Origin of the sequence: Streptomyces sp. NPDC001904, from assembly GCF_040297005.1 — a bacterium.
GTDB lineage: Bacteria > Actinomycetota > Actinomycetes > Streptomycetales > Streptomycetaceae > Streptomyces.
The window spans coordinates 342,204-399,319 of sequence record NZ_JBEOYI010000001.1; the positions used below are offsets into that span (position 1 = coordinate 342,204).

The following is a 57,116-nucleotide window of genomic DNA, read 5'->3' on the forward strand; positions in this document are numbered from 1 at the left end:
TCGGCGACGTCGACCTGCTGATCACGGACACCGGCCTCGGTGACGCGGACACCGCCGCCATCGAGGCGGGCGGTACGGAGGTGATCCGCGTGTGAGCGGCAGCAGGACCCCTGGCACGGCCCCGAGTTCGGAAACGGCGATACACGCATGATCCTCACCGTCACCCCCAATCCCTCCCTCGACCGCACCTACGAGATCCCCGGCCTCGACCGCGGCGAGGTCGTCCGCGCCGCGGGCGAGCGCATGGACCCGGGCGGCAAGGGGGTGAACGTCTCCCGGGCGGTCGCCGCCGCCGGCGCCCCCACCCTCGCGGTCCTGCCCCTGGGCGGCGCCCCCGGCGCCCTGGTCGCCGAGCTCCTCGACGCGCAGGGCATCGCGGTCGCGCCGGTGCCCGTCGCGGGCCTGACCCGTTCGAACATCGCCCTCGCCGAACCCGACGGCACCCTGACGAAGATCAACGCCCCGGGGCCCGAACTCGGCCCGGAGGAGGCCGAGTCGCTGCTCGCAGCGGTCGCGGAGCGCTCGGCGGGCGCCGACTGGATCGCCTGCTGCGGCAGCCTGCCGCGCGGCCTCGCCCCGGACTGGTACGCCGACCTGGTCGCCCGCGCGCACGGGGCCGGTGCCCGGATCGCGCTCGACACCTCGGGCCCGGCCCTGCTCGCCGCCCTCAAGGAGCGCCCCGACGTCGTCAAGCCCAACGCCGAGGAACTGGCCGGGGCCGTCGGCCGTCCGCTCACCACGATCGGCGACGCCGTCGAAGCGGCCGAAGAGCTGCGCGCGGCGGGCGCGGCCGCCGTCCTCGCCTCCCTCGGCGCCGACGGCCAGCTCCTGGTCGAGGCGTCCGGCACGTGGTTCGCGAGCGCCCCGGCCGCCGTCGTCCGCAGCACCGTGGGCGCGGGCGACTCGTCCCTCGCCGGGTTCCTGATCGCGGGCGGCCGGGGTCCCGAGGCCCTGGCGTCGGCGGTGGCCCACGGCGCGGCGGCCGTCCAGCTCCCGGGCAGCGCGATGCCGACCCCGGCGGACCTGGTGCCGGACGCGGTGACGCTGACGACGGAGATCCCGTTCGAACGCCCGCTGAGGGAGCCGGCGAGGTGAGCCCCGTCAGGGGCGCGGGGAACCGCGCGCTCAACCACGACACACCCGCACCTGCCGACGACGGCAGGAGCCCCGTCAGGGGCGCGGGGAACTGCGCGACCAGCCACGACGCACCCGCACTCGCCACCGAGGAAGCCACCCAGCAGTCCCGTAGGCAAAGGAGCCCGCGATGACCACCCCCCAGATGATCACCGCGGACCTGGTCGACCTCGACCTGTCCGCCGACTCCAAAGAGGCAGCGGCCCGCTCGCTGGCAGAGCGCATGGTGGCCCTCGGCAGGGTGACCGACCTGGACGGCTTCCTCGCCGACGTCGCGGCGCGGGAGGCCCAGATGCCGACCGGCCTGGACGGCGGCATCGGCATCCCGCACTGCCGCAGCACCCACGTCACCGAGCCCACCCTCGCCTTCGGCCGCGCGCCCCACGGCATCGACTTCGGCGCGCCGGACGGCCCGGCCGACCTGATCTTCCTGATCGCGGCGCCCGCCGGAGCCGACGACGCCCATCTGACGATCCTGTCCGCGCTGGCCCGCCAGCTGATGGACGAGGACTTCAAGGCGGCCCTGCGCGAGGCGTCCGACGCCGAACGGGCCGCGGCCCTGATCCGCGGCGACGCCGAACCGGCCCCGGAGGCGGAGGCCGCCCCCGAGCCCCGGCAGCCCGCGCAGGCGGACACGTTCAAGATCGTCGCCGTCACCTCCTGCCCCACCGGCATCGCGCACACCTACATGGCGGCCGAGTCGCTGGAGAACACGGCCCGCGACACCGACGGCGTCGAACTCGTCGTCGAGACGCAGGGATCGGCCGGATTCACCCGCCTCGACCCGGCGGTCATCGCGGCCGCGGACGGCGTGATCTTCGCGCACGACGTGCCCGTACGGGAGAAGGAACGCTTCGCCGGGAAGCCGACCGTCGACGTCGGCGTGAAGGCCGGCATCAACCGCCCCGCCGAACTCATCACCGAGGTGCGCGGCAGAGCGGCCCGCGGCGAGACCACCGCCGGGTCGGGCGCCGATCCGTCATCCACAGCTGTGGACAACTCCGGTGACTCCGGAGACGGATACGGGACAAAGCTCCGCAAATGGCTGATGTCCGGCGTCAGTTACATGGTGCCCTTCGTGGCCGCCGGAGGGCTGCTCATCGCGCTCGGTTTCGCGATCGGCGGCTACAAGGTGGCCGACGTGAAGGTCGAGACCCTGCTCAACAGCTTCGACTGGACCTCGTCGACGAGCTGGGCCGCGCTCCTCTTCTACACCGGCCAGGCCGCCTTCGCCTTCCTCGTGCCGGTGCTGGCCGGATACATCGCGTACGGCATGGCGGACCGGCCGGGACTCGTGCCCGGCTTCGTCGGCGGCTCCATCGCGCTGACCGTGAACGCGGGCTTCCTCGGCGGCCTCGCGGCGGGCCTCATCGCGGGCGGCGTCGTCATGGCGATCCAGAAGGTGAACGTGCCCGCGGTGCTGCGCGGCATCATGCCGGTCGTCGTGATCCCGCTGGTGTCGTCGATCGTCGTCGGCTTCCTGATGTTCGTCGTGATCGGCAAGCCGATCGCCTCGCTGCAGAGCGGGCTGACCGACTGGCTGGACTCGCTGTCCGGCGCCAACGCGCTGCTGCTCGGCGCCCTGCTCGGCCTGATGATGTGCTTCGACCTCGGCGGCCCGCTCAACAAGGTCGCCTACGCCTTCGCCGTCGGCGGTCTCACCGACCCCACCGACGCCTCGCTGAAGATCATGGCCGCCGTGATGGCCGCGGGCATGGTGCCGCCGCTGGCGATGGCCCTGGCCACCTCCGTGCGCGGCCGGCTCTTCACCCGCTCCGAGCGGGAGAACGGCAAGGCGGCCTGGGTGCTCGGGGCCTCGTTCATCACCGAGGGCGCCATCCCGTTCGCCGCGGCCGACCCGCTGCGCGTCATCCCCGCCTCGATGGCGGGCGGCGCCGTCACCGGCGCCCTGTCGATGGCCTTCGGCTGCACCCTGCGCGCCCCGCACGGCGGCATCTTCGTGGTCCCGCTGATCGGCAACCCCTGGCTCTACCTCGTCGCCATCGCGGCCGGGGTCTGTGTCGCCGCCGCGCTGGTGGTCGTACTGAAGGGGATGCGCGGGAACGCGCCGCAGGAGAACGGCCCGGCGGCCGCGGCCGCGCCCGGGAAGACCGAGGTCCCCGCCGCGGTCTGAACCGACCGCCGCGAAGGGCGACTTCACAGCCGGTGCTCAGCGCTGGGCGAAGTGTCCGGTACCGCGCGGACTGCGAACACTGTGAATACTGTGAACACTGCGAGATACGTCACGGTCCGGGACCAAAGTCCCGGACTGTGGTGTTCACTGGACCGCATGCCTGAGCACGTGTCGATCCTTCAGCAGATAGGCCTGGCGGCGCTCGCGCTCGTCACCGTGGCCTGGGTGGTCGGTCTGGTCCGCCTGGTACGTGTCGTCGCCGTCGCCCCGCCGGAGCCGCCCCGTCGGCTGCCGCTGGGCGCGCTGCCCGGCCAGGCGCAGGCGCCGGCCGTGGAGTCGGTGCCGCTGACCGCCGACGAGCAGGACGCGTTCGCCGGACTGGTGCGGCAGTTCAGCCGCCGCTAGCGCTCTTCCCGCGCGGCGGTCTCCCGGTGGTCACCGGCGGACCCGCGCGGCGGCCCGCCGCTCGATCGCGGCCCGGGCGGCCTCCTGGGTCGGGTACACCTCGCACCGGTGCGAGCCGTCCGGCGTCACCGTGTGCTCGACCTCCCACAGGCTGATCTCGCAGCCGTCGCGCAGCAGGAACGCGTGCTCGTACAGCGAGAACCCCGGGCTGAGCCGGCAGCCGAACGCCTGGGTGATCTGGTGCGCGCAGGCCTCCCGCAGCAGTCGCGCGGTGCCGGGGCCCGGGCGCGTCTCCACCTCCGGGTTCTCCGCGCGGCGCAGCAGGCGGCGGGCGTGGTCGACGGAGCTGTCCGGATCGGCGGGCCCGAAGGTGGGCCGCTGGGGCGGGATCGGAGGCAGCTGCACGAGCGCGTCGGGGGAGCCGACGGCTTCGGAGAACTCGACGAATCCGGTGAACTCCGCGAATTCGGTGAGTTCGGCGAACGCGGTGAACTCGGGGAACGCGGGGAACCCAGGGAGCTCGGTGAAGTCCGTGAACTCGGGCGGCTCGTGGCCCTCGGGGGCCTCCGGGCCGGTGAAGGCCGTGAAGGCGGTGAATCCGGGGAAGGGTGTGAAGGTCTCGGACGTGACGGACACGTCGAGCTCGAAGCCCGGCGCGGCCTCCGGCGGCATCGGCAGCCGTCCGGTCGCCAGATGCACCTCGTCCGCGGTGACGTAGACCTCGTGCTGGGTGACGCCGTCCCGGCCGGTGTTGTGCACCAGCTCCCACAGGGTCAGCGGGCTGCCGTCGACGAGCAGCCAGGTGTGCCGGTACGTCTCGCGGTGCAGCCCCGCGCTGTGGTGGGCGGAGTGCAGGGAACTGTCGTACGCCAGCGCGCAGTCGATGCCCTCCAGCGTCTCGTCCGGCAGCTCGAAGGAGTTGATCGAACGGCCCAGAAGGCCCGCCAGATGCTCCTCGGGTGACCTGTGAGACGGGGCGTCGTACGGGTGGCAGGACTCGTCGTCGTACGGAACGCTCAAGACACCTCCCGGCATCGCTGCATGTCACCTAGTGGGTGCATACCGTAGCGCCTCGGTCGGACATCGTGTCCGTGAAATCGCAAACAGGCAACGGGATTTGGCTGTGCTCCCGCGCTCGTTCAACGTGCGGGCCGCGCAGGATGTTCCTGCGCGGCCCGGATGGTGTCGAGGAGGGAGGACGCGGTCAGCCGGCGGAGGGGGCCGTCCACTGGCTCCACGGCATGTTCCAGCCGTTCAGGCCGTTGTCCGGGGAGATCGTCCGGTCGTGGGAGTTCTTCACCACGACGACGTCGCCCACGAGGGAGTTGTCGAAGAACCACTTTGCCGTCGTGTCGCCGCCCGCGCCCCGCACGTCCCGCAGCCCGACGCAGCCGTGGCTGGTGCCCTGCGCGCCGAAGATCGACGGCGAGCTCCAGTAGTTGCCGTGGATGAACGTGCCCGACTGCGACAGCCGCATCGCGTGCGGCACGTCCGCGATGTCGTACTCGCCGCCGAAGCCGACCGTGTCGCCGTTCATGCGCGTCTGCACGAACTTCTCGGAGATCACCATCTGGCCGTTGTAGGTGGGGTGGGCCGCGCTGCCGGTCGACACCGGGATCGTCTTGAGCGTCTGCCCGTCGCGCACCACGGTCATCTTCTGCGTGTTCACGTCGACGGTGGAGACCTGGGCGCGGCCGACGGTGAAGGTGACCGTCTTGTCCTGGACGCCGTGGACGCCCTTCGCCCCCTCGACCCCGTCGAGGTCGATCTTCATCGTGACCTTGGAACCGGCCTTCCAGTACTTCTCGGGCCGGAAGTCGAGCCGCTGCGCGCTGAACCAGTGGCCCACGACCTGCTGGCCGCTGCTGGACGTCACCTTGATGTGCGCCTGCACGTCCTTCTGGTTCGTGATCGCCTTGTCGAACGTGAACGACACCGGCATGCCCACGCCGACCGTCGTGCCGTTGTCGGGCGTGTAGGTGCCGATGAAGCTGTTCGCCGTGGTCACCGTCGTGAAGATGGAGTTGGCGGCGGCCGTGTCCCCGTCGCCGTCCTTGGCGGTCGCCGATATGCGGTACTTGGTGCCGCGCTCCAGCTGCTCCTTCGGCTTCCAGGACGCGCCGTCCGCGGCGATGGTCCCGGCGACCTCCTTGCCGCCCGCCTCCTGCGTCATCTTCACGTTCGTCAGCCTGCCGTCGGCGACCTTGACGCCGGTGGCGTTGATGGAGGCGCTGGTGGAGCCGTCCTTCGCGGAGATGGTGATCCGCGGGGCGTCCGTGCCCTCCCCGCCCTTCTTGTTGTCCGCGGTGGCACTGCCCCCGCAGGCCGTGAGGGTCAGCGCGCCGAGGGCGAGGGCGGCGCCGATGACGGCTATGTTCTGCCTGCTCACGGTCTGCTCCTTCTACGTGTTATCGGGTGGTCCCGGCGGTTTCTCCGGTACGGGGAGAGAGTCCGAGAAGACCGGAAGAGTTCCTTCCGTTTGTTGTGAAGGCAGCCACAGGGACAGTCCTGTTACGTCTGTTACGCAACCGTCCTACGACTCGTAGAGGTCGCGGTACGCCAGATGCGTCCCGCCGGGTGTGACCACCGACTCCGCCGCCCGCACCGCCCGCACGATCGCCCGCGTGACGAGGTCGGCGCCGGCCGCCAGGATCTCGTTCAGCGCCAGCGGGTTCGCGGCGTCGAGCGGGCGCTCCCCGGTGGCGAGGGCGAAGACCGTGTCGCCGTCGTTGAGCAGGTGGACGGGGCGCACGGCCCGCGCGATGCCGTCGTGCGCGGTCCCCGCCACCTTCTGCGCCTGGGCGCGGGTCAGATCGGCGTCGGTGGCGACGACGGCGAGGGTGGTGTTCAGCGGGGGTGGCGGCGGAGTCCTCCGGTCCGCGCCCGGGGCGGGGCCGGTTCCGGGAGCGGCGTCGGGGGCGCCGGCCGAGGACGGTGCCGGGGCCCGGCCCGCGGCCTGCCGGTCGGACAGCGGCGCCGGGCCGTGTGCCGCCTCGGCCTCCGCCCTGGCCCGCGCCAGCCGCCGCCCGGCCGCCTCGTGCACGGCGGGGGAGGGATACGTCACCGGACCGCGCCCCGCGAAGAAGTCCCCGTACAGCGCCCCCGTCACCGGATCGATCGCCGACCCGGCCGCATTGGCGACGACCAGCACGCCGACCGTGATCCCCGAGTCGAGCACGGTCGACGCGGTGCCGATGCCGCCCCGCACCGGCCCGACGAGCGTCCCGGTGCCCGCGCCGACGTTCCCCTCCTGGACGGGTGCGCCGAGGGCGCTCGCCGCGGCCGCCTCCACCGCGGCGCGGCCCGTGCCGGCCCCGGGCCGCGCCCGCCAGTCGCCGCCCCGGCCCAGATCGAACACGGTGGCCGCCGGAACCACCGGCACCACCTGCCCGGGACCGCCCACCGGCACCCCGCGCCCCTGCTCCTCCAGCCAGGCCACGACCCCCGACGCCGCGTCGAGCCCGAACGCGCTGCCGCCCGTCAACGTGATCGCCTCGATCCGCTGCACCAGATTGCGCGGATCGAGCGCGTCGGTCTCCCGGGTGCCGGGGCCGCCTCCCCGTACGTCGACCGCGGTGACCGCACCGCCCTCGGGGGCGAGCACCACCGTGGTCCCGGTCAGGAAGCCGTCCCCCACACAGGTGGCATGCCCCACGCGCAGCCCGCGCACATCGGTCAGAGCGTCATGGATAAGCGTCATGGGCCATGCCTAACACGACAGTTGACCCGCCTGGCCGTTGTGCCCGCATGGGCGCTGCGCCGACCTGGCCGTCTTGCCCCCTCAGCGACCATGGGTGCAAGGGCCGCCGTGCCCGCAAAGCCGTCGGCCGGGCCGCCGTTCCTACCAGCTCGCCGCTCCGGCCTCCGCTTCCTCCCGCTCGGCCCGCCCGGACAACACCAGCCCTGCCGCGACCGTCAGCGCCGTCACGATCCCCGCGGCGAGGACCGCCCAGTGCCCGGCGAACGTGCAGGCGAGCACGGCCAGCGCGCTGACCGGCAGCGTCAGCTGCTGGGCGAGGCCCACCTTGAAGAACCGTGCGTGCAATGCCCACACCATGACCAGGAACACCGCGCACGGGACCGTCACGGCGGCGGACGCGGCCGTCCGGCTCAGGTGCGCCTCGCCGACGGCCTGCTCGACCGCGACCTCGATGCCCGCCCCGATCGCCGCGGCCGAGGCGAAGATCAGGTAGTGGCCGTATCCCCAGACGAACGCCTGCCGGTTGTCGTGCAGCCGGTCGTGGATCGGCACCGCGAAGTAGATCCACCACGCCGCGAAGACGATGAGCAGCCCGCCGGCGGCGATCGGCAGCAGTTCGCCGAGTGCGTCGTGCTCCTCGATGCCCGACTTCACCGCGACCGTCGCCGCGGCGATCGTCTCGCCGATCACGATGATCGTGAACAGCCCGTACCGCTCGGCGATGTGGTGCGCGTGCCAGGACGTCTGCCGGTCCCGCTCCGCGAAGACGGGCACGCACATCTCGAGGACGGCCATGGCCAGGAAGATCCAGCTCTGCACGGCCCAGTCGGGGGTGAGCATCAGGGCCAGCCAGCCCACCTGGCACACCAGGACCCCGCCCGCGTACCGCAGGGCGACCTTCCGCTCCGCTCCGCTGCTCGACCGCGCGGCCCGCAGCCAGTGCGCCGCCATGGCGACCCGCATGATCAGGTATCCGAGCCAGACGACGGTGAAGTCGTCGTCCTCGAAGGCGCGGGAGACGCCCGCCGCGAGCACCAGCACACCCGCGATCTGGACGAGCGTGACGACCCGGTAGATCACGTCGTCGTTGTCGTACGCGGAGGCGAACCAGGTGAAGTTCATCCAGGCCCACCAGATCGCGAAGAAGATCCGCGCGTAGTTGACGACGCCGCTGCCCGTGTGTCCCTCGGCGATGGCGTGCACCAGCTCCACCCCGCCCTGGGCGACCGCCACGACGAAGCAGAGGTCGAAGAACAGCTCCAGCGACGAGGCCACCCGGTGCTGCTCGTCCCGCCCCCGCTCGACCATGCGGCGCACGGGGGAGCGCCGGGGCCGCTCCTGATGCGGGGACGAGCCGCCGTGTGCCGGTGATGCGTGGTGCGCGTTCTGGCTCCGGTGCGCATCCGGGTTCTGGTGCGCATCCGGGCCCTGATGCGGGTGCGGATCGTGTGGTGTGGACGACGTCATGGGCCAAGCACAGCAGATCAGCGGCCCGATGCACCGACACCACGGACCGACGCCCGCTCCCAAGGCGCCGCCACCGGCAGGACCTTGGTCGCCCTCCGCTCCGTACTTTCGGGGCGCCCGCCACCCGACCAAGTCCCCTTACGCCCCATTTACCCCAGCGAGAGGCTTGAGGAGCAACACCCGTCAGGAATCCCCTCCTCACCACCAGGAACACGTCATGAGTCCTGCCGTCAGGGACGCCGCCGCGGTCGACGACGTCACTTCGTCCTATGACCCGGGGCAGTACCGCCCGGGCCGCACCATCGCCGACTGGGAACCCGAGAACGACCTCTTCTGGAAGTCCATCGGCAAGCGGGTCGCCACCCGCAACCTCTGGATCGCCGTCCCCGCGCTCCTCGTGGCCTTCGTGGTGTGGCAGGTGTGGAGCGTCACCGCGACGAACCTGGCCGACGTCGGCTTCAGCTTCAGCACCTCCCAGCTGTTCTGGCTGACCGCCGTGCCCGGTCTCACCGGCGGTACGGCCCGGATCTTCTACACGTTCCTCGGCCCGCGCATCGGACAGCGCCGCTTCACCGCGCTGTCCACCCTGGTCCTGGTGATCCCGCTGATCTGGCTCGGCCTCGCCGTGCAGGACACCGGCACCCCGTACGCCGTGATGGTCGCCATCGCCGCCCTCTGCGGCTTCGGCGGCGCCAACTTCGCCTCCTCCCTCGCGAACATCGGCTTCTTCTTCCCCAAGCGGGAGAAGGGCAACGCGACCGGCATCAACGGCGGCCTCGGCAACCTCGGCGTCTCCGTCGTCCAGCTGCTCACCCCGATCGTCATCACCAGCTCGGTCATCGCGCTCGGCTCCGCCCAGCACAAGGCCGACGGCACGCCCGTCTATCTGCAGAACGCCGCGTTCCTCTGGGTGCCCGTGCTCGTGGTGCTGGCCGTGATCGCCTGGTTCGGCCAGAACGACCTGAAGGTCGCCTCCACCCCCTTCAAGCAGCAGAAGGTCATCTTCAAGCGCAAGCACAACTGGCTGATGACCTGGCTCTACGTCGGCACCTTCGGCTCCTTCATCGGCTTCGCCGCCGCCCTGCCGATGCTGATCAAGACCACCTGGACCCCGATCGACGCGGCCTACACCGCAGCCACCTACGCCTGGATCGGCCCGGCCGTCGGCGCCCTCGCCCGCTGGGGCGGCGGCTGGCTCGGCGACAAGCTGGGCGGCGCGCGCGTCACGATCATCTCGTTCGTCGGCATGGCCGCCTCGATCATCGGCGTCATCAACTTCATGCCGTCGAACGGCGCGGGTGGTTCCTTCTGGGGTTTCCTCGCCTGCTTCTACCTGGCGTTCCTCTTCAGCGGCTTCGGCAACGGCTCCACCTTCCGCCAGATCCCCGTGATCTTCCGGGGACAGCACCTGAAGAACCTGACCGAGGGCACGCCCGAGTACGCGAAGGCGCTCAAGCAGGCGGAGATGGAGTCCGGCGCCGTCACCGGATTCACCTCGGCGATCGCCGCCTACGGGTTCTTCTTCATCCCCGCGATGTTCGCCAACTTCGCGGTCACCAGCGCCCTGTGGTGCTTCGTGGGCTTCTACGCCACCTGTATCGCCGTCTGCTGGTGGTTCTACGCCCGCAAGGGCGCCGAGTCCCCGAGCTGACCTTGCGCGGAAAATCTTGTGAATGCGTTCACAAGAGAATCCGGGTCGAAAGTCCCGGAAGAAACCCCAGGTCAGACGGTGAATCCCCGTCGTTGCCGCCCCGAAAGTGGGTCCAATGGTCCCGAAATCAGGACCATTGCGGCCCCCGGCGGCGGCACGACGGGAGTCCAATGAATACGTAGCAACGAACCGGTCGAAGAGATGGGGAAGGTGCCGCAGATGACTGCCACTCCCGCGGAGAAGACGACGGAAGAGACGACGCACGGCGAGGCCTGGGACGGCTTCAAGGGGGGCCTGTGGCGCGACGCCGTCGACGTCCGCGACTTCGTCCAGCAGAACTACACCCCCTACGAGGGCGACGGCTCCTTCCTCGCCGGCCCGACCGAGCGCACCACCGCCGTGTGGGACAAGCTCCTGTCGATGTTCCCGACGGAGATCGAGCGCGGCGTCTACGACGTGGACGTGAAGACCCCGTCCCGCATCGATGCCTTCCGGCCCGGCTACATCGACGGTGACGCCAAGGACCACAAGGACCTCATCGTCGGCCTCCAGACGGACGGTGCCCTCAAGCGCGCGATCATGCCGAACGGCGGCTGGCGCATGGTCGAGGGCGCCCTCAACGCCTACGGCTACGACGCCGACTCCGAGGTCAGGGAGATCTACACCCACCTCCGCAAGACCCACAACGAGGGCGTCTTCGACGCCTACACCCCCGAGATCCGCGCCTGCCGCTCCTCCGGCATCATCACCGGCCTGCCCGACGCCTACGGCCGCGGCCGCATCATCGGCGACTACCGCCGCGTCGCCCTCTACGGCGTCGACCGGCTCATCGCCGCCAAGCAGGCCGACAAGGACCGGCTCGCCGCCGAGTGGCCCACCGAGCACGTCATCCGCGACCGCGAGGAGATCTCCGAGCAGATCAAGGCGCTGGGCGAGCTCAAGGCGATGGCGATGTCGTACGGCTACGACATCTCCGGTCCGGCCCGCACCGGCCGCGAGGCCGTCCAGTGGCTGTACTTCGGCTACCTCGCCGCCGTGAAGGAGCAGAACGGCGCGGCCATGTCGATCGGCCGCATCGACAACTTCCTGGACATCTACCTCCAGCGCGACATCGACAACGGCCTCCTCACCGAGTCCGAGGCGCAGGAGTTCATCGACGACTTCGTCATCAAGCTCCGCATCGTCCGCTTCCTGCGCACCCCCGAGTACAACGACCTCTACTCCGGCGACCCGACCTGGGTCACCTGGTCGATGGCCGGCATCGGCGAGGACGGCCGCCCGCTGGTCTCCCGGACGACCTTCCGCGCCCTGCAGACCCTCTACAACCTCGGCCCGGCCCCCGAGCCGAACCTGACGGTCTTCTGGTCGCGCGACCTGCCCAAGGGCTTCAAGGACTTCGCCTCCCAGGTCGCCATCGACAGCTCGGCCATCCAGTTCGAGTCCGACGACCTGATGCGCCCCAAGTACGGCGACGACACCGCCATCGCCTGCTGCGTCTCCGCGATGGCCGTCGGCAAGCAGATGCAGTTCTTCGGCGCCCGCGTGAACGTCGCCAAGGCGCTGCTCTACGCGATCAACGGCGGCCGCGACGAGAAGTCCGGCAAGCGCGTCGTCGAGGGCTTCGAGCCCGTCGAGGGCGACTACCTGGACTACGAGACCGTCGCCGAGCGCTACGACGCGATGCTGGACTGGCTGGCGAAGACGTACGTCCACGCGCTCAACGTCATCCACTACATGCACGACAAGTACGCCTACGAGCGCATCGAGATGGCCCTGCACGACCAGGAGATCCTGCGCACCATGGCGTGCGGCATCGCGGGTCTGTCGGTCGCCGCGGACTCCCTCTCGGCGATCAAGCACGCCAAGGTCAAGGTGATCCGCGACGAGACCGGCCTCGCCGTCGACTACGAGATCGAGGGCGACTACCCGGCCTACGGCAACAACGACGACCGCGCCGACCAGATCGCCAAGGCGATCGTGCACGGCTTCATGGAGAAGGTCCGCAAGCACCCGACGTACCGGGACGCGGTCCACACCCAGTCCGTCCTGACGATCACCTCGAACGTCGTCTACGGCAAGAAGACCGGCAACACCCCGGACGGCCGCCGCGCCGGCATGCCGTTCGCCCCCGGCGCCAACCCGATGAACGGGCGCGACGAGCACGGCTACATCGCCTCCGCGCTGTCGGTCGCGAAGCTGCCCTACGACGACGCCGAGGACGGCATCTCGCTGACCAACACCATCACCCCGGACGCCCTGGGCCGCACGCCCACCGAGCGGATCGGCAACCTCTCCGGCGTGCTCGACGGCTTCATGGCCAGCGACGGCTTCCACATGAACGTCAACGTCCTCGACAAGGCGACCCTGGAGGACGCCATGGAACACCCGGAGAACTACCCGCAGTTGACCATCCGGGTCTCCGGCTACGCGGTGAACTTCGTCCGCCTGACGCGCGAGCAGCAGCTGGACGTCATCAACCGCACCTTCCACGGCTCCCTGTGAGCCGGTCCTCCTGACCGAGACAGCCGGAACCGCACGAGGAGGAACGTCATGACCACGCTGCTCACCCAGAACCTGACCGCGAACGACGCCGCCACCCCGGCCGCCGCCGCGACGCACCGCCCCACCGAGGGCTCGGTGCACTCCTGGGACCTGTCGACCGGCGTCGACGGACCGGGCACACGGTTCGTGACGTTCCTCTCCGGCTGCCCGCTGACCTGCCTGTACTGCCACAACCCCGACACCTGGCGGATGCGCAACGGCAAGCGCACCTCGGCCGACTCGATCGTCGCGGAAGCCGCCAAGTACACCCGGTTCATCGAGGCCGCGGGCGGCGGCGCCACCATCAGCGGCGGCGAACCCCTCCTCCAGCCCGTCTTCGCCGGTGAGCTGCTGCACCGCTTCAAGCACGAACTGGGCCTGCACACCGCCCTGGACACCTCGGGCTTCCTCGGCGTGCGCGCCACCGACGCCCTGCTGCGCGACGTGGACCTGGTGCTGCTCGACATCAAGTCCTGGGACCGCGCCACCTACAAGAAGGTCACGGGCCGCCCGCTGCAGCCCACCCTGGACTTCGCGCACCGCCTCGCCGACCTCGGCAAGAACGTCTGGGTGCGCTTCGTGCTCGTCCCCGGCCTGACCGACGACCCCGCCAACATCGAGGGCGTCGCCGCCTTCGCCGGCTCCCTGGGCAACGTCTCCCGGGTCGACGTGCTGCCCTTCCACAAGCTCGGCGAGGCGAAGTGGGAGTCGCTCGGCAAGACCTTCACCCTGCACGACACCCCGTCGCCCACCCCGGAGCAGGTCGCCACCGCCAAGTCGATCTTCGAGGCCCACGGCCTCCGGGCCGTCTGAGCCGGCGCCGCCGGTCGCGACGTAACCTGGAGAGATGAGCAGCACCGCCCCCGACCCCAAGAAGCGTGACCCGAAGGCCGCGCTGATCTTCGACGATCCGCTGACGGCGCAGTCCGCCGACGACTCGGACCGCGGGTGGGGCGAGAGGCCGACGCCGTCCGACAACAGCGCCGCCGACCTGGCCCGCTTCCTCGACGAGAAGCCGCCCCACCACATCTGATCCGCTACGGGGTGCTGTGCCCCGAACCGCGCTGCGAGACGAGTGCGTCGCGGATCTCCTTGAGGACCTCCAGCTCCGAGACCTCGATCGTCTCCTGGGCGCCCTCCTTCGCCGCCTTCCGGGCCGCCGCCTTGGCCAGGTACTTGGCCATCGGCAGCACCATCAGGAAGTAGACCACCGCGGCGGTGATCAGGAAGCTGAGGATGGCGCTGAGCACCGTGCCCCACATGATCGGGATGCCGCTCACCACCTCGCCCGCGTCGTTGACCTTGCACGGGGCCTTCAGGCACGACTGGTAGTGGTCGAGATCCTTGGTGCCGAACGCACCCACCAGCGGATTGATCACGCCCTTGACCACGGAGTTCACGACGTTCGTGAACGCGGCGCCGATGACGACCGCGACCGCGAGGTCGACCACGTTGCCACGGAGCAGGAAGGCTTTGAAGCCTTCCAGGACGCTTGTCTTTTCCTCGGTCACTCTGGAGCCCTTCTCGACAGGTGGGGGAGGGGTGCGAGACCCCGGCGTCACCTAAGTCGGGCTGTTCCGAGCATGTCCAATCCTGTACTCCGGGAGGGTGACCACGGCGCAAGGCCGTCGCATTTCCGCTCACCACACCGTCACCGCCAGCCGGGACGCGGCCCCCGCGCCCGCGAGTCGCGCGGCCGTCGCCCGCTCGACCGACAGCACCACCAGCGCTCCGCCGCCGTCCGCGACGTCCCCCGGCCCGCCGGACCGGGGAGCCCTCGGCACCGAGACGACCCGCGCCCCCGAGGCCAGCACCCGCGCCCCCGGCACCCCGTCCGCCCGCGCCGCCACCACGTCGACCCGGTCGCCGGGCCGCAACAGCCGCACCGCTCCCGCGTCCGCGATCCGCACCGGCGCCGACACCACCGAGGTCCGTCGCGCCGCGCCCGCCCGCTCACCGGGCGGCGCCTGCGCCCGCTGGTGCCCGGGTCCCGGTGGCCCCGACGACGGCACCGCGGCCGCCAACGCCGCGGCCGTCAGGGCGAGTCCGGCACCGAGCAGGGCCCGTCGCCGACGTCCGGCACCGGACCGCCACCGCCCACCCCGCACTCGTACCGGCGCGAAGGCGGGCACCACCGACGTCGGCGGCGCGCTGAACCGCCCCGGAACAGGCGCACCGGCGGAACGCGCGAGATCAGCGGGACCCGCGAAATCAGTTGGGCCCGCGAGATCAGCAGGACCCGTGAAACCAGCGGAGCCCGCGAGATCAGCGGCATCAGGAAACGGAGCGAGATCGGGGAATTCAGTGAACACGGGCGTCACCGCCAGGCGATCGGAAGGAGGGCCGTGACCGGCCGAGCCGGGCGCCGCGCCCGTCTCGCCGACCACGATCCGCCTCCGCGCCGGATCCCGCCGAGCCCCGTGTACTACCGAGCGGTTGTGGACAACTCCCTCACCCGAAGGGGGATTTCTGCCTGTCCGAAGGCATCACGGCAGCCGGAACCCCGGATCCATCCCGCCGAGCGCACTCGTGCAGAGGCAGTCCCGCTCCTCGGTCGCCGGCAGCCCCGTCACCGCGTCGAACAGCACGGTCCGCAGCCGGTCCACGTTCTGCGCGAACACCTTGAGCACCTCGTCGTGCGAGACGCCCTCACCGCTCTCGGCGCCCGCGTCCAGATCGGTGACGAGCGTCATCGACGTGTAGCAGAGCTCCAGTTCACGGGCGAGCATCGCCTCGGGATGACCCGTCATCCCCACCACGGACCCGCCCATGGCGGCATGCCACCGCGACTCGGCGCGGGTCGAGAAGCGCGGCCCCTCCACGACCACGAGGGTGCCGCCGTCGACCGGCTCCCAGCCCTTGCCGCGCGCCGCCGCCAGCGCCGCCTGGCGCCCCATGGGGCAGTACGGATCGGCGGGTGAGACGTGCACGACGTTCGGCACCGTGCCGTCCGGCAGCGGATGCCCGTCGAAGTAGGTCTGCGCCCGGGCCTTCGTCCGGTCCACGAACTGGTCCGGCACCAGCAGCGTCCCCGGCCCGTACTCGGGCCGCAGGCCGCCCACCGCGCACGGGCCGAGCACCTGGCGCACGCCCACCGAGCGCAGCGCCCACAGGTTGGCGCGGTAGTTGATGCGGTGCGGCGGCAGATGGTGGCCGCGCCCGTGCCGGGGCAGGAAGGCGACGCGGCGCCCGGCCACCTCACCGAGGAAGAGCGAGTCGCTCGGCGGGCCGTAGGGGGTGTCCACCTGGACCTCGGTCACGTCGTCCAGGAACGAGTAGAAGCCGGAGCCGCCGATCACGCCGATCTCGGCGCTGGCACTTGTGTTCGCGTTCGTCGCCATGGTCAGTACGGTAACCAAGCCCGGCTACGCCGAAGGCCCCGCCGTCAGGGACGACAGGGTCTCGTAAGACGTAAGACGTAAGACGTAAGACGTAAGACGTCGGAGAAGTGCGCGCCTACGCGGCCGACGACGAGCTGGAAGAACTCGACGTGCTGGAGGAGGACGACTTCGAGTCCGAGGACGACGACGAAGAAGAAGACGACGACGACGAGGACGACGACGTCGAGGAACCCGACTTCGTGTCCGACTTCGACTCGGACTTCGACGACGACGCCGGGCTGCTGCTCGACGACGAGCCACGGCTGTCGTTCCGGTAGAAACCGGAGCCCTTGAACACGATGCCGACGGCCGAGAACACCTTCTTCAGGCGGCCACCGCAGTTGGGGCACTCGGTCAGGGCGTCGTCGGTGAACTTCTGCACCGCCTCGAGGCCCTCGCCGCACTCGGTGCACTGGTACTGGTAAGTCGGCACTGTGTCTTCCTCCTGGCACTCTCACTCGATGAGTGCTAACGACGCTCCATAGTGGCCTATTCCACGGGATCAGTCCACTGCCACCGGCACCCGGTGACCGACACCACGTGCCACGGTCCGCCCCGTGGACGGCGGAACGAGCCGCGAACGCAGCAGGAACATGACCACCAGAGCCACCACGGTGCCCCCCATCGGGACGAGGAATCCGGCCCCGTCCCAGAAGCCGTCCTCCAGCTGTCCGGCGACCGTCACGGCGGCCGCCTGGCCGAGCGCGACCGCACCGGTGAGCCAGGTGAAGGCCTCCGTGCGGGAGGTCGGGGGCACGATCTTCTCCACCAGCGTGTAGCCGGTGATCAGGGACGGCGCGATGCAGACGCCGACCAGCAGGCCGATCCCGGCGAGCACGACGACGGACTGCGCGGCCCACAGGCCGGACGCGGTGACGGCGAGCGCCGTGTAGCCGATGAGCAGCCGGCGCTGCGGGGCGATCTTCCAGGCGACGGCGCCGCAGACCAGGCCGGAGAGCATGTTGCCGGCGGCGAAGATCCCGTACAGGACGCCGTTCAGGCCCGGCCGGCCGATCGCCTCGCTGTAGGCGGCGAGGGAGACCTGCATGCCGCCGAAGACGGCGCCGATGCCGAGGAACGTGACGATCAGGACGCGTACGCCGGGCACCCGCAGCGCGGACACGTGCTCCACGCGCGCGTGCTCCTCGACGGTGCGCACCGGAGGCTGGGTGCCCTTCTGGGCGGCGAACAGCAGGCCGCCGACCAGGGTGAGCGCGGCCTCCGTGATCAGCCCCGCCGCCGGGTCGACGCCGGTGCACAGGGCCGTGGCGAACAGCGGGCCGAGAACGAAGGTGAATTCGTCCGTGACGGACTCGAAGGCCGCCGCGGTCTGCATCAGGGGCGAGCCGTGCAGCTTGACGCCCCAGCGGGCGCGCACCATCGGCCCGATCTGCGGCGTGGAGGCGCCGGTCGGCACGGCGGCGAGGAACAGCGTCCAGGTCGGCGCCCCCGACAGCGCGAGCACGGTCAGCGTGAGACCGGCCGCGGAGTGCACCAGGACGCCGGGCAGCAGGACGGCCCGCTGGCCGAAGCGGTCGGCCAGTTTGCCGCTGTAGGGCGCGAACAGCGCCATGGCGACACCGGTCGTCGCGGAGACCGCGCCCGCGGTGCCGTAGGACCCGGTGGTGTGCTGGACGAGCAGCACGATCGAGATGGTCAGCATCGCGAACGGCTGGCGCGCGGCGAAGCCGGGCAGCAGGAACGTCCAGGCGCCGCGGGTGCGCAGCAGCTGTCCGTAGCCGGGGCGCTTGGTCCGCGCCTTGTCGGGATCGGTGACCGTGGCCTTCTGTGGCACGGCCGTCGCCTTTCTGCCGCCTGGTAGTGCCCGCCTCCCGGTCGGGGAGGGGGCACCGAGAGCCGTCCTCATGCGCCGGGAACCGAGTGATACCTGCGGTCCGCGCCAGGAGAGGCCCTGGCCAAGCGGTTCGCGCGCGTGAAGGCGGGCGCCGCAAGGGGACCGCGGCCGCTTTGCGGTCGCGCCGGCTCTACTTCAGGCAGAGTCGGTAAGTACGCGGGAATGCGTACGTGGTACTTCGTACGTCGGTCCGGAAACGCTGTACGCGGGTCTGGTCATTCCCCCATGTACACGGATCCGGTCTCCATGTTAACGGCCGGTTTCCGGTCCGGTGCCCAGCCAGCCGGCGAGCTTGCCGCCGTGGCCGATGGCGCGCAGCCGGGCCTCGGCCGCGTCCCGCACGGGGTCGGTCGCGACCACGAGCAGTTCGTCGCCGCGGCGCAGCACGGTCGTCGGTCCGGGGACGAACGATTCGCCGTCGCGGACGACGAGCGTCACCGAGGCGCCCTTGGGCAGCCGCAGCTCGCCGACCTCCACGCCGTGCATCCGCGACCCCTTGGGCACGGAGACGGACAGCAGGTGCCCGCGCAGCCGCTCCAGGGGCGCCGACTCGATGCCGAGGTCGGCGGCCTCCGCGGAGTCGCCCAGGTTCAGCTTCCTGGCCAGCCAGGGCAGCGTGGGCCCCTGGATGAGGGTGTAGACGACGACCAGGACGAAGACGATGTTGAAGATCCGCTGGCTGTCGGCGACGCCGGTCACCATCGGAATGGTCGCCAGGATGATGGGCACGGCGCCGCGCAGGCCGGCCCACGACATGAGGGCCTGCTCCTGCCATCGCATCCGGAACGGCAACAGGCTGATCAGCACTTCCAGCGGCCTGGCGATCATGGTGAGCACCAGTCCGATGAGGAGCGCGGGCACGATGTCGTCGGCCAGTTCGTGCGGGGTGACGAGCAGGCCGAGCAGCACGAACATGCCGATCTGCGCGAGCCAGCCGAGCCCCTCGGCGAAACCGCGGGTGGCCGGCCAGTGCGGCAGCTTGGCGTTGCCCATCACCATGGCGGCCAGATAGACGGCGAGGAAGCCGCTGCCGTGGGCCATGGCGCCCGCCGCGTAGGCGACGGTGGCGATGGCCATCACGGCGATCGGGTAGAGGCCGGAGGCGGGCAGTGCGACGTGCCGCAGCCCGTAGGAGCCGAGCCACCCGACCGCGAGGCCGATCGCCGCACCGATGGCCAGTTCCAGGGCGATCTCGCCGATGAGGACGTACCAGTGCTCCACGGGGCCCGTGGCGGAGAAGGCGACCACGAGGATGACGACCGGGGCGTCGTTGAAGCCCGACTCGGCCTCCAGGACGCCGGTGATGCGGGCCGGCAGCGGCACCTTGCGCAGCACGGAGAAGACGGCCGCGGCGTCCGTGGAGGACACCACCGCGCCGATGATCAGGGACGGCCGCCAGTCCAGGCCCACCAGATAGTGCGCGCCCGCCGCGGTCACGCCCACACTCACCGCGACGCCCACGAGCGACAGCGCGACGGCCGCCGGGAGCGCGGGTTTGATCTCCTTCCACTTCGTGCCGAGTCCGCCCTCGGCCAGGATCACGACGAGAGCCGCGTATCCGATGACCTGGGTCAGCTCGGCGTTGCTGAAGGAGACGTTGCCGATGCCGTCCTGGCCCATGGCGACGCCGATGCCGAGGTACAGGAGCAGGCTGGGCAGCCCGCTGCGCGAGGAGATGCGCACCGCGGCGACCGCGATGAGCAGCACGAGAGCGCTGACGAGCAGGAGCTGGTTGAGGTGGTGGACAGTCAGGGGCCGTTCCTTCCGCGAGGAGGCTTCGCACGGTCGACGTGGGGGAGTTACTTCGTTACCTTACCTAATCTTTGACGCTTTCTTGACGCGAGGGCCCTTTCACCGACCCCTCGCGGGTGCCTCCTTCCTGACTCCGCGTCCGAGCGCGACAGGTACTGCTCGTATGGTTGCTCTCGCCCTCCCGCCCGTCGCCCACCACCACCCTTGTACGAGGGCCCTGCGGGCCCGCCCAGTCGTCTGCGAAGGACAGCAAGGATCGCGATGCCCTCCACTACGAACGCCTCTGCCGGCAGCAAGCCGCGCAAGAAGAAGGGGCGCCGAGCCCGACTGATCGTGATCGTCCTGGTGTTGGCGGTGATCGCGGGCATCGGGTACGGCGCCTACTGGAGCGTCGACAGCGTCCGTGCCTCCTTGCCGCAGACCACGGGCTCGATCAAACTCGACGGCCTCGACGGGCCCGTTCAGGTCAAGCGGGACGGCTACGGCATCCCGCAGGTCTACGCCTCGTCCGACGAGGACCTGTTCATGGCCCAGGGCTTCGTGCAGGCGCAGGACCGGTTCTACGAGATGGACGTGCGCCGCCACACGACCTCCGGCCGGCTCTCCGAGATGTTCGGCAAGAGCCAGGTCAAGACCGACGAGTTCCTGCGCACGCTCGGCTGGCACCGGGTCGCGCAGAAGGAGTACGACTCCGAGCTCTCGCCGGCCACCAAGAAGTACCTCCAGGCTTACTCCGAGGGAGTCAACGCCTACCTCGCGGGCAAGAGCGGCAAGGCGATCTCCGCCGAGTACGTCGCGCTCGGCTTCGAGAACGACTACAAGCCGCAGAAGTGGACGCCGGTCGACTCGGTCGCATGGCTGAAGGCGATGGCCTGGGACCTGCGCGGCAACATGCAGGACGAGATCGACCGCTCCCTGATGACGAGCCGCCTCGGCCCGCAGCAGATCGCCGACCTCTACCCCGACTACCCGTACGACCGGAACAAGCCGATCGTCCAGGAGGGCGCCTACAACAGCGCCACCGGGGAGTACGACCAGAACGCCACCGGCACCTCCCCGCAGTCCGGCACCACCACCGGCGGGGCGGCGGGCACCGGCCTCACGGGCGGCACGCAGGCCCCCAGCAGCCTCCAGAGCCAGCTGGGCGGCCTCTCCGACGTCCTGGACCAGATCCCCGACTCCGCGGGCCTGGGACCGAACGGCAACGGCATCGGGTCCAACTCCTGGGTCGTCTCCGGCGACCACACCGTCAGCGGCAAGCCGCTGCTCGCCAACGACCCGCACCTGGCGCCGCAACTGCCGTCGGTCTGGTACCAGATGGGCCTGCACTGCACGAGCCTCAGCGCGAAGTGCCAGTACGACGTGACGGGCTACACCTTCGCCGGGATGCCCGGCGTGGTCATCGGCCACAACCAGGACATCTCCTGGGGCCTGACCAACTCGGGCGTCGACGTCACCGACCTGTACCTGGAGAAGTTCAGCGGCGACGGCTACCTGTACGACGACAAGACCAGGCCGTTCACCAGCCGCAAGGAAGTCATCAAGGTCGCGGGCGGCGACTCCAAGACCATCACGGTCCGCGAGACCAACAACGGTCCCCTGCTGTCCGACCGGAACAGCGAGCTGGTGAAGGTCGGCAAGAAGGCGACGGTCGGCTCCTCGGCGCCCGACCGCGGCGACGGCTACGGCGTCGCGCTGCGCTGGACCGCGCTGGACCCCGGCAACACCATGGACGCCGTCTTCGAGATCGACAAGGCGAAGAACTGGAACGAGTTCCGCGATGCCGCCAAGGACTTCCAGGTGCCCTCGCAGAACCTCACGTACGCCGACACCGAGAACAACATCGGCTACACGCTGCCCGGCCGGATCCCGACCCGCGCGGAGGGCGACGACGGCTCGCTGCCGTCCCCGGGCTGGGACGCGAAGTACCGCTGGACCGGCTACATCAAGCAGACCGAGCTGCCCTACGAGTACAACCCCAAGCGCGGCTACATCGTGACCGCCAACCAGGCCGTCGTCGGCAAGGACTACCCGTACACGCTCACCACGGACTGGGGCTACGGCACCCGCAGCCAGCGCATCTCCGACCTGATCGCCTCGAAGATCAAGGACGGCGGCAAGGTCTCCACCGACGACATGCGCACCACGCAGATGGACAACAGCAGCGAGATCGCCAAGCTGCTGGTGCCCTACCTGCTGAAGATCGACGTCCAGGACAAGGACGTCCGCCAGGCCCAGCAGCTCCTGGAGAACTGGGACTACACCCAGAACCCGGACTCGGCGGCCGCCGCCTACTTCAACTCGGTCTGGCGCAACATCCTGAAGCTGGCCTTCGGCAACAAGCTGCCCAAGGAGCTGCGCGTCGAGGGCCAGTGCCTGACCGTCAGCCCGGTCGACAACACCGGCCCGGCCGACGAGGACCGCAAGGTCCGCGAGTGCGGCGAGCGCGACACGGACTCGGCGCAGCCCGACGGCGGCGACCGCTGGTTCCAGGTCGTCCGCAACATCCTCAAGGACGAGAAGAACGACTGGTGGAAGGCGCCCAAGTCGCGCACCGACAAGGCGACCAGCACCCGTGACGAGCTGTTCGGCCGCGCCATGGAGGACGCCCGCTGGGACCTCACGGCCAAGCTCGGCAAGGACATCGACACCTGGAGCTGGGGCCGCCTGCACAAGCTGGAGCTGAAGAACCAGACCCTCGGCACGGCTGGTCCCGGCTGGCTGCAGTACGTCCTCAACCGCGGCCCCTGGAAGCTCGGCGGCGGCGAGGCGGCCGTCGACGCGACCGGCTGGAACGCGGCGGGCGGCTACGGCGTCGACTGGGTGCCGTCGATGCGCATGGTGGTCAACCTGGACGATCTCGACAAGTCCCAGTGGATCAACCTGACCGGCGCCTCGGGCCACACCTTCAGCGCCCACTACACGGACCAGACCGACAAGTGGGTCAAGGGCGAGCTGCTGCCGTGGGCGTTCACGAAGGACGCCGTCGGCAACACCACGTCGGACACGCTGGTGCTCAAGCCCTGACACCGGGAACGTGAGAAGGGGCCTCCTACGCGCGCGTAGTGAGTCCCCTTCTCACGTTCCCGTGCGCCTAGAAGCGGCGCACGCCCGACGGTGTCACCACCGCGTGCACGGCCTTGTCGTGCGCCTCGTGCGGGAGGTGCGCGACGACCTCGCTGTCGTAGAGCAGCACGACGAGCGCCGGGTGCGCGCCCGCGGCCTCCAGCCGGGCCAGTACGCGGTCGTAGGAGCCGCCGCCGCGCCCGAGCCGCATCCCGCGCGCGTCCACCGCGAGTCCGGGCAGCAGTACGACGTCCGCCGCCAGCACCGCGTCCCGGCCGAGCCGCGCGCCGCCCGGTTCGGTCAGCGTCATCTTGCCCGGATGCCGTACCTCCACGAGGGACCCGGCCCCGTCGTACGCGCCCCAGTCCAGGTCGTTGTCGGGCAGCAGCACCGGCAGCAGGACCCGCGTCCCGCGCGCGCGGAGCGCGTCCAGCAGGGCGCCGGTGCCCGGCTCGCTGCCCACCGACACGTACGCGGCGACGGTGCCCGCCGCCGCCAGCTCGGCGAGATCGAGGGCGCGCCGGGCGAGAACCGTCCGCGCTTCCTGCACGTCATCCTCTGGCAACGCATTCCTCACCAGGAGGAACTCCCGTCGCAATGTGCGCTTGTCAGGCTCGGCGTCACGTGCGTCACGAGGGTGCGGACTCATAGAGAACTCACAAACCTCTCCTCATCCACTCATATATGTGCCAACAAAGCGGACCCACAGATTCCGCCCATTGGCGCCGGATATGGTGACGGACATGACTGACTCGCACACCAGGATCACCAAGGCTGTCATCCCCGCCGCGGGTCTCGGCACCCGGTTCCTGCCGGCCACCAAGGCGACTCCCAAAGAGATGCTCCCGGTCGTCGACAAGCCTGCGATCCAGTACGTGGTCGAAGAGGCCGTGTCGGCGGGTCTCGATGACGTACTCATGATCACGGGCCGCAACAAGCGCCCGCTCGAGGACCACTTCGACCGCAACTACGAGCTGGAGTCGGCCCTCCAGCGGAAGGGCGACGCCAGCCGCCTCGCCAAGGTCCAGGAGTCCAGCGACCTCGCGACCATGCACTACGTCCGCCAGGGCGACCCCAGGGGCCTCGGCCACGCCGTGCTGTGCGCCGCCCCGCACGTCGGCCACGAGCCCTTCGCGGTGCTCCTCGGCGACGACCTGATCGACCCGCGCGACCCGCTGCTCGCGCGCATGGTCGAGGTCCAGGAGCGGCACGGCGGCAGCGTCGTCGCGCTCATGGAGGTGGAGCCCTCGCAGATCCACCTCTACGGCTGCGCCGCCGTCGAGACCACCGCCGACGGCGACGTCGTCAAGGTCACCGACCTCATCGAGAAGCCGGACCCGGCGGACGCCCCCTCCAACTACGCGGTCATCGGGCGCTACGTCCTCGACCCGAACATCTTCGACATACTGCGCAAGACCGAGCCGGGCCGCGGCGGCGAGATCCAGCTCACCGACGCCCTGCAGAAGCTCGCCGCGGACGAGACGATCGGCGGCCCCGTGCACGGCGTCGTCTTCAAGGGCCGCCGCTATGACACCGGCGATCGCGGCGACTATCTGCGTGCCATTGTCAGACTCGCGTGCGAACGTGAAGACCTGGGCCCGGACTTCCGGACCTGGCTTCGCCGTTACGTCACCGAGGAGATGTAGCACCTTGAGCAGCGCGACCACCCCGTCCGCCACCGGTCAGCACCAGCTCTGGTCGGTGGACGAGCACCTGGACGACATCCTCACCACCGTCCACCCGCTCGACCCCATCGAGCTGCAACTCCTCGACGCGCAGGGCTGCGTGCTGGTCGAGGACGTGACGGTGCCGGTCTCGCTGCCCCCGTTCGACAACAGCTCGATGGACGGCTACGCGGTGCGCGTCGCCGATGTCGCGGGCGCGAGCGAGGAGTTCCCCGCCGTGCTCACGGTGATCGGCGACGTCGCGGCGGGCGCGGCGGGACCCGACGGACAGCCCACCGTCGGCCCCGGCCAGGCCGCCCGCATCATGACCGGCGCCCCGCTGCCGCCCGGCGCGGAGGCCGTCGTCCCCGTCGAGTGGACCGACGGCGGACTCGGCGCGGGCCCGGTCGACTCGATGACCGCCCACAGCTCCGCCCCCGAGGGCGCCTCCGGCGAAGTCCGCGTGCACCGCCCCGCCCAGGCACGCGCGCACGTCCGCGCGCAGGGCAGCGACGTCAAGGCCGGCGACCGGGCGCTCGCCTCGGGCACCGTGCTCGGCCCGCCGCAGATCGCCCTGCTCGCCGCCATCGGCCGCGGCACCGTACGCGTACGCCCGCGCCCGCGCGTGGTCGTCGTCTCCACCGGCAGCGAACTCGTCCAGCCCGGCGAGCAGTTGGCCGACGGTCAGATCTTCGACTCCAACAGCTTCGCGCTGACCGCCGCCGCCCGCGACGCCGGAGCCATCGCCTACCGGGTCGGCGCGGTCGCGGACGACGCCGAGACGCTCCGCTCCACCATCGAGGACCAGCTGATCCGCGCCGACCTCATCGTCACCACGGGCGGCGTCAGCGTCGGCGCGTACGACGTCGTGAAGGAGGCCCTGACCTCCATCGGCGATCAGTACACGGAGGCCGAGGACGGCCTCGGCGCGGGCAGCGGCGTCGAGTTCCGCAAGCTCGCCATGCAGCCCGGCAAGCCGCAGGGCTTCGGCTCGGTCGGCCCCGACCACACCCCGCTGCTCGCCCTGCCGGGCAACCCGGTCTCCAGCTACGTCTCCTTCGAACTGTTCGTCCGGCCCGCCGTCCGGACACTGATGGGCCTGCCCGCCGAGTCCGTGCAGCGCCCGCGGGTCCGCGCCGAGCTCGCCACCGACAAGGCGCTGACCTCGCCGGCCGGCCGGCGTCAGTTCCTGCGCGGGGTGTACGACGCCGAGGCCGGCCGGGTCGCGCCCGTCGGCGGCTCCGGCTCGCACCTCGTCGCGGCGCTCGCCCAGGCGGACGCGCTGATCGTCGTGCCCGAGGACGTCACGTCGGTCGAGCCCGGCACCGAGGTCGACGTGGTTGTCCTGGGCTGACCGGCCCCGCCGCCGCGGGCTCGCGATACCGTGTCGCGCACAACAGTCCGGCGCGCCCGCACCGCGCACGGCTCGGATCGGGAGCGCCACCACGCCATGAGCACTTCGCAAGACCGGCCCACGGGGCTCACCCACCTCGACGATGCGGGAGCGGCCCGCATGGTCGACGTGTCCGGCAAGGACGTCACCGCACGCACCGCGCGGGCCAGCGGCCGCGTGCTCGTGTCGTCGCGCGTGGTCGAACTGCTGCGCGGCGAGGGCGTGCCCAAGGGCGACGCCCTCGCGACCGCGCGGATCGCCGGGATCATGGGCGCCAAGCGCACCCCCGACCTGATCCCGCTGTGCCACCCGCTCGCCGTGTCCGGGGTGAAGCTGGACCTGTCCGTGGCGGACGACGCCGTGGAGATCCTGGCCACCGTGAAGACCACGGACCGTACGGGCGTGGAGATGGAGGCCCTGACGGCGGTCTCGGTCGCCGCCCTCACCGTCGTCGACATGGTCAAGGCCGTCGACAAGGGCGCCGTGATCTCCGATGTGCGGGTCGAGGAGAAGACGGGCGGCAAGTCGGGTTCCTGGAGCCGGTCGTGAGCAGCCCGGCCGGGCTGTCCGCACCGCCCACCGAATCGCTCGCCCCGCGCCGGGGTGCCGCCCTGCCCACCCTGCCGCCCCTGGCGGCGGATTGCCCAAGGCTCTCCAAGGAGCCCCACCATGTCTGACACCTACCGCGCCCTCGTCGTCACCGCCTCCAACCGGGCCGCCGCCGGGGTCTACGAGGACAAGGGCGGGCCGCTGATCGCCGACGGACTGCGGGCGATGGGCTTCCGGGTCGAGGGTCCCCGGGTGGTCCCGGACGGAGACCCCGTCGAGGCCGCCCTGCGGGCCGCGGTCGAGGCGGCGTACGACGTCGTCGTCACCACCGGCGGCACCGGCATCTCGCCCACCGACCGCACCCCCGAGGCGACCGCCCGCGTCATCGACCACGAGGTGCCGGGCATCCCCGAGGCGATCCGCGCGTACGGCCGGGAGAAGGTGCCCACGGCCGCGCTCTCGCGTGGCCTCGCCGGGGTCGCCGGGCGCACACTGATCGTGAACCTCCCGGGGTCGAGCGGGGGAGTGAAGGACGGCCTCGCCGTCCTGGCGCCCCTGCTCACCCACGCCGTCGACCAGCTCCGCGGCGGCGACCACCCCAGACCGGACACCGCACCGGAAGCCCACGCCGGGGGTGCGCTCTGAACAGCCCGTCCTGGCCCGTCGTCCTGGCGGAGGGCGATGTCGTCCTCCGCCCGATAAAGCTGCGCGACCAGCGCGCCTGGCGCGAGGTGAACCGGCGCAACCGCGACTGGCTGCGCCCCTGGGAGGCGACGATCCCGCCGCCCACGCCGAGCGGCCCGATCACCCACCGCCCGACCTACCGTCAGATGGTCCGCCATCTGCGCGCGGAGGCGAGCGCGGGCCGGATGCTGCCCTTCGTCATCGAGTACCAGGGCCGCCTGGTGGGCCAGTTGACCGTCGCCGGGATCACCTGGGGATCGATGTGCTCGGGGCACGTCGGCTACTGGGTCGACCAGTCCGTCGCGGGGCGCGGGGTGATGCCGACGGCCGTCGCGCTCGCCGTCGACCACTGCTTCCGCACCGTGGGCCTGCACCGCATCGAGGTCTGCATTCGCCCGGAGAACGGGCCGAGCCGCCGCGTCGTGGAGAAACTCGGATTCCGCGAGGAGGGGCTGCGTCCACGCTATCTCCACATCGACGGCGGCTGGCGCGATCATCTCGTCTTCGCGCTCACCGCCGAAGAGGTCCCCGAGGGCATGCTCAGGCGGTGGCGGCGCGAGCGGCCCGGCAACAGCGCAGGTCCGGGGGCACCCAACTCGATGGACCCGGGGACCCCCTCGAAATAAAATAAATGTTCGAATTTGATCGTCGATGGACCGCGAGAGCCATTAAATTCCTGCCCCGGTCGGCCAGTTGATCGCACCAGTCGCAAAAAAAGCTCGAAATATCAGCCAGATCGTGCGACACACCGGCTCAATTGGCGGATGGCCTCACGGAAACCCCTCTACGGTGTGACCGTGAGCAGCAGCGGCCTCATCTACGCAGTCATCGTCGGGGCCTGGGCCGCCTACTTGGTGCCGATGTGGCTCCGTAGGCAGGACGAGCTGAACGAAGCACGTCCTACGGAACGCTTCAGCACCGCGATCCGACTTCTCTCCGGTCGGGCGGGCATGGAGCGCCGGTACGCCAAGGACCTCCAGGCTCGCTCGCCCGAGGACGAGCGGAGCGGCGACCCGGTCGACCCGGACGCGCCCACCGATCCGGTGGACGTCCGGGCCTTCGTCGCGCCCTCGGCCGGCGACCGGCCCCCCGCGGTCACCGAGCGGCCCCCGGCGGCCCAGCGCCCCCCGGCAGCCCCGCGCCCGGCACCCGCCCCGCGCCCCCCGGTCACCGGACGCGACCACACCGAGCGCGAACCGGTGCCGGACGCCGCCAAGTCCCGCGCCGCACGCGCCGCCTCCGCCGAGGCACAGGCCCGCGCCCGCCGCTCCAAGGTGCTCGCCCGCCGCCGCCGTACCACCGTGATGCTCTTCATCGCGTTCACCGCCGGCGCGGTCGTCGCCGGAGTCGGCGGCATCGCGTTCCTGTGGGCACCCGCGGCACCGGCCCTGCTGCTCAGCGCGTACATCGTCTATCTGCGCGCCCAGGAGCGCCGCCGCTTCGCCTACGTCATGGACCGCCGCCGCGCCGAGATCGCGGCGCAGCGTCTGCGCGAGCGCCAGCCCCGCAGGCGGCAGCCGGCCGCGGGCCGCGCCACGGCCGAGTACGGCCGGTCCGCCGAGTACGCCGACACCGCGGAGGAAGGACCAGACGCCGAGGAGAGCGCGACCGACCCCGGCCTCGAAGCCCTCGCCGCCGACCGGCGCGCCCTCGTCGAACAGACCGACCACGCCGAGTGGGTCGACCAGCAGCGCGAGCGCCAGCGCCACCCCGGCCCCGGCGACAGCTGGGACCCCGTACCGGTCCCGCTGCCCACCTACGTGACGGCACCGGTCGCCCCGCGCGCCGGCGGCGGCATCGACTACGGCGCCCCCGAGACCTGGAGCGCCGCCCGCTCCTCGGCCGTCGAGGAGGAGCACGCCGAGGAGCCGCCCGCCGCCGACGACGGACGCAGCGACGCCCGCCGCGCCGCCTCCGCCCGCCGCTCGCGCGAACGCGGCCGCACTCCGCTCTTCGACCAGTACGACGACGGCGCGGACGGCCGGCCCCGCGCCGCCAACGAGTGACGGTGCTGACCAGCCTCGGAACGGATTTCCAAGCACCCCGACCGGGGTGCTAGAGTTTCACTCGTTGCAAGGGCCTGTGGCGCAGTCCGGTAGCGCACCTCGTTCGCATCGAGGGGGCCAGGGGTTCGAATCCCCTCAGGTCCACTGCAACACCGCTTGTGAGGCGACTCGCAGACGGTGGACAAGATCCCGTCCGATCATCACGATCGGGCGGGATCTTTGCGTTGTCGGGCCGGGCAGCGGTGAAATCCCCTGTTCCGCACCGGCCGTCGCGCGCGAGAATCGCGACCATGCCTGAGACCCCTGACACTCCTGACACCCCCGGTGGCGCCTCCGTCTTCCACGACCTGTCCACCTACCTCGCCCTGCCCCGCGTCAACTCCCTCGCCCTGTCCGCCGACGGCAGCCGGCTGGTCGCCGCCGTGCAGACCCTGTCCGCCGACGGCACCCGGTTCGTGCCCGGACTGTGGGAGCTCGACCCGGCCGGCACGCGCGAGGCGGTCCGGCTGACCCGGTCCGACAAGGGCGAGTCCCGGCCCCAGTTCGGCCCGGACGGAGCGCTGTACTTCCTGTCCGGCCGGCCCGGTGACATCGACGACGCCGAGGGCGAGCACGAGGGGCCCGCGCTGTGGGCGCTGCCCCCGCACGGCGAGGCCGCCGTCGTGGCCCGGCACCCCGGCGGCATCGCGGCGTTCACCGTCGCCCGCGACTCCGGCGCGCTCGGCCACGTCGCCGGGCTGCTGCCCGGCGCCGCCGACGCCGAGGAGCACGGCAGGCTCCGCACGGAACGCAAGGACGCGAAGGTCACCGCGATCCTCTACGAGTCCGGGCCGACCCGCGCCTGGGACCGCGACCTCGGCCCCGAGGACCCGCACGTCTTCGTCCGCGCCACCGCCGACGCCGATCCGGTCGACGCCGGCGGCCAGGGCGCGGGCCTGGAGGACGCCGGGGACGCCGTGCTCTCACCGGACGGCACGCGAGTGGCGTACACCCGGTTCGTGACCGGCCGCGTCCCCGACGAGAACCGCACCGCCGTGGTGATCGCCGACGCGACCACCGGCGAGCAGCTCCACGTCCTCGGCGACGTGGAACACGTCTACGAAGCGCCCGTCTTCACCGGTGACGGCACGGCCGTCGTGTGCAGCCGGATGTTCTACCCCACGTACGACGAACCCTGGGACGGCACGCTCGTCCGCCTCGACCTGGCGACCGGCGAGATCGGCGACCTGCTGCCCGGGTTCGACAACTGGCCCGGCGGCACGGTCTGTTCACCGGCCGACGACACCCTCTTCTTCACGGCGGACGAGAAGGGCCACAGCCCCGTCTTCCGGCGCGACGCCGACGGCACCGTCACCCGGCTCACCGCCTCGGGCGCGTACGGATCGCTGTGCGTGGCCCCCGACGGCCGCACGCTGTACGCCCTGCGCAACGCGATCGACTCGCCGCCGCGCCCCGTCCGCCTCGACGCCGCGACCGCCGACCAGACGCCCGCCGAACTGCCCGCCCCGGGCGCCGTCGGCGCACTGCCCGGCACCCTCACCGAGGTGCACGTCGAGGCGGACGACGGATTCCCGCTGCGCGGCTGGCTCGTGCTCCCCGAAGGGGCGTCCGCCGAGCGGCCCGCACCGCTGCTCGTCTCCGTGCACGGCGGACCGCAGGGCAGCTGGAACGCCTGGACCTGGCGGTGGAACCCGTGGCCGTTCGCCGCGCGCGGCTACGCGGTGCTGCTCCCGGACCCGGCCCTGTCCACCGGCTACGGGCAGCGCAACCACGAGCGCGGCTGGGGCCAGTGGGGCGGGCGCCCCTACGACGACGTGATGGCGCTGACCGATGCCACCGAGGCCCGGGACGACATCGATGCCACCCGCACCGGGCTCGCGGGCGGCTCCTACGGCGGTTACATGGCCAACCGGGTCGCCACCAGCACCGAGCGCTTCAAGGCGATCGTCAGCCACGCCGGTCTGTGGGACCTCCGGATGTTCCAGGGCGACACCGACGTCCCCTGGTACTTCCAGCGCATCTTCGGCGACCCGCTGACCCGGCCCGAGCGCTACGAGGCCGACTCCCCGTACGAGAGCGCCGCGAAGATCCGCACCCCGATGCTGGTCATCCACGGCGCGAAGGACTACCGCGTGCCCGTCGGCCAGGGCGCGGCGCTCTTCCAGGACCTCCAGCGGTTCGAAGTCCCCGCGAAGTACCTGTACTTCCCGGACGAGAACCACTGGATCCTCTCGCCGGGCCACATCAAGGTCTGGTACGAGACGTTCCTGAACTTCCTCGACCACCACGTCCTCGGTACCGAGTGGCGGCGCCCCGGCCTGCTGTGACGGTCAGCGCTGGAGGGGCTTGGCGTAGCAGCGGCTGAGCTCCTCGAACCGGTAGTGGCCGAACTTGGTGCACGGCTCGTACCCGCTCGACAGGTACAGGGCTATGGCCTCCGGCTGCTTGGTGCCGGTCTCCAGCACCATCCGGGTGCGGCCCGCCGCGCGGGCGTCCTCCTCGAGGGCGGCCAGGATGCGGCGGGCCAGCCCGAGACCCCGGGCCTCCGGGGTGACGTACATCCGCTTCAGCTCGGCGTCCCCGTCCGCGTACCCCTCGTCGTTCTCGTCCTGCGTCCGCCACCCGCCGGTGGCCAGCGGGACGCCCGCCGTGTCGTAGGCGATCAGATAGCGCCCGCGCGGGGCGTCGAACATCGTCGGGTCGAGGGGTGTGACATCGCCCTCGTCGCCGTAGCGCTCCGCGTATTCGAGCTGTACGCGGTCGTTGAGGGCGACCGCGTCGGGGTGGCCGAAGGAGACCGGGCGCAGGGTGATCCCGGCGGCGGAGGCGGACGGCGCGGACTGGATACTCATACGTTCCATCGTAACTCTATGCTGATGCGGTTGCGGCTGATCCGTCCAGTGTGCCGGTACCGTGGCCGGGTGCTGACTGTGACCAGTGTGAACGTGAACGGGCTGCGGGCCGCCGCCAAGAAGGGCTTCGTGGAGTGGCTCGCCGAGACCTCCGCCGATGTCCTGTGCCTCCAGGAAGTGCGCGCCGAGCCGCAGCAGCTCCCCGACGAGGTCCGGGAGCCCGAGGGCTGGCACGTCGTGCACGCCCCGGCCGCCGCCAAGGGCCGGGCCGGTGTCTCCCTCTACACGCGGCGCGAGCCGGAGCGGGTGCAGATCGGGTTCGGGTCGGCCGAGTTCGACGGCAGCGGCCGGTACGTGGAAGTGGACCTGCCCGGCGTCACCGTCGCCTCCCTCTACCTCCCCTCCGGCGAGGTCGGCACCGAGCGGCAGGACGAGAAGATCCGGTTCATGGGCGAGTTCCACGCCTACCTGAAGGGTCTCAGGGAGCGGGCCGCCGCCGACGGCCGCGAGGTCGTCGTCTGCGGCGACTGGAACATCGCCCACCAGGAGGCCGACCTCAAGAACTGGAAGGCCAACAAGAAGAACTCCGGCTTCCTGCCCGAGGAGCGGGAGTGGCTGGGTCGGGTCCTGGACGCGCACGACGGCGGCTACGTCGACGTGGTCCGCGCCCTGCACCCGGATGTCGAGGGGCCGTACTCGTGGTGGTCGTACCGGGGGCGGGCCTTCGACAATGACGCAGGTTGGCGCATCGACTATCAGGTATCGACGCCGGGGCTCGCTCGGCGCGCGGTCAAGGGGTTCGTGGAGCGGGCGGCCACGCACGCCGAGCGCTGGTCGGACCACGCCCCGGTCACCGTCGTCTACGAGTAGGACGGACCCGCCGGCGGGCTGATCCTGCGGTCCAGGGCCATGGAGAGTTCGGCCTCCACCACCGACTTGGCCAGCGGGCGCAGGCGTTGGACGTCCTTGTCGTCGCCGTGGGCCAGGATCAGTTCGTGGAAGAGGGTGGCGAGGGCGTCGGCGTGGTCGCGGACCGTGCGGGCCGCCGCCAGGACCTCGGCGAGCGGGATGCCCTCGCGGACCAGGGCCGCCGAGACGTCGAGCAGGCGGCGGCTGACGTGGACGATCTCCTCGCCGTCGGTGCCGAGGTAGCCGAGGTCGAGGGCCGCCTGGAGGTTCTCCGGGGTCACGTCGCCGGCGAAGTGGTCGGCGAGTTCGGTGGCGGTCAGGCGGACCGGGACCTCCTCGGTGGGTTCGCCGATGCCGAGGAGCTCGGCGACGTCGCGGCCGCGGTCGAAGGCCTCGGAGAGTTCGGCGATGCCGTTGAGGGTGTGGCCGCGCTCCAGGAGCTGGGCGATCGTGTGCAGGCGGGCCAGGTGCGTGTCGTCGTACCAGGCGATCCGGCCCTCGCGGCGCGGGGGCTTGATGAGGCCGCGCTCGCGGTAGAAGCGCACGGTGCGCACCGTGATGCCGGCCGCCCTGGCCAGCTCCTCCATGCGGTACTCGCGCTGCTCGCTGGGTTGCGTCGCTTCTGTGGGCACGGCACGAGCCTATGTTGTACCACCGGTAACTTTCCTCGGTCCTACCCCTACCGCTCGGTAGGTCGCTGCTCTACTCTCCGAACTGCGCCAGTGTTCACTGGCAGAGTCGTGCGCAAGGGAGGACCCGGGATGGCCGAGCACGAGCACGTACGGGTGGCGGTGATCGGGTCGGGGTTCGGCGGGCTCGGCGCGGCGGTCAGACTGCGCCGTGAGGGCATCACCGACTTCGTGGTCCTGGAGCGGGCCGGCACGGTCGGCGGGACCTGGCGGGACAACAGTTACCCGGGCTGCGCCTGTGACGTGCCGTCCCACCTGTACTCGTTCTCGTTCGCCCCGAACCCGGACTGGCCGCGGACCTTCTCCGGGCAGGAGCGGATCCAGGAGTACCTGGAGGGGGTCGCCGACACCTTCCGGCTGCGCCCGCACATCCGCTTCGACTCCGAGGTGAAGCAGGCGCGCTGGGACAGCGAGAAGCTCTGGTGGGAGGTGGAGACCGCCCAGGGCACCCTCACCGCCGACGTCGTCGTCTCGGCCACCGGGCCGCTGTCCGACCCGAAGGTCCCCGACATCAAGGGGCTCGACACCTTCCCCGGCAAGGTCTTCCACTCCGCGCGCTGGGACCACGACTACGACCTGCGCGGCAAGCGCGTCGCGATGATCGGGACGGGTGCGTCCGCGATCCAGATCGTGCCCGCCGTCCAGAAGGAGGTCGGGAAGCTCACCCTCTTCCAGCGGACGCCTCCGTGGGTCATGCCGCGCGCCGACCGCGCCATCACCCGGGCCGAGCGCTGGCTGCACCGGCAGCTGCCGTTCACCACCCAGGCGCGGCGCGGACTGCTGTGGGGCATCCGGGAGTTGCAGGTCCAGGCGTTCACCAAGCGCCCCGACGAACTGGGCGTGGTCGAGCGGCTCGCCAAGCGGAACATGTACCGGGCGATCAAGGACCCGGCGCTGCGCGCCAAGCTGACCCCCGACTACCGCATCGGCTGCAAGCGCATCCTGCTCTCCAACGCCTACTATCCGGCGCTCGCCCAGCCGAACGTCGACGTGGTCGCGTCCGGGCTCGCCGAGATCCGGGGGAACACGCTGGTCGCCGCCGACGGCACGGAGGCCGAGGTCGACGCGATCGTGTTCGGCACCGGGTTCCACGTCACCGACATGCCGATCGCGGAGCGGGTCGTGGGCGCCGACGGGGTCAGCCTCGCCGAGAGCTGGAAGGGCGGGATGGCGGCGCTGCGCGGTGCCACGGCCGCCGGGTTCCCGAACTTCATGACGGTCATCGGCCCCAACACCGGGCTCGGGAACTCCTCGATGATCCTGATGATCGAGTCCCAGCTGAACTATCTGGCCGACTACATGCGGCAGTTGACCGTGCTCGGCGGGCGCGTCGCGCTCACCCCGCGCGAGACCGCCGTCGCCGGCTGGAACAACCGCGTACAGGACCGGATGACGCGCACCGTGTGGAACACCGGCGGCTGCGACAGCTGGTACCTGGACGCCAACGGGCGCAACACGACGGTGTGGCCCGGCACCACGACCGAGTTCCGGCAGGCCACCCGTCGTGTGGACGTGGGGGAGTACGAGGTGGTGCGACCGCCCGTCGCGGCCGCGCCGGGCACGTCCCGTTCGAAGAAGAAGGCCAAGGTGAGTGCAGCGTGAGCCGTCTGACCCATGTCCGGACCGGGCCGTACGCGCCGCCGGTCGCCGCCGAGGAGCGCGTCGTCACCTCGGCGGACGGCGCCCGGCTCCATGTCGAGGTGCACGGTCCGGCCGACGCGCCCGCCGTCGTGCTCGCGCACGGCTGGACCTGCTCGACCGCCTTCTGGGCGGCGCAGACGCGGGCCCTCGCCACCGATCACCGGGTGATCGTGTACGACCAGCGGGGGCACGGGCGCAGCCCGGCCTCCGCCCGGCTCCCGTACACCACCGGCATGCTGGCCGACGACCTGGAGGCGGTGCTGGGCGCGACGCTCGCGCCGGGGCAGCGGGCCGTGCTCGTCGGGCACTCCATGGGTGCCATGACGCTGATGGCCGCCGCGGGGCGGGCGAAGCTGGCCGAGCACGCCGCCGCGCTGCTGCTGTGCAGCACGGGCAGTTCGGGTCTGGTGGCCGAGTCGACCGTGGTGCCGCTGCTCGGTCCCGGCGCGCTGCGGACCCGGCTGACCCGGGCGATCCTGGGGTCGAAGGCGCCGCTCGGGCCGGTCACGCCGGTCGGCAAGAAGGTCCTCAGGTACGGGACGATGGGCCCCGGTTCGGCGCCGGACAAGGTCGAGGCGTGCGCGCGGATCGTGCACGCGTGCCCGCGCGGTGTGCGCTACGGGTGGTCGAAGGTGCTCGAAGAGCTGCAGGTCGACGAGGGAGTGCGGGCGCTGACGATGCCGGTGGCCGTGCTCGCCGGGACCGCGGACCGGCTCACCCCGGTCGTGCACGCCCGGCGGATCGCCGAGGCGCTGCCGCAGTGCGTGGGCCTGACCGAACTGCCGGGGCTCGGCCACATGACGCCGATCGAGGCACCGGAAGCGGTCACCGGGAAGATCCGGGAGCTGTCCCGCACGTACATACCGACACAGGTGGAGCAGGACCAGGAAGGGGTGGACGCCGCATGAGCAAGGTCAGTCTCGAAGGTCAGGTCGCGGTCGTCACGGGCGCGGCGCGCGGGGTCGGCGAGCTGCTCGCCCGCAAGCTGTCGGCGCGCGGCGCGAAGATCGCGCTGGTCGGTCTGGAGCCGGACGAGCTGAAGCAGGTCGCGGGGCGGCTGCACTCCGACGCCGACTGGTGGCACGCCGACGTCACCGATCACGAGGCGATGGCGCAGGTCGCGCGGGAGGTGAAGGAGCGGTTCGGGAAGGTCGACATCGTCGTGGCGAACGCGGGGGTGGCGACCGGCGGCCCGTTCGTGGACTCCGACCCCGTCGCCTGGCGGCGCGTCATCGAGGTGAACCTCATCGGGTCCGCGGTCACCGGCCGCGCCTTCCTGCCGGTGCTGACGGAGTCGCGCGGCTATCTGCTGCAGATCGCCTCGCTCGCCGCGATCACCCCGGCGCCGATGATGAGCGCGTACTGCGCGTCGAAGTCGGGCGTGGAGGCGTACGCGCACAGTCTGCGCGCCGAGGTCGGTTACAAGGGCGTACGGGTCGGCGTCGGTTATCTGTCGTGGACCGACACCGACATGGTGCGCGGCGCGGACCAGGACGACGTGATGCGCGAGCTGCGGCAGCGGCTGCCGTGGCCGGCGAACAAGACGTATCCGCTGGGTCCCGCGGTCGACCGGATCGTGGACGGCATCGAGCGCCGGTCCGCGCACGTGTACGCGCAGTGGTGGCTGCGCGGCATGCAGGGGATCCGGGGGTATCTGCCCGCGCTGATCGGGACGGTCGGGCAGCGTGAGATGCGCCGGTTCGAGGGGCGGCTCGGTCATGTCCCGAAGGGTCTGGTGGGTGCCGGCGGGGCTGCCGACGAATCGGTGCGGGGCCGCTGACCTGCGCTTTCGGCAGTCCGGTACGGTCCGTTATTGATCGAAATGCGGCGTGTGTCACCCCATGTCAGTCTGGTCGAGGCCCCATACCCCCTCACCCACTACGGGAGTGAACAAGCATGGGCATCATGGACCAGTTCAAGGACAAGGCCGACCAGCTCCAGGAGCAGGCCAAGGAGAAGCTCGGCGGCGCCAAGGACGAGGCGGGCGAGCGCTCGCAGCAGGCCCAGGACCAGGCCGGCGAGCGTGCTCAGCAGGCGCGGGACGAGGCGGGCGAGCGCTCGCAGCAGGCCCGGGAGAAGTTCCAGCAGGACTCCTGACCCAGGCTTGCCCGTCCTGAGTGCTCCTTGAGCGCACCACGGACCCCGTCGGGCCCCATCCGGAACTCCGGGTGGGGCCCGACGCCGTTCACCGGGGCGGCAGTTCCGGCCGCCTGCGGTCCGGTACGTCCGTGTAGTCGGGCGGGGTGAGGGCGCCCTGTTCGCGCAGCAGGGCGAGGGCCAGTTCGACCGCGTCGTCGAGCTGGGCGTGCCGGCCCTCCGCCCAGTCCAGCGGGGTGCGCAGCGCCTCGATGTCGGGGTCGACGCCGCGGTTCTCGATCGACCAGCCGTACTCGGGGAACCAGGCCGCGTTCATCGGCACCGTGATCGCCGTGCCGTCGCCGAGCCGGTGCCGTCCGGTCATGCCGACGACGCCGCCCCAGGTGCGCTGGCCGACGACGGGGCCGAGCGCGAGCAGCTTGAACGCGGCGGTGATCATGTCGCCGTCGGAGGAGGTCGCCTCGTCGGCGAGGGCGACCACAGGTCCGCGCGGGGCGTTGGACGCGTACGACACGGCCTGCGCGTTGCGGGTGAGGTCCCAGCCGAGGATCCTGCGGGACAGCTTCTCGACGACGAGTTCGCTGATGTGGCCGCCCGCGTTGCCGCGTACGTCGATGATGAGGGCGGGGCGGGAGACCTCCATGCGCAGGTCGCGGTTGAACTGGGCCCAGCCCGAGCCGCCCAGGTCGGGGATGTGCAGATAGCCGCACTTGCCGTTGCTCAACTCCCGTACGACGGCCCGGCGTTTGGCGACCCAGTCCTGATAGCGCAGGGGTCGTTCGTCGACCAGCGGGACCACCGCGACCCGGCGGGCCCGGCCGCCGCCCTCGGCCGGGTCGAAGGTCAGCTCGACCGTGGTGCCGCCGGCGCCCGCGAGCAGCGGGAACGGGCCCGCGACCGGGTCGACCCGGCGGCCGTCGACGTGGGTGAGCGCGGCGCCCTCACGGATGCCGGTGCCGGACAGCGGGGAGCGGGCCCGGGAGTCGGAGGAGTCGCCGGGCAGGATCCGGCTGATCACCCAGCTGCCGTCCCGGCAGACGAAGTTGGCGCCGAGCAGGCCCTGGGCGCGCTGGTAGTGCGGCGGGCCCTCGTTGCGGCGGGCGGGGGAGACGTAGGCGTGCGAGGTGCCGAGTTCGCCGAGCACTTCGCGCAGCAGGTCGGCGAACTCGTCGGGGGACGCGACCCGTTCGATCAGCGGCCGGTACTGGTCGAGGACGGCGTCCCAGTCGATGCCGCACATCTTCGGTTCCCAGAAGTAGGCGCGGATGATCCGGCCCGCCTCCTCGTAGGCCTGGCGCCACTCGGCGGCCGGGTCGACCTCGTGCAGGATGCGGCGCAGGTCGATGAAGACCGTGGAGTCGGAGTCGCCCGCCTCGGTGGCGGGGACGGCTTCCAGGTCGCCCTCGTCGGCGACGACGAGCCGGGTGCCGTCGCCGCTGACCGCGAACCAGTCCATGTGGTCGACGAGCTGGGTCTTCTTGCCCTTGCTGAGGTTGAAGTGTTCGAGGGTCGGCTGGGACGAGGTGTCGGCCGGGTTGGCGAACGTCTCGCCGAGCGCGCCGGAGATCGGCCAGCGCAGCCAGACCAGGCCGCCGCCGGAGACCGGGTGCAGCGCCGAGTACTTGGAGGCGGCGACCGGGAACGGCACGACACGGTTGGCGAGGCCCTCGATCTCGACGGTCGGGGTGCCGTCGCCGCCGGTGTCCTCGACCGGGTCGAGACCCCCGGCGGCGGTGCGTCCGTCGGGCGAGAGGGCGAAGGGGGAGGGGGTCGCGGAGGAGAGCGGTACGAGGTAGGGGCGGCAGCCGAGCGGGAAGGACAGGTCGCCGGTGTGCACGTCGTAGACCGGGTCGAAGCCGCGCCAGGACAGGAAGGCGAGATAGCGGCCGTCGCGGGTGAAGACCGGGTTCTCGTCCTCGAAGCGGCCGTTGGTGACGTCGACGACCGTGCGCTCGCCGGGGCCGGTGATGCGGGCCATCTTGATCTGGCGCAGGGAGCGGCCGATGCCCGGGTGGGACCAGGTCAGCCAGGCGCCGTCGGGGGAGAAGGCGAGATCGCGGACCGGGCCGTTCGTGGACCGGATCACCTCGGTGACCTCGGCGGTCTCCGTGGTCCCGGTGGCGGTGATCTCGGTGGCTCCGTCGCCGGGCACCGTGAGCAGCAGCAGGCGGCCGTCGTTGGAGGCGACGGCGAGGCGGCCGCCGTCGGGGTCGGAGACCAGTTCCTGCACCCGGCCGAGGCCGCCCGAGGCGAGCCGCCGGGGCGGGCGGTCGCCGCTGGCCCGGGGCAGGTAGGCGATCTCGACGGCGTCCTCGCCGGCGGCGTCGGTGACGTAGGCGACCTGTCCGCCGGAGCCCAGCATCTCGGGCAGCCGCACCCGGACGCCCGGGGTGTCGGCGATGGTGCGGGCCGGGCCGTCGCGGTGGGTGAGCCAGTACAGCGAGCCGCGGACGACGACCGCGCTGGCCCGGCCCGTCTCGTCGACGGAGAGCGAGTCGACGTGGCTGGCGGCCGGGACCTGGTAGGAGCGGCGCCCCGTGCGCGGCCCGCCGAGCCGCACCCGGAGTCTGCGCGGTACGGAGTCGGGCGCCAGCGAGTCCAGGATCCACAGCTCGCCCGCGCACTGGTAGACGACGCGGGTGCCGTCGGTCGAGGCGTGCCGGGCGTAGAAGGCGTCGTGGTCGGTGTGCCGGGTGAGGCCGGTGCCGTCGGGCAGGCAGGAGTAGACGTTGCCGATGCCCTCGTGGTCGGAGAGGAAGGCGATCCGGCCGCCCACGAACATCGGGGCGTCGAGGTGCCCGTCGAGGTCGGCGAGGATCCTTCCCCAAGCTCTCGAATCCGCTCGAGCAGGGGAGACCCCATGCCCGTACACCCACAGGCGGCCCTGGGCGCCGCCCCGGTAGCGCTTCCAGGCGGCCGGTTCGTGCGGGGGCGTGCCCGTGAGCAGCAGGGTCTGCCGTTCGCCGTCGATGTCGGCGATCTGGATGTCGGAGACCGGGCCCCAGGGGAGCTTGCCGCCGGGGGAGCCGTCGGTGGGGACGCTGTAGGCGAAGGTGAAGTAGGAGAAGGGCTCGCCGTGCGAGGCCACCGCGAGGATGTCGGCCCGGCCGTCCTTGTCCGGCGGTGTCCAGCCGCGGACCTGCGTGTCCACGCTGCCCCAGTACGTGAGCCGCCGCGCCGAGCCGCCGTCGACCGGCGTCAGATGGATCTCCGGGTCGAGGCTGCGCCAGTTCGTGTACGCGATGTGGGTGCCGTCGGGCGAGAAGCGCGGGTGGCTGACCTTCGTGCGGTCGACGGTGAGCCGCCAGGCTCTGGCCGAGCCGTCGAGCGGCGCGATCCAGAGATCGTCCTCGGCGGCGAAGCACAATCGCTCGCCGCTCAGGTGCGGGAATCGTAGGTAGGCCTGGGCTGCGTCGTCCTGGATCACCTCTTCATGCTTTTCCGCGATGTGGCCTCCGGCAACCGGGAGTGTTCTCGTCCGCGGGTTGCGCTGCGGCTGAGCGCGCCCACGCGGCGGAGCCGCACATCGGCACGGCCCCGCGCCCCTCACGGCGCTCGGTGTGGCGCAGCACACGAACGAAACTGTTTCGTTTCGTTAAAGGGGAGGGTATGTTCAGAGGCGTACGAACCCGGAGAGGTGAGGTCATGGTGGCCGAAGCGACAGCGAGACGCAGCCGGATCACGCCCGAGCGCGAGGCGGAGCTGTACGCGGCCGTGCTCGACCTGCTCCGGGAGGTCGGTTACGACGCCCTGACGATGGACGCCGTGGCCACCAGGACCCGGGCCAGCAAGGCGACGCTCTACCGCCAGTGGGGCGGCAAGGCCGAGCTGGTCGTGAAGGCGCTGCGGCACCAGAAGCCGCACTTCGACGAGGTCGACACGGGCTCGCTGCGCGGCGATCTGCACGCGATGGTGCTCCGTGACGACGACTGTCACATGGAGCAGAACAGCGCGCTGATGCGCGGCCTGATGGTGGCCGTGCACGCCAACCCCGACCTGCTGGCCGCCTTCAAGGAATGGATCGTCGAACCGGAGATGTCCGGTGTGGACCGCGTGCTGCAGAGAGCGGTGGACCGAGGTGAGATGCGGGCCGACAACCCGGCGCGCGACTACATCATCCACATGCTGATCGGCGGTTTCGCCACCCGGACGCTCATCGACGAGCAGCCGCCCACCCAGGCCTACCTCACCTCGTACATCGACGCAGTGGTTCTCCCCGCCCTCGTCGCCTGAGCTCCTCCCGAAGCCCAGACCCCGTTCACCTGACGCGCACCGCTCAACGTCGTCGGGCTGATTTTCCCTGCCCTGGGGGCCCGAGCCCCGACCCCACGACCTGACCGGAGTACGCCTTCGTGGCCACCTTCCTCTACAAACTCGGCAAGTTCGCCTTCCGCCGACGGCACTTCGTCGCCCTGATATGGGTGGCGCTGCTGACCCTCGCGGGCGTCGGCGCCGCCTCCGCGCCGACCGCCGCCTCCAGCTCCTTCTCGATCCCCGGGACCGAGGCGCAGAAGGCCTTCGACCTGCTCGACCAGCGCTTCCCGGGCTCGGCCGCCGACGGCGCGACCGCCCGGGTCGTCTTCAAGGCGCCCGCCGGTGAGAAGCTCACCGACGCCGCCAACAAGGCGGACATCCAGGACACCATCTCCGCGATCAAGTCCAGCTCGAAGCAGGTCGCCTCCGTCGCGGACCCGTTCGCGGGGAACACGGTCAGCAAGAACGGCACGATCGCCTACACCTCGGCCTCGTACAAGGTCTCCTCGATGGAGCTGACCGACGACGACCGGGACGCGCTGCAGAAGGTCATCGACGACGCCAAGGACACCGGGCTGACCGTCGAGGTCGGCGGTGACGCGCTCCAGGCCATGCCGGAGACCGGTGCGACCGAGGTCATCGGCATCGCGGTGGCGGCCGTCGTGCTCGTGATCACCTTCGGCTCGCTGATCGCGGCGGGACTGCCGCTGCTCACCGCGCTGATCGGCGTCGGCATCGGCGTCTCGACGATCACGGCGCTCGCCAACGCCCTGGACCTGGGCTCCACCACCTCCACCCTCGCGATGATGATCGGCCTCGCCGTCGGCATCGACTACGCGCTGTTCATCGTCTCCCGCTTCCGCGCGGAGCTGGCCGAGGGCCGCGAGCGCGAGGAGGCCGCCGGACGGGCCGTCGGCACCGCCGGTTCGGCCGTCGTCTTCGCCGGGCTCACCGTCGTCATCGCGCTCGTCGGCCTGGCCGTCGTCAACATCCCGATGCTCACCAAGATGGGCGTGGCCGCGGCCGGCACCGTCGCCATCGCCGTGCTCATCGCGCTCACCCTCATCCCGGCGCTGCTCGGCTACGCGGGCAAGCGCGTTCACGGCCGCAAGGCCCGCAAGGCCGCCGAGTCCGGTACGAAGACCGAGGCCAAGGCCAACATGGGCACCCGCTGGGCCCGCTTCGTGCTGCGCCGCCCGGTCGCCGTCCTCGTCGTCGGCATCCTCGGCCTGGGCGCGATGGCGGTCCCGGTCGCCTCGCTCGAACTCGGCCTGCCGGACGACGGCAGCCAGCCCACCAGCACCACCCAGCGCAAGGCGTACGACCTGCTCTCGGAGGGCTTCGGGCCGGGCTTCAACGGCCCGCTGATGACCGTCGTCGACGCCCGGGGCGCCGACGATCCGAAGGCCGCCGTCGACGACGTCGTCTCGACGATCAAGAAGACCAAGGGGGTCGCGGCCGTCGCGCCGGCGACCTTCAACAAGGCGGGCGACACCGCCATCATCAGCGTCGTCTCGAAGTACAAGCCCTCCTCGGTGCAGACCGAGGACGTCGTGCACGACATCCGCGCGGCGGGCAAGGACATCAAGGCCGACAGCGGCGCCGAGCTGAGCGTCACCGGCTCCACCGCCATGAACATCGACGTCTCGCAGAAGCTGAACGACGCGCTCGTGCCGTACCTGGCCCTGGTCGTCGGCCTGGCGTTCCTGCTCCTGATGGTCGTCTTCCGCTCGGTCCTGGTCCCGCTCAAGGCGGCGCTCGGCTTCCTGCTCTCGGTGCTCGCCGCGCTCGGCGCCGTCGTCGCCGTCTTCCAGTGGGGCTGGCTCGGCTCGCTCTTCGGCGTCGAGCAGACCGGTCCGGTCATGTCGATGATGCCGATCTTCATGGTGGGCGTGGTCTTCGGTCTCGCGATGGACTACGAGGTGTTCCTCGTGACCCGGATGCGGGAGGCGTACGTCCACGGGGAGCGCCCGGCGCAGGCGATCGTCACCGGGTTCCGGCACGGGGCCCGGGTGGTCAGCGCCGCCGCCGTCATCATGATCGCCGTGTTCGCGGGCTTCATCGGCTCGTCCGAGCAGATGGTGAAGATGATCGGCTTCGGCCTCGCGATCGCCGTCTTCTTCGACGCGTTCATCGTCCGCATGACGATCGTGCCCGCCGTCCTGGCGCTGCTCGGCAAGCGCGCCTGGTGGCTGCCGAAGTGGCTGGACAAGGCGCTGCCGAACGTCGACGTGGAGGGCGAGGGCCTGAAGACGGCCTCCGGCGCCGCGGACAAGGACGACGACGGCGACCGGGAGCTGGTCAGCGCCTGATCAGCCGGTAGTGGTCGCCGGGGTGGTGGCCGTGTACGTACGACGCAGGAAGCGGATCAGCGCCTTCACGTCGAACTGCACGACCGCCACCCCTTCGCGTGCGTGGAACTCGATGACCGCCTGGACCCGGCCGCACGGCCAGATGCGGATGTCACCGCCGGCGGCGGGCGCGCGAAGGCCGCGTTCGAGCAGCTCGCGCGGGAAGGTCCACTCGCCCTCCGGCGCGGGCAGCGCGACCCGGACCTGGCCGTCCCCGCCGTAGCGGAGGACCACCGGTACGGCCCGTCCGTCCGCGGCGCCGGTGACGAGATGGGCGCGGGCGTACTGCTCGACGTACTGCTCGTCGGCACTCATGAGTCAAATGTCCCATATGTACAGCAATCCGGGCCAGGAGTAATTGATCGGGGGGCGCTCTTGCGAAGGGTTCGCAACAAGGCACTATCATCGAACGGTTAACCAAGCTGCCGAGCGCCGGAGATCTCCGCCATGCATGTCCCCGACGGATTCATCAACGCCCCCGTCTCGGCGGCCGCCGGTGTCGTCGCCGCGGGCGCCGTAGCCGTCAGCCTGCGCGGCGCCCGCCGCGAGCTGGACGAGCGCACCGCCCCGCTCGCGGGCCTCGTCGCCGCCTTCATCTTCGCCGTGCAGATGCTCAACTTCCCGGTCGCCGCGGGCACCTCGGGCCATCTCCTCGGCGGTGCCCTCGCCGCGATACTCGTGGGCCCCTACACAGGGGTCCTGTGCGTCTCCGTCGTGCTGCTCATGCAGGGCGTGCTCTTCGCCGACGGCGGCCTGACCGCGCTCGGCGTGAACATCACGGACATGGCGATCACCACGACCGTCGTCGCCTACCTGGTCTTCCGCGGCCTGGTGAAGGTGCTGCCGCGGGGCCGCCGCTCGATCACGGTGGCGTCCTTCGCCGCCGCGCTCCTGTCGGTCCCGGCCGCCGCCGTGGTCTTCACCCTCATCTACGCCATCGGAGGGACCGCCGACGTCTCGCTCGGCAAGGTCGCCACCGCCATGGTCGGCGTGCACGTCCTGATCGGCATCGGCGAGGCCGTCATCACCGCGCTCACCGTCGGCGCGGTCGTCGCCGTCCGGCCCGACCTGGTGTACGGGGCCCGCGGCCTGACCGCGCCGCTGAAGCTGAAGGTCGGCGGGGAACTCGTCGATGCCCCGGCCGCGCCCGCCGCCCCGGTCGCCGCCCGCTCGCACCGCAAGATCTGGATCACCGGCCTGATCACGTCCCTCGTGCTCGCCGGATTCGTCTCCTTCTACGCCTCGGCGAACCCCGACGGCCTGGAGAAGGTCGCCCACGACCACGGCATCGACAGCAAGGCCAAGGCGCACGCCTCCTCCGACTCCCCGCTCGCCGACTACGGCGTCAAGGACGTCACCGACGCCCGGCTCTCCGGCGGCCTCGCCGGGGTCATCGGCGTCGGCGTGACGGTCGTCGCGGGCTCCGCGGTCTTCTGGGCGCTGCGCAGGCGGCGTACGGGCGACGCGGCCTCGACCGGGATCACGGCCGACCGGACGACCGTCTGACATGGGCGCGGGTCACGCACACCGGCTCTACCGGCACGGGCACTCGCCCGTGCACGCACTGCCCCCGCACACCAAGCTGGCCGCCGTCTTCTGCTTCGTGGTCGTCGTGGTCTCCACGCCCCGCGAGGCGATGTGGGCGTTCGCCCTGTACGCGCTGCTGCTCGTGGCGGTGGCCTGCGCGGCGAAGGTGCCCGCCGGCCATCTGCTCAAGCGGCTGCTCATCGAGATCCCGTTCGTCGCCTTCGCGGTCCTCATGCCCTTCGTCGCGGAGGGCGAGCGCGTGCACGTCCTCGGGATGTCGCTCAGCGAGAGCGGCCTGTGGGGCGCCTGGAACGTGCTCGCCAAGGGCACCCTCGGCGTCGCCGCCTCCGTGCTGCTCGCCTCCACGACGGAGCTGCGCGAGCTGCTGCTCGGCCTCCAGCGCCTGAAGCTGCCGCCGCTCCTGGTCCAGATCGCGTCGTTCATGATCCGGTACGGGGACGTGATCACGGACGAGATGCGGCGCATGAGGATCGCGCGGGAGTCGCGCGGCTTCGAGGCGTCCGGGGTGCGCCACTGGGGCGTGCTCGCCAAATCGGCGGGCGCCCTCTTCATCCGCTCCTACGAGCGCGGCGAGCGCGTGCACCTCGCCATGGTCAGCCGCGGCTACGCGGGTTCGATGCCGGTGATCGACGAGGTGACGGCGTCGCGCACGCAGTGGTCGTACGCGCTCGCCCTGCCGAGTGCGGCGCTCGTGGTGTGTCTGCTGGGATGGATGCTGTGACTACTGCTTCTCTGGACGTGTCCGGGCTCGCCTTCGCCTACCCCGACGGGCACCAGGCCCTCTTCGGCGTCGACTTCTCCGTCGGCCGCGGCGAACGCGTCGCCCTCCTCGGGCCGAACGGCGCGGGCAAGACCACCCTGGTCCTGCACCTCAACGGCATCCTGACCGGCGGCGCCGGAACCGTGAAGGTCGCGGGGATGCCCGTCGACAAGCGGAACATGGCGGAGATCCGGCGCAAGGTCGGCATCGTCTTCCAGGACCCGGACGACCAGCTCTTCATGCCCACCGTCCGCGAGGACGTCGCCTTCGGCCCGGCCGCCGCCGGGATGAAGGGCGCGGAGCTGGAGGCACGCGTCCACACGGCGCTCTCCCTGGTCGGCATGGCGGAGTTCGCGGACCGCCCCCCGCACCACCTCTCCTTCGGCCAGCGCCGCCGGGTCGCCGTCGCCACCGTGCTCGCGATGGAGCCCGAGATCCTGGTCCTGGACGAGCCGTCCTCCAACCTCGACCCGGCCTCGCGCCGCGAACTCGCCGACATCCTCAGGTCGCTGGACGTGACGGTCCTGATGGTCACCCACGACCTGCCGTACGCGCTCGAACTCTGCCCGCGCGCACTCATCCTCAGCGACGGCGTGATCGCGGCCGACGGCCCGACCGGCGACCTGCTCATGGACGAGGACCTGATGCGCGCCCACCGCCTGGAACTGCCCTTCGGCTTCGACCCGGCCTCCGTGGCGGGACGGCGCTGACCCCCGCCGCCGGAATCATCCCGTGCCGCTCCCTGTTGCCTGCAGTGTGGAGACAGCAGTGAACGGCACGACGGACCCCCGATTCGAAGGCGTACGCACCGCTTTCGCCGAGAATTTCACGGCCCGCGGTGAGCGCGGAGCCGCCGTCGTCGTCTACGAGGACGGGCACAAGGTCGTCGACCTGTACGCCGGCACCCGCGACGTGGAAGGTACCGGGCCCGCCTGGGAGTCCGGCACCGCGCAGATCCTGCGCTCCGCCACCAAGGGCGTCGCCGCGGCCGCGCTGCTGCTGCTCCACCAGCGCGGCGCCCTCGACCTGGACGCGCCGGTCGGGACGTACTGGCCCGAGTTCAAGGCGCACGGCAAGGAGAACGCCCGGGTCCGCGACGTGCTCGCGCACCGCGCCGGGATCCCCGCCCTCGACCGGCCGCTGACCCCCGCCCAGGCCCTCGACCCGGAGCGCGCCGCCGCGGCCGTCGCCGCGCAGGCCCCGTCGTGGGCACCCGGCACCGACCACGGCTACCACGCGCAGACGTACGGCTGGCTCACGGCGGAGCTGGTGCGCCGGGTCACCGGGCGCGACATCGGGTCCTTCGTCGCGGACGAGATCGCCGGACCGGCCGGTGCCGACGTGTGGATCGGGCTGCCGGACGCACTGGCCCACCGGGCGGGCCGGGTGGGCCCGGTCGAGTCGCCGGTCGCCGCGGGCGGGCTGCGGGCGCGGCCCAGCCGCCGCATCGCCGAGGCGTACGGCGACCCGGACTCGCTCACCCGCCGCACCTTCGGGTCCGTCGACCCGGCCCCCGACGAGAACGACCCGGCGTACCGGGCCGGACAGCTCGCGGGCTCCAACGGCATCGGCACGGCGGACGGCCTCGCCCGCTTCTACGCCTCGCTGATCGGCGAAGTGGACGGCGGCAGGCGGCTGTTCACCCCGGAGACGGCCCGGCTCGCCCGCACCGAGGCGTCCTCGGGCCCCGACCGGGTCCTGGTCGTCCCCTCGCGCTTCGGACTCGGCTACATGCTGCACGGCGTCGCCTCCCCGCTGCTGTCGCCGCACTCCTTCGGTCACCCGGGCCGCGGCGGCGCGCTCGGCCTCGCCGACCCGGAGTCCGGCATCGCCCTCGGCTATGTGACGAACGGGATGCGCACGGGCGTCACCGCCGACCCGCGCGCTCAGGCGCTGGTCAGGGCCGTACGGGAGGCGCCGGTCCGCCACAGCGGGGCGTAGCCCAGCAGCAGGAGCACCGCGCCGAGCGGGATCAGGTCCTTGGTGGTCAGCGGCAGCAGCGAGGCGGCGAAGACGAGGCACGGCGCCCACACCGGCAGTCTGCGCAGCGCGTACAGGCGCACGGCGAGGACGACCTGGCCGATGAAGAAGAACATCGGGCCGACGGCGTAGAAGGCGAGTTCGGCGCCCGGCAGTGAACCGAAGGTGTCGGACAGGCGCCCCATCTCGGCGTGGTCGGCGGCCATCAGGCCCGTCACGATGTCCACGCCGAACTGCACGGCGAGGGCGAACGATCCGGCGACGGCGGCGACCAGACCGGCCGTCGCCCAGCGGTCGGACCGTCCGGCGGCCGCGCGCATCGCGACGAACGCCCGCACGAAGAAGCCGAGCCCGACGAGGAAGCAGAGGTGCCCGGTGGTCCAGGCGAGCCCGGGGCCCTTGGTGCCGTCCAGGCCGTCGAGGAGCCGGACGACGCCGTACGCGCCGAACAGGGTGGGCGCGATGACGTATGCGCTGCGAGGTGAGGTCATGCGCCGAGTCTGTTCGCGTCACCGCCCCAATTCGACCCGGAGAAGCCCTGCTTGAACCCGTAGGCCACCCTGAGTGATCCCTGGGGGATGTCCCGGGTAGCGTCCCGGCCATGACACGTTTCGAGGGACACACGGCCCTGGTCACCGGCGCCGGACGCGGAATCGGCGCCGCCGTCGCCCAGCGGCTCGCGACGGAGGGCGCGAGCGTCCTCGTCACCGACATCGACCTCCCCGGCGCCCGTAAGACGGCCGCCGATATCCGCGAACAGGGCGGCACGGCAGTGGAGTTCGGCTGCGACGTGGGCGACAAGGACTCCGTCCGGGCCGCCGTCGCGCACGCCGTCGACACCTTCGGCCGGCTGGACGTGCTGGTGAACAACGCCTACGGCTGCCACGCCGACGCCCCGCTGTTCGAGGACGAGGACGACGAGGGCTGGGCCCGGGACCTCGATCTCAGCCTCACCGGCGCCTACCGGTGCAGCCGCGCCGCCCTCCCGCACCTGGTCGCCTCCGGCCGCGGCGCCATCGTCAACATCGGCTCGGTGAACGGCATCCAGGACTTCGGCAACCACGCCTACAGCGCCGCGAAGGCCGGCCTCGCGTCGCTGACCCGCACGCTCGCCGGGCACGCGGGCCCGCGCGGGGTGCGGGTCAATCTCGTGGCGCCGGGGACGGTCCGCACGCGGGCCTGGACGGACGGCGGACGCGACCCGGATTCCGTACGGGGTTTCTATCCCCTCGGGCGGGTCGGGGAGCCGGAGGACATCGCGGCGGCCGTGGCGTTCCTGGCGTCGCGGGACGCGGCATGGGTGACCGGGGTGGTGCTGCCGGTCGACGGCGGCCTCACCGCCGTCCACACGGGCTTCAAGGGCACGTCGGCCTAGCGCGCCGGGGGGATCATTCCCGTACGTCCACCACCGCGGCGCCCGCGTGCGCGATCAGGTCGGCGGGTGCCATCGGGAAGACGGTGTGCGGGGTGCCGGCCGCCGCCCACACGGTGTCGTGGGCGAGCAGCGAGCGGTCGGCGAGCACCCGGGTCCGGTTCACGTGCCCGAAGGGCGGGATGCCGCCGATCGCGTACCCGGTGAACTCCCGCACCACGTCCGCCTTGGCCCGGGTCACCTTCCCGGCGTCCAGCTCGCGCCGGACCAGCTCGACGTCGACCCGGGAGGCGCCGTCCATGAGGACCAGAACGGGCACGCCGTCCGCGGCGAAGATCAGCGACTTGCAGATCTGGCTGAGCGCGCAGCCGATGGCGTCCGCCGCCTCCTGCGCGGTACGGGCCCCCTCGGGGAAGGAGCGGACGCGCGGCAGGAGGTCGGCGAGCCCCATCGAGGTCACCGCCTCGGCGAAGCGGGGGTGGGCGGTGCGGGGTCCGGCGGATTCGGTCGAGGACGTCATGGGCGGCACGCTAGTGGTCCGTGTGCCGCCCACGCGACCCGGTTCCGACGGCCGGTGTCAGCCGCCGGTGAGGAGCATCTGCCGGACGACCGGGCCCGCCGAGTCGCCGCCGTGCCCGCCCGCCTGCACCACGGCCGCCGAGGCGAGATCACCGCGGTACGCCGTGAACCAGCCGTTCGGCTGCTTCTGTCCGTCGACCTCCGCCGAGCCGGTCTTCGCGCCCATGTCGGAGCCGAGCCCGGACATCGGCTCGACGGCCGTGCCCGCGACCGCCGTGTAGTGCATCAACTCCCGCAGGTCCGCGAGGGTCTTGGCGGACAGCGAGCGCGAGGCCTTCGCGAGCGTGCGGTGGTCGACGTCCGGCGAGACGAGGTACGGCTGGTGGAAGGTGCCGTTCTTCACGGTCGCCGCGACCGACGCCATGTTCAGCGGGTTCATCCGCACGCCGCCCTGCCCGATCAGCGAGGCGGCCATCTGCGCGTCCGACTGCACGGGCACCGAGCCGTCGAAGCTGGGCACGCCCACCGCCCAGTTGTTCATGCCGAGCCCGAAGACCTGCTGCGCCTGCTTGGTCAGCGAGTCGTCGTCCAGCTTCGGCGCCTGGCTGATGAAGGCCGTGTTGCAGGACCGGGCGAAGCTGGCCTTGAACGTGCCGTTCTTGATCTGGAACTTGTCGTCGTTCTGGAACTTCCAGTGCCCGTACGTGAAGTACTTCGGGCACGGGTGTTCCTTGTCCACGCCCGCCAGGCCCTTCTCCAGGAGCAGCGACGACGTGATGACCTTCATCGTCGAGCCGGGCGCCAGGGAGCCCTGGAAGGCGGTGTTGAAGCCGGGGCTGGAGTTGGCGACGGCGAGGATCTCGCCGGTCGACGGCCGGATCACCACGACCGAGGCCCGCTTGCGCGAGGCGACCTGCTTCTCGGCCGCCGCCTGGAGGGTCGGCGACAGCGTGGTCGTGACCTTGCCGGGCGTGCCCTCGGAGAGGGTGAGCAGGGTCTTGTCCGGCTGGGCGTCCTTCTCCGACTTCCCCGACGACGCCTTGCGCACGACGCGCAGTTCGACGCCCGCGGTGCCGCCCGCGGTCTTGCCGAACTTCTCGCGCAGCCCGTCCACGACGGTGGCGAGCGACGGGTACTTCTTCAGGTCCAGCTCGGTGCCGTCCCGGTCCACGGCCTTGACCGGCGGGTCGCCCGCCTCGCCGGTGACCAGCCGGTCGCCGTCCTTCAACTCGGGGTGCACGACGGACGGCTGCCAGCCGACGAGCACCTTGCCGTCGCTCTTGCGGCGCACGGCCGTGAGCGAGGAGTCGTAGGCGAGGGGCTTGCTCAGCTTCTCGCCCGTACCGGCCTTGCCCTTGTCGGAGGCGCCCGGGTCGTAGGCGACCGTCGACGTCACGTGGAACGGCACCTTCGTGCCCGTCCGCTGCCCCGGCGTCAGCTTCACGTCGGTGAGGTGGGCGTCCTTGGTCAGTCCGGTGAGCGCCTTCTCGGCGGCGCTCGCGTCGTCGGTGTACGTGGCCGCCTTCGCCGCGTCGCCGTGCTGCCAGGCGGTGAGGAAGCCGTCGGCCGCCGCGCGCACCTCCTTGGCGGAGGGCGGGCCCGTCCTGATCTTCGGTTTCTCGTCGGCCGACGCCGAACTGCCGTCCCGGCTGCCGGAACCCTCCATCAGGGCGTAGGCGCCGACGCCGGCTCCGACGACGGCGACGACAGCGGCGCCGCCGATCACCAGGGCGTTGAAGTTGCGGCGCGCCGCCGGTTCGGGGCGCTTGCCTCTGGTGCCCAACGTGTCCCTCCGGGGGTGTAGCGGACGGTAAGCCTAGCCCCGCCAGGGGCGCGGGGAACCTGTGCGGCCAGCCGCCTGCAAGCCGCGTCCGCCGTAGTACATAACGCCGTGGACGCGGCTGCGGTTTCGTTGTGGTTGCTCGCGAAGTTCCCCGCGCCCCCCTGACGGGGCGCTGCTCACCCGGCGTTCTTGAGCACGGCCGCCACGATGGGGCCCGCCGCCGTGCCGCCGTGGCCGCCGTTCTCCACCATCGCCGCGGCGGTGGCGACCCCGTCGCGGAAGCCGGTGAACCAGGAGTCGGACACCGCCTGGCCGTCGCTCTCCGCCGAGCCCGTCTTGGCGCCGATGTACCCGGGCACCCCGGCCATCGCCTGGGTGGCCGTGCCGATCGGCGAGGTCGCCGTGGCGTGCATCATCGCCCTCAGCTGGGTCACGGTCGGCCCCGGAAGGCCCTGCGCGGTGGCCAGTCGGCGGTCGCCGTACTTCGGGGAGACGAGGATCGGCTGGCGGAACGTCCCGGTGATGGCGGTCGCGGTGACCGACGCCATGTTCAGCGGGTTCATCTGCACATTGCCCTGGCCGATCATCCCGGCCGGGTCCTGCGAGTCGCCGTTGACCGGGACGTTGCCGTCGAACGACGGGATGCCGGTCTGCCAGTCCTGGTCCTTGCCGAGGCCGAACCGCTGGCCTGCCTCCGTCGCGAACTTGTCGGCGCCCAGGTCGTCGGAGAGCTTGATGAAGGACGTGTTGCAGGACCGCTGGAAGCTGCTGCTGAGCGTCGCGTTCGCGTCGGGCGCCATGCCCTTGAGGTTGTGGAAGGTCTGGCCGAGCGCCAGCACCGAGTCCGCGCACGGGGCGTTGGAGTTCATCGAGGACAGGACCCGGTTGTCGAGCAGCGCCGCCGCGGTGACGATCTTCATCGTGGAGCCGGGCGCCCGGCTCGCCGAGAAGGCCGCGTTGAACTCCCCGTACCCGTGGTTGGCGACCGCCAGCACTCCGCCGGTCTGCGGGTGGACGGCCACCACGGCCGCCTTCGGGAACTTCGTCACCGCCTGCTCGGCCGCGGCCTGCGCGCTCGCGCTGATCGTCGTACGGAGCTTGCCGGGCTTGCCCTTGGTGAGGGTCACCAGCGTCTTCGCGGTCGTCGTCGTGCCGTCGGCGCCGGTCCGCTCGATGGACGTCTCCACGCCGGGCGAACCCCCGGCCTCGTCCCCGTACTTGGCGCGCAGCTGTTCGAGGATCGGGCCGAGCGACGGGTACTTCTCCGCGGTCAGCACCGTCCCGTTGCGGTCCACGGCCTCGATGGGGGGCGCGGCCGCCTCGCCGGTGACGAGCTTGTCGCCCTTGCGCAGGTCCGGGTGGAGCACGGACGGCTCCCAGTCGACCAGCGGGCGGCCCGTGGTCCGGCCGCGGACGACCGTCAGCGACGACGCGTACTCCAGCGTCCTGGTCTTCTTGTCGTAGGCGACCGTGGCCTTCACCTTGAACGGCACCTCGGCGCCGGCCGGCTTGCCCGCGGTCAGCACGGTGCGCGTGACGAACGCGTCGTCGTGCCAGCCCTCCAGCGCCGCCAGCGCGCCGTCGGCGTTGTTGGTGTAGTGCGACGCCGCCGCCGGGTCGTTCTTCGCCCACGCCGTCAGGAACTTCGCCGACGTCTCCTTGATCTCCTCGCTCGTCGGCGGGCCGGTCGGCCTGGCCGGCGACCCGCTCAGCGACGACGAGCCGCCGTCCCCCATGACCGCCGAGATGATGTTGTAGGCCCCGTACCCGGCGCCGCCCACCATCACGGTGAACACCCCGCCGACTATGGCGACCTTGACCCCCTTGCGCATGAGCGCCTTCCCTCCCCAGGTTGACGAAGGGGACTCTAGGCACGCCGGAGGCGGTCGGGTCGGGCTGTTTTCCACTTGGTGTCCGAAGGTGTCCGAAGAGTGATCACAAATACGGCTGAAAGAGGTCTGGACCCGGGTGTTCGGTCACATCCGTGAACGGCGCGGTTAATCCCGTTGTCCTGCCCCTGCACCCCTGACAAGATCGCTCACCGATCACCTTCTTTGCGCCCGAAAGGCGACTGAATGACCTTGCTGAGCAGCTCTGCTCTTCGTTTTTCCTCCGTGCCGGGCCCCGGTGCGGAGCTGGACCACGTCCTGGCCCTCTCCTCCCGCGAGCCCGTGTGGCGGCTGTCCGCCGACGCGTACCGGGAGGAGGCCGCCCAGCGGCAGTACCGCCCGGAGTGGACCTGGGCCGCCCTGGACGGGGACGGCCGGGTACTGGCCCGCGCCCTGTGGTGGGGGCAGAGCGACAGCACGCACCCGCTCGCGCTGGACTGCCTCGCGACCGCGGACGAGGTGCCGCTCGCCGAGCGCGCCGAGCTGGCCGCGGCGCTCCTCGACGCGGGGCACCGCGCCTTCCGCGAGACCGGCGCGCAGACCCCGCCGCTGTACAACCTGCTGCGTCTGCCCGGCTCGTGGCGCGACGACCCCGAGTACGTCCCCGCCGTCGCCTGGCGCCAGGAGGCGGCCCGCCGCGCGGGGCTGGGCGTCGAGGTGGAGCGGCTGCAGTTCGAGTGGACGCCCGAGGACGGCCTGCCCGCCGCGCCCGAGCGCCTGGTGTTCTCCCCGGAGCCGGACGACGAGGTCTTCCTCGACGCGATGATGCGGGTCGCCGAGGGCACCCTCGACGCCCACACCGTGGAGAGCGAGGCGGCGGACGGCCGGGAGGCCGCCGCCCGCGAAAGCCTGGAGTTCTACCTCGACCGCCCCGGCAAGCGGGAGTGGTGGCGCCTCGCCCGCACCCCGGACGGCGCCCTGGCCGGCCTGGCGATCCCGTCGGCCACTCCGTACCACCGCAACGTCGGCTACCTCGGCGTCGTCCCGGAGCTGCGCGGCCGCGGCCACGTCTCGGAGATCCTCGCCGCCATCACCCGCTTCCAGGCCGAGGACGGCGCGGACCGCGTGACGGCCACGACCGACCTCGGCAACCGCCCCATGGCGGAGGCGTTCACCCGCGCCGGATACCGGAACACCGAGACCCGGATCATCTTCTCCGCACCGGCGCAGTAGCGAGCAGGAGCGGGAGAGGGGGCGCGGCCCGGGCCGCGCCCCCTCTCGCTCACCGCATCCGTGCGGCTAGACCCAGGTGTCCAGCCACATCCGGGAGCGCCACGAGTCGATCGGGATGGCCGTGCCCGTGTAGATCGGCCAGAAGTACACGAAGTTCCACACGATCAGCAGGACGAGCACGCCCGCGCCCGCCGCTCCGGCCATCCGCCGGCGTTCGCTCGATCCCGGCCTGCCGATGATGCCGCCCAGCATCATCGCGAGGGCGAGGCAGAGGAACGGCGCGAAGACGACCGCGTAGAAGTAGAAGATCGTCCGCTCCTGGTAGTTGAACCAGGGGAGATAGCCCGCGGCGATGGCGCACGCGATCGCGCCCGCCCGCCAGTCGCGCTTGAACAGCCAGCGCCACAGCACGTAGAGCACCGCGAAGCAGGCCGCCCACCACAGCAGCGGGGTGCCGAGGGCGAGGACCTCGCGGGCGCACTTCTCGGTCGCGTCCGCCGGGCAGCCGTCCTGGCCCGCCGCCGGTGACTCGTAGAAGTACGAGACCGGACGGCCGTCGACCATCCAGCTCCACGGGTTGGACTGGTAGGTGTGCGCGGAGGTCAGGTGGGTGTTGAACTCCCAGACCTCGTGCTCGTAGTGCCACAGGCTGCGCACCCAGTCGGGCAGCCAGGTGAAGTGGCCGCCCTTGCCCGCGGTCACCGCCCAGTTGCGGAAGTAGCCGCCGGAGCCGTCGTCGGGGGAGAGGATCCAGCCGAGCCAGGACAGCAGGTACGTGGCGACCGCGACCGGGACCGTGACCAGGAACGCCGGGAACACGTCGTGCTTGAGCACGGCGGCGTAGGGCCGCTCGGCGCCGGCGACCCGGCGCGTACCGACGTCCCACAGCACCGTCATGACGGCGAAGAAGGCCACATAGATGAAGCCGTTCCACTTCGTGCCGCAGGCCAGGCCCAGGCAGATCCCGGCGAGCAGCCGCCACGGGCGCCACCCCAGGCGGAACGTGGCGGCGATGTGCGCGTCGGGGCGGACCAGCCCGTGTTCGTCCACCGGCAGCGCCGCCGCGAGGCGTTCCCTGGTCCGGTCCCGGTCGACGACCAGGCAGCCGAAGGCCGCGAGCACGAAGAACACCAGGATCGAGTCGAGCAGCGCGGTGCGGCTCATCACGAACGCGAGGCCGTCCACCATGAGCAGCACCCCGGCGAGGCAGCCCAGGAACGTCGAGCGGAACAGGCGGCGGCCGATCCGGCAGACCATCAGCACGCACAGCGTGCCGAGCAGCGCCGTCATGAACCGCCAGCCGAACGGATTGAAACCGAACAGCCATTCACCGATCCCGATGACGTACTTGCCGACCGGCGGATGCACGACGTACGAGGCGTCGGTCGGCAGCGGGATGTCGCCGTTGTTCTTCAGGATCAGGTCATTGGCGTCCTTCGGCCAGTTCACCTCGAACCCGCGGTGGATGAGTGCCCACGCGTCCTTGGCGTAGTACGTCTCGTCGAATATCACGGCCTTCGGGCTGCCGAGATTCCAGAACCGCAGCAGCCCCGCGAGGAACGTGACGAGCAGCGGCCCGCCCCAGCCCACGAGCCGGGACAGCTGCCCCGCGGTGAACCGGCTGAACCCGAACGACGCCCACAGCCGAGACGACGGCGCGGGGTACGACGGCGCGAGGCGCTCGCGGACGTCACCGTCTCTGACCTCCGTACCCCCCTCGGCCTCCGGGACCCGGTAGCCGAACCTGCGCAGACCGCGCAGCCACGCCGAGGCCTGCGGGGCCGCCTGGGGGGCCTGGTCCGGCGGGGGACTGGTCGCGTTCGCCTTGGCCGACGACGAGGTACTGGTCACCGCGCCATCGTAGGGAACGGCGCTGTGCGAGTCCCGTGTGAGGGCATGGCCGAGTCGGCCAAGCCCC

General features: G+C 71.5%; 49 protein-coding genes and 1 tRNA gene (1 of these 50 only partly in view). 30 read left to right on the plus strand and 20 right to left on the minus strand.

Annotation, left to right across the window (positions count from 1 at the left end; genetic code table 11):
* The 4 genes from ABT127_RS01515 to ABT127_RS01530 all read left to right on the plus strand — a co-directional run.
* On the plus strand, window positions 1-95 hold the final stretch of the coding sequence (locus ABT127_RS01515; RefSeq protein ID WP_351443828.1) for a DeoR/GlpR family DNA-binding transcription regulator. It extends 667 nt beyond the left edge of the window; the window shows 95 of its 762 coding nt (coding positions 668-762); the start codon falls outside the window, past its left edge; the stop codon is at window positions 93-95.
* Window positions 96-147: 52 nt separating this feature from the next.
* A complete protein-coding gene (gene pfkB / locus ABT127_RS01520; protein ID WP_351443829.1) occupies window positions 148-1,095 on the plus strand; it encodes a 1-phosphofructokinase in 948 nt (315 codons plus the stop codon).
* Between the two features lie 169 nt (window positions 1,096-1,264).
* Window positions 1,265-3,268 (plus strand): PTS fructose transporter subunit IIABC, encoded by a 2,004-nt coding sequence (locus ABT127_RS01525; RefSeq protein WP_351443830.1) that lies wholly within the window; start codon window positions 1,265-1,267, stop codon window positions 3,266-3,268.
* Window positions 3,269-3,424: 156 nt separating this feature from the next.
* On the plus strand, window positions 3,425-3,673 hold the full coding sequence (locus tag ABT127_RS01530; RefSeq protein ID WP_111666015.1) for a hypothetical protein: 249 nt from the start codon (window positions 3,425-3,427) through the stop codon (window positions 3,671-3,673).
* 30 nt (window positions 3,674-3,703) lie between these two features.
* Here ABT127_RS01530 and ABT127_RS01535 read toward each other — a convergent pair whose 3' ends face one another.
* The 4 genes from ABT127_RS01535 to ABT127_RS01550 form a co-directional block, all read right to left on the minus strand.
* Window positions 3,704-4,693: a DUF6227 family protein gene (locus ABT127_RS01535; protein ID WP_351443831.1), complete on the minus strand. Its 990-nt coding sequence runs from the start codon at window positions 4,691-4,693 to the stop codon at window positions 3,704-3,706.
* A gap of 184 nt (window positions 4,694-4,877) precedes the next feature.
* Window positions 4,878-6,062 carry a L,D-transpeptidase gene (locus ABT127_RS01540; RefSeq protein WP_351443832.1) on the minus strand — a complete coding sequence of 395 codons (1,185 nt, stop codon included), beginning with the start codon at window positions 6,060-6,062 and terminating at the stop codon, window positions 4,878-4,880.
* A gap of 144 nt (window positions 6,063-6,206) precedes the next feature.
* Window positions 6,207-7,373 (minus strand): P1 family peptidase, encoded by a 1,167-nt coding sequence (locus ABT127_RS01545; RefSeq protein WP_351443833.1) that lies wholly within the window; start codon window positions 7,371-7,373, stop codon window positions 6,207-6,209.
* A gap of 141 nt (window positions 7,374-7,514) precedes the next feature.
* Window positions 7,515-8,681, minus strand: a complete 1,167-nt coding sequence (locus tag ABT127_RS01550) for a low temperature requirement protein A (protein ID WP_351443834.1) — start codon at window positions 8,679-8,681, stop codon at window positions 7,515-7,517.
* Window positions 8,682-9,057: 376 nt separating this feature from the next.
* Here ABT127_RS01550 and ABT127_RS01555 point away from each other — a divergent pair, with 376 nt between their 5' ends.
* From ABT127_RS01555 to ABT127_RS01570, 4 genes are all read left to right on the plus strand, one after another.
* Entirely contained in the window at window positions 9,058-10,491 is a 1,434-nt protein-coding gene (locus ABT127_RS01555) for a NarK family nitrate/nitrite MFS transporter (RefSeq protein ID WP_351443835.1), read from the plus strand.
* A gap of 219 nt (window positions 10,492-10,710) precedes the next feature.
* Window positions 10,711-12,993 carry a formate C-acetyltransferase gene (pflB, locus tag ABT127_RS01560; protein ID WP_351443836.1) on the plus strand — a complete coding sequence of 761 codons (2,283 nt, stop codon included), beginning with the start codon at window positions 10,711-10,713 and terminating at the stop codon, window positions 12,991-12,993.
* Window positions 12,994-13,041: 48 nt separating this feature from the next.
* Window positions 13,042-13,845 (plus strand): pyruvate formate-lyase-activating protein, encoded by an 804-nt coding sequence (gene pflA / locus ABT127_RS01565; protein WP_351443837.1) that lies wholly within the window; start codon window positions 13,042-13,044, stop codon window positions 13,843-13,845.
* Window positions 13,846-13,879: 34 nt separating this feature from the next.
* Entirely contained in the window at window positions 13,880-14,065 is a 186-nt protein-coding gene (locus ABT127_RS01570) for a hypothetical protein (protein WP_351443838.1), read from the plus strand.
* A gap of 4 nt (window positions 14,066-14,069) precedes the next feature.
* Here ABT127_RS01570 and mscL read toward each other — a convergent pair whose 3' ends face one another.
* The 6 genes from mscL to ABT127_RS01600 all read right to left on the minus strand — a co-directional run bounded on the left by mscL (window position 14,070) and on the right by ABT127_RS01600 (window position 20,019).
* The gene (gene mscL / locus ABT127_RS01575) at window positions 14,070-14,543 is read right to left on the minus strand and encodes a large conductance mechanosensitive channel protein MscL (RefSeq protein WP_351443839.1); all 474 of its coding nucleotides are present in this window, start codon (window positions 14,541-14,543) and stop codon (window positions 14,070-14,072) included.
* A gap of 129 nt (window positions 14,544-14,672) precedes the next feature.
* Window positions 14,673-15,164 carry an RcpC/CpaB family pilus assembly protein gene (locus ABT127_RS01580; RefSeq protein ID WP_351443840.1) on the minus strand — a complete coding sequence of 164 codons (492 nt, stop codon included), beginning with the start codon at window positions 15,162-15,164 and terminating at the stop codon, window positions 14,673-14,675.
* A 354-nt stretch (window positions 15,165-15,518) separates the two neighbouring features.
* Entirely contained in the window at window positions 15,519-16,373 is an 855-nt protein-coding gene (locus ABT127_RS01585) for an S-methyl-5'-thioadenosine phosphorylase (RefSeq protein WP_351443841.1), read from the minus strand.
* 115 nt (window positions 16,374-16,488) lie between these two features.
* Window positions 16,489-16,845, minus strand: coding sequence for an FmdB family zinc ribbon protein (locus ABT127_RS01590; protein ID WP_351443842.1), 357 nt, complete (start codon window positions 16,843-16,845; stop codon window positions 16,489-16,491).
* A 69-nt stretch (window positions 16,846-16,914) separates the two neighbouring features.
* A complete protein-coding gene (locus tag ABT127_RS01595; protein ID WP_351443843.1) occupies window positions 16,915-18,207 on the minus strand; it encodes an MFS transporter in 1,293 nt (430 codons plus the stop codon).
* A gap of 309 nt (window positions 18,208-18,516) precedes the next feature.
* The gene (locus tag ABT127_RS01600; RefSeq protein ID WP_502971613.1) at window positions 18,517-20,019 is read right to left on the minus strand and encodes a potassium/proton antiporter; all 1,503 of its coding nucleotides are present in this window, start codon (window positions 20,017-20,019) and stop codon (window positions 18,517-18,519) included.
* Between the two features lie 261 nt (window positions 20,020-20,280).
* Here ABT127_RS01600 and ABT127_RS01605 point away from each other — a divergent pair, with 261 nt between their 5' ends.
* Window positions 20,281-23,046, plus strand: coding sequence for a penicillin acylase family protein (locus tag ABT127_RS01605; RefSeq protein ID WP_351443845.1), 2,766 nt, complete (start codon window positions 20,281-20,283; stop codon window positions 23,044-23,046).
* A 67-nt stretch (window positions 23,047-23,113) separates the two neighbouring features.
* On the opposite strand, the gene ABT127_RS01610 is transcribed toward ABT127_RS01605, so the two are convergent.
* The gene (locus ABT127_RS01610; RefSeq protein ID WP_351443846.1) at window positions 23,114-23,734 is read right to left on the minus strand and encodes a 5-formyltetrahydrofolate cyclo-ligase; all 621 of its coding nucleotides are present in this window, start codon (window positions 23,732-23,734) and stop codon (window positions 23,114-23,116) included.
* Between the two features lie 94 nt (window positions 23,735-23,828).
* Here ABT127_RS01610 and galU point away from each other — a divergent pair, with 94 nt between their 5' ends.
* The 8 genes from galU (at window position 23,829) to ABT127_RS01650 (ending at window position 31,708) form a co-directional block, all read left to right on the plus strand.
* Complete coding sequence (galU, locus tag ABT127_RS01615; protein ID WP_351443848.1) at window positions 23,829-24,731, plus strand: UTP--glucose-1-phosphate uridylyltransferase GalU; 903 nt, start codon at window positions 23,829-23,831, stop codon at window positions 24,729-24,731.
* Window positions 24,732-24,735: 4 nt separating this feature from the next.
* Window positions 24,736-26,103: a molybdotransferase-like divisome protein Glp gene (gene glp / locus ABT127_RS01620; protein ID WP_351443849.1), complete on the plus strand. Its 1,368-nt coding sequence runs from the start codon at window positions 24,736-24,738 to the stop codon at window positions 26,101-26,103.
* Between the two features lie 96 nt (window positions 26,104-26,199).
* Window positions 26,200-26,691, plus strand: coding sequence for a cyclic pyranopterin monophosphate synthase MoaC (gene moaC / locus ABT127_RS01625; protein WP_351443850.1), 492 nt, complete (start codon window positions 26,200-26,202; stop codon window positions 26,689-26,691).
* Between the two features lie 120 nt (window positions 26,692-26,811).
* On the plus strand, window positions 26,812-27,336 hold the full coding sequence (locus ABT127_RS01630) for a MogA/MoaB family molybdenum cofactor biosynthesis protein (protein WP_351443851.1): 525 nt from the start codon (window positions 26,812-26,814) through the stop codon (window positions 27,334-27,336).
* The gene (locus ABT127_RS01635) at window positions 27,333-28,001 is read left to right on the plus strand and encodes a GNAT family N-acetyltransferase (protein ID WP_351444049.1); all 669 of its coding nucleotides are present in this window, start codon (window positions 27,333-27,335) and stop codon (window positions 27,999-28,001) included. The genes ABT127_RS01630 and ABT127_RS01635 overlap by 4 nt, the downstream gene beginning before the upstream one ends.
* Before the next feature lie 171 nt (window positions 28,002-28,172).
* Window positions 28,173-29,381, plus strand: coding sequence for a divisome protein SepX/GlpR (gene sepX, locus ABT127_RS01640; protein WP_351443852.1), 1,209 nt, complete (start codon window positions 28,173-28,175; stop codon window positions 29,379-29,381).
* A gap of 70 nt (window positions 29,382-29,451) precedes the next feature.
* Window positions 29,452-29,525 (plus strand) — tRNA-Ala (locus ABT127_RS01645).
* A gap of 146 nt (window positions 29,526-29,671) precedes the next feature.
* Window positions 29,672-31,708, plus strand: a complete 2,037-nt coding sequence (locus ABT127_RS01650; protein WP_351443853.1) for a S9 family peptidase — start codon at window positions 29,672-29,674, stop codon at window positions 31,706-31,708.
* Between the two features lie 3 nt (window positions 31,709-31,711).
* On the opposite strand, the gene ABT127_RS01655 is transcribed toward ABT127_RS01650, so the two are convergent.
* Entirely contained in the window at window positions 31,712-32,233 is a 522-nt protein-coding gene (locus tag ABT127_RS01655) for a GNAT family N-acetyltransferase (RefSeq protein WP_351443854.1), read from the minus strand.
* A gap of 69 nt (window positions 32,234-32,302) precedes the next feature.
* Between ABT127_RS01655 and ABT127_RS01660 the strand changes: the two genes are divergently transcribed.
* Window positions 32,303-33,103, plus strand: coding sequence for an exodeoxyribonuclease III (locus tag ABT127_RS01660; protein ID WP_351443855.1), 801 nt, complete (start codon window positions 32,303-32,305; stop codon window positions 33,101-33,103).
* Here the strand turns inward: ABT127_RS01660 and ABT127_RS01665 are convergent.
* Window positions 33,094-33,729: a MerR family transcriptional regulator gene (locus tag ABT127_RS01665; protein WP_351444050.1), complete on the minus strand. Its 636-nt coding sequence runs from the start codon at window positions 33,727-33,729 to the stop codon at window positions 33,094-33,096. The genes ABT127_RS01660 and ABT127_RS01665 overlap by 10 nt on opposite strands.
* 174 nt (window positions 33,730-33,903) lie before the next feature.
* Between ABT127_RS01665 and ABT127_RS01670 the strand changes: the two genes are divergently transcribed.
* From ABT127_RS01670 to ABT127_RS01685, 4 genes are all read left to right on the plus strand, one after another.
* A complete protein-coding gene (locus ABT127_RS01670; RefSeq protein WP_351443856.1) occupies window positions 33,904-35,433 on the plus strand; it encodes a flavin-containing monooxygenase in 1,530 nt (509 codons plus the stop codon).
* Window positions 35,430-36,380 carry an alpha/beta fold hydrolase gene (locus ABT127_RS01675; RefSeq protein ID WP_351443857.1) on the plus strand — a complete coding sequence of 317 codons (951 nt, stop codon included), beginning with the start codon at window positions 35,430-35,432 and terminating at the stop codon, window positions 36,378-36,380. Before ABT127_RS01670 ends, ABT127_RS01675 begins: the two co-directional genes overlap by 4 nt.
* Window positions 36,377-37,252, plus strand: coding sequence for an SDR family oxidoreductase (locus ABT127_RS01680; RefSeq protein ID WP_351443858.1), 876 nt, complete (start codon window positions 36,377-36,379; stop codon window positions 37,250-37,252). Before ABT127_RS01675 ends, ABT127_RS01680 begins: the two co-directional genes overlap by 4 nt.
* 125 nt (window positions 37,253-37,377) lie before the next feature.
* Window positions 37,378-37,569 carry a hypothetical protein gene (locus ABT127_RS01685; protein ID WP_351443859.1) on the plus strand — a complete coding sequence of 64 codons (192 nt, stop codon included), beginning with the start codon at window positions 37,378-37,380 and terminating at the stop codon, window positions 37,567-37,569.
* 88 nt (window positions 37,570-37,657) lie between these two features.
* Here ABT127_RS01685 and ABT127_RS01690 read toward each other — a convergent pair whose 3' ends face one another.
* Window positions 37,658-40,996, minus strand: a complete 3,339-nt coding sequence (locus ABT127_RS01690) for a S41 family peptidase (RefSeq protein ID WP_351443860.1) — start codon at window positions 40,994-40,996, stop codon at window positions 37,658-37,660.
* Between the two features lie 218 nt (window positions 40,997-41,214).
* On the opposite strand from ABT127_RS01690, the gene ABT127_RS01695 reads away from it, so the two are divergent.
* Complete coding sequence (locus ABT127_RS01695) at window positions 41,215-41,802, plus strand: TetR/AcrR family transcriptional regulator (RefSeq protein WP_351443861.1); 588 nt, start codon at window positions 41,215-41,217, stop codon at window positions 41,800-41,802.
* Window positions 41,803-41,921: 119 nt separating this feature from the next.
* Window positions 41,922-44,135, plus strand: a complete 2,214-nt coding sequence (locus ABT127_RS01700) for an MMPL family transporter (RefSeq protein WP_351443862.1) — start codon at window positions 41,922-41,924, stop codon at window positions 44,133-44,135.
* Here the strand turns inward: ABT127_RS01700 and ABT127_RS01705 are convergent, their stop codons facing one another.
* Window positions 44,136-44,489, minus strand: coding sequence for an SsgA family sporulation/cell division regulator (locus tag ABT127_RS01705; RefSeq protein WP_351443863.1), 354 nt, complete (start codon window positions 44,487-44,489; stop codon window positions 44,136-44,138).
* Between the two features lie 132 nt (window positions 44,490-44,621).
* On the opposite strand from ABT127_RS01705, the gene ABT127_RS01710 reads away from it, so the two are divergent.
* The 4 genes from ABT127_RS01710 to ABT127_RS01725 are packed head-to-tail and all read left to right on the plus strand — an operon-like array spanning window position 44,622 to window position 48,423.
* Window positions 44,622-45,680 (plus strand): energy-coupling factor ABC transporter permease, encoded by a 1,059-nt coding sequence (locus ABT127_RS01710; RefSeq protein WP_351443864.1) that lies wholly within the window; start codon window positions 44,622-44,624, stop codon window positions 45,678-45,680.
* 1 nt (window position 45,681) lies between these two features.
* Window positions 45,682-46,443, plus strand: coding sequence for a cobalt ECF transporter T component CbiQ (cbiQ, locus tag ABT127_RS01715; RefSeq protein WP_351443865.1), 762 nt, complete (start codon window positions 45,682-45,684; stop codon window positions 46,441-46,443).
* Window positions 46,431-47,192 carry an energy-coupling factor ABC transporter ATP-binding protein gene (locus ABT127_RS01720; protein WP_351443866.1) on the plus strand — a complete coding sequence of 254 codons (762 nt, stop codon included), beginning with the start codon at window positions 46,431-46,433 and terminating at the stop codon, window positions 47,190-47,192. The genes cbiQ and ABT127_RS01720 overlap by 13 nt, the downstream gene beginning before the upstream one ends.
* A 58-nt stretch (window positions 47,193-47,250) precedes the next feature.
* Window positions 47,251-48,423 (plus strand): serine hydrolase domain-containing protein, encoded by a 1,173-nt coding sequence (locus ABT127_RS01725; protein WP_351443867.1) that lies wholly within the window; start codon window positions 47,251-47,253, stop codon window positions 48,421-48,423.
* On the opposite strand, the gene ABT127_RS01730 is transcribed toward ABT127_RS01725, so the two are convergent.
* Window positions 48,369-48,953, minus strand: coding sequence for a hypothetical protein (locus ABT127_RS01730; RefSeq protein ID WP_351443868.1), 585 nt, complete (start codon window positions 48,951-48,953; stop codon window positions 48,369-48,371). The genes ABT127_RS01725 and ABT127_RS01730 overlap by 55 nt on opposite strands.
* A 110-nt stretch (window positions 48,954-49,063) precedes the next feature.
* On the opposite strand from ABT127_RS01730, the gene ABT127_RS01735 reads away from it, so the two are divergent.
* Window positions 49,064-49,837 carry an SDR family NAD(P)-dependent oxidoreductase gene (locus ABT127_RS01735; protein ID WP_351443869.1) on the plus strand — a complete coding sequence of 258 codons (774 nt, stop codon included), beginning with the start codon at window positions 49,064-49,066 and terminating at the stop codon, window positions 49,835-49,837.
* Between the two features lie 13 nt (window positions 49,838-49,850).
* Here the strand turns inward: ABT127_RS01735 and ABT127_RS01740 are convergent, their stop codons facing one another.
* The 3 genes from ABT127_RS01740 to ABT127_RS01750 form a co-directional block, all read right to left on the minus strand.
* The gene (locus tag ABT127_RS01740) at window positions 49,851-50,354 is read right to left on the minus strand and encodes a YbaK/EbsC family protein (RefSeq protein ID WP_351443870.1); all 504 of its coding nucleotides are present in this window, start codon (window positions 50,352-50,354) and stop codon (window positions 49,851-49,853) included.
* Between the two features lie 57 nt (window positions 50,355-50,411).
* Complete coding sequence (locus tag ABT127_RS01745; protein WP_502971607.1) at window positions 50,412-52,136, minus strand: penicillin-binding transpeptidase domain-containing protein; 1,725 nt, start codon at window positions 52,134-52,136, stop codon at window positions 50,412-50,414.
* Between the two features lie 176 nt (window positions 52,137-52,312).
* Entirely contained in the window at window positions 52,313-53,968 is a 1,656-nt protein-coding gene (locus ABT127_RS01750; RefSeq protein ID WP_351443871.1) for a penicillin-binding transpeptidase domain-containing protein, read from the minus strand.
* A 282-nt stretch (window positions 53,969-54,250) separates the two neighbouring features.
* On the opposite strand from ABT127_RS01750, the gene ABT127_RS01755 reads away from it, so the two are divergent.
* Complete coding sequence (locus ABT127_RS01755; RefSeq protein ID WP_351443872.1) at window positions 54,251-55,198, plus strand: GNAT family N-acetyltransferase; 948 nt, start codon at window positions 54,251-54,253, stop codon at window positions 55,196-55,198.
* A 66-nt stretch (window positions 55,199-55,264) separates the two neighbouring features.
* Here the strand turns inward: ABT127_RS01755 and ABT127_RS01760 are convergent, their stop codons facing one another.
* Window positions 55,265-57,049: a dolichyl-phosphate-mannose--protein mannosyltransferase gene (locus tag ABT127_RS01760; RefSeq protein WP_351443873.1), complete on the minus strand. Its 1,785-nt coding sequence runs from the start codon at window positions 57,047-57,049 to the stop codon at window positions 55,265-55,267.
* Window positions 57,050-57,116: the final 67 nt, after the last annotated feature.

What these genes read in the sequence shown, in the direction of transcription:
- ABT127_RS01585 (WP_351443841.1), bottom strand. Translation starts at nt 16,373, where the DNA reads ATGGCGACGAACGCGAACACAAGTGCCAGCGCCGAGATCGGCGTGATC.
- galU (WP_351443848.1), top strand. Translation starts at nt 23,829, where the DNA reads ATGACTGACTCGCACACCAGGATCACCAAGGCTGTCATCCCCGCCGCG.
- ABT127_RS01650 (WP_351443853.1), top strand. Translation starts at nt 29,672, where the DNA reads ATGCCTGAGACCCCTGACACTCCTGACACCCCCGGTGGCGCCTCCGTC.
- ABT127_RS01730 (WP_351443868.1), bottom strand. Translation starts at nt 48,953, where the DNA reads ATGACCTCACCTCGCAGCGCATACGTCATCGCGCCCACCCTGTTCGGC.
- ABT127_RS01525 (WP_351443830.1), top strand. Translation starts at nt 1,265, where the DNA reads ATGACCACCCCCCAGATGATCACCGCGGACCTGGTCGACCTCGACCTG.
- pfkB (WP_351443829.1), top strand. Translation starts at nt 148, where the DNA reads ATGATCCTCACCGTCACCCCCAATCCCTCCCTCGACCGCACCTACGAG.
- ABT127_RS01695 (WP_351443861.1), top strand. Translation starts at nt 41,215, where the DNA reads ATGGTGGCCGAAGCGACAGCGAGACGCAGCCGGATCACGCCCGAGCGC.
- ABT127_RS01680 (WP_351443858.1), top strand. Translation starts at nt 36,377, where the DNA reads ATGAGCAAGGTCAGTCTCGAAGGTCAGGTCGCGGTCGTCACGGGCGCG.
- ABT127_RS01605 (WP_351443845.1), top strand. Translation starts at nt 20,281, where the DNA reads ATGCCCTCCACTACGAACGCCTCTGCCGGCAGCAAGCCGCGCAAGAAG.
- ABT127_RS01545 (WP_351443833.1), bottom strand. Translation starts at nt 7,373, where the DNA reads ATGACGCTTATCCATGACGCTCTGACCGATGTGCGCGGGCTGCGCGTG.
- ABT127_RS01630 (WP_351443851.1), top strand. Translation starts at nt 26,812, where the DNA reads ATGTCTGACACCTACCGCGCCCTCGTCGTCACCGCCTCCAACCGGGCC.
- moaC (WP_351443850.1), top strand. Translation starts at nt 26,200, where the DNA reads ATGAGCACTTCGCAAGACCGGCCCACGGGGCTCACCCACCTCGACGAT.
- ABT127_RS01685 (WP_351443859.1), top strand. Translation starts at nt 37,378, where the DNA reads ATGGACCAGTTCAAGGACAAGGCCGACCAGCTCCAGGAGCAGGCCAAG.
- cbiQ (WP_351443865.1), top strand. Translation starts at nt 45,682, where the DNA reads ATGGGCGCGGGTCACGCACACCGGCTCTACCGGCACGGGCACTCGCCC.
- ABT127_RS01610 (WP_351443846.1), bottom strand. Translation starts at nt 23,734, where the DNA reads ATGAGTCCGCACCCTCGTGACGCACGTGACGCCGAGCCTGACAAGCGC.
- ABT127_RS01570 (WP_351443838.1), top strand. Translation starts at nt 13,880, where the DNA reads ATGAGCAGCACCGCCCCCGACCCCAAGAAGCGTGACCCGAAGGCCGCG.
- ABT127_RS01555 (WP_351443835.1), top strand. Translation starts at nt 9,058, where the DNA reads ATGAGTCCTGCCGTCAGGGACGCCGCCGCGGTCGACGACGTCACTTCG.
- pflB (WP_351443836.1), top strand. Translation starts at nt 10,711, where the DNA reads ATGACTGCCACTCCCGCGGAGAAGACGACGGAAGAGACGACGCACGGC.
- ABT127_RS01740 (WP_351443870.1), bottom strand. Translation starts at nt 50,354, where the DNA reads ATGACGTCCTCGACCGAATCCGCCGGACCCCGCACCGCCCACCCCCGC.
- pflA (WP_351443837.1), top strand. Translation starts at nt 13,042, where the DNA reads ATGACCACGCTGCTCACCCAGAACCTGACCGCGAACGACGCCGCCACC.
- ABT127_RS01655 (WP_351443854.1), bottom strand. Translation starts at nt 32,233, where the DNA reads ATGAGTATCCAGTCCGCGCCGTCCGCCTCCGCCGCCGGGATCACCCTG.
- ABT127_RS01670 (WP_351443856.1), top strand. Translation starts at nt 33,904, where the DNA reads ATGGCCGAGCACGAGCACGTACGGGTGGCGGTGATCGGGTCGGGGTTC.
- ABT127_RS01705 (WP_351443863.1), bottom strand. Translation starts at nt 44,489, where the DNA reads ATGAGTGCCGACGAGCAGTACGTCGAGCAGTACGCCCGCGCCCATCTC.
- ABT127_RS01550 (WP_351443834.1), bottom strand. Translation starts at nt 8,681, where the DNA reads ATGGTCGAGCGGGGGCGGGACGAGCAGCACCGGGTGGCCTCGTCGCTG.
- ABT127_RS01720 (WP_351443866.1), top strand. Translation starts at nt 46,431, where the DNA reads ATGGATGCTGTGACTACTGCTTCTCTGGACGTGTCCGGGCTCGCCTTC.
- ABT127_RS01710 (WP_351443864.1), top strand. Translation starts at nt 44,622, where the DNA reads ATGCATGTCCCCGACGGATTCATCAACGCCCCCGTCTCGGCGGCCGCC.
- ABT127_RS01665 (WP_351444050.1), bottom strand. Translation starts at nt 33,729, where the DNA reads ATGGAGGAGCTGGCCAGGGCGGCCGGCATCACGGTGCGCACCGTGCGC.
- ABT127_RS01530 (WP_111666015.1), top strand. Translation starts at nt 3,425, where the DNA reads ATGCCTGAGCACGTGTCGATCCTTCAGCAGATAGGCCTGGCGGCGCTC.
- ABT127_RS01750 (WP_351443871.1), bottom strand. Translation starts at nt 53,968, where the DNA reads ATGCGCAAGGGGGTCAAGGTCGCCATAGTCGGCGGGGTGTTCACCGTG.
- ABT127_RS01735 (WP_351443869.1), top strand. Translation starts at nt 49,064, where the DNA reads ATGACACGTTTCGAGGGACACACGGCCCTGGTCACCGGCGCCGGACGC.